The organism is Nocardia sp. NPDC004123 (assembly GCF_053603795.1).
In genome coordinates this window covers 110,402-157,687 of record NZ_JBSGGG010000026.1, presented here as the reverse complement: position 1 = coordinate 157,687, position 47,286 = coordinate 110,402, and the positions used below count along the sequence as shown (strand labels likewise).

At 68.8% G+C, this 47,286-nt stretch carries 53 protein-coding genes and 2 pseudogenes (1 of these 55 running past the window's edge); 20 read left to right on the top strand and 35 right to left on the bottom strand.

Annotated elements, in window-relative coordinates; genetic code table 11:
• The 8 genes and pseudogenes from ACWEQQ_RS33575 to ACWEQQ_RS33540 form a co-directional block, all read left to right on the top strand.
• Positions 1-126 (top strand): annotated as a pseudogene (locus tag ACWEQQ_RS33575) (1,4-dihydroxy-2-naphthoyl-CoA synthase); the annotation flags it as partial.
• Between the two features lie 40 nt (positions 127-166).
• On the top strand, positions 167-556 hold the full coding sequence (locus ACWEQQ_RS33570; protein ID WP_354851412.1) for a VOC family protein: 390 nt from the start codon (positions 167-169) through the stop codon (positions 554-556).
• 96 nt (positions 557-652) lie between these two features.
• Positions 653-1,894, top strand: a complete 1,242-nt coding sequence (locus ACWEQQ_RS33565) for an anion permease (protein ID WP_452351042.1) — start codon at positions 653-655, stop codon at positions 1,892-1,894.
• Positions 1,895-1,903: 9 nt separating this feature from the next.
• Complete coding sequence (locus ACWEQQ_RS33560) at positions 1,904-2,173, top strand: hypothetical protein (RefSeq protein WP_452351041.1); 270 nt, start codon at positions 1,904-1,906, stop codon at positions 2,171-2,173.
• A gap of 25 nt (positions 2,174-2,198) precedes the next feature.
• The gene (locus tag ACWEQQ_RS33555) at positions 2,199-2,561 is read left to right on the top strand and encodes a DUF3349 domain-containing protein (protein ID WP_452341950.1); all 363 of its coding nucleotides are present in this window, start codon (positions 2,199-2,201) and stop codon (positions 2,559-2,561) included.
• Between the two features lie 109 nt (positions 2,562-2,670).
• Positions 2,671-3,807 carry an o-succinylbenzoate--CoA ligase gene (gene menE / locus ACWEQQ_RS33550; RefSeq protein WP_452351048.1) on the top strand — a complete coding sequence of 379 codons (1,137 nt, stop codon included), beginning with the start codon at positions 2,671-2,673 and terminating at the stop codon, positions 3,805-3,807.
• A gap of 144 nt (positions 3,808-3,951) precedes the next feature.
• Positions 3,952-4,971, top strand: a complete 1,020-nt coding sequence (locus ACWEQQ_RS33545) for an ATP-binding cassette domain-containing protein (RefSeq protein WP_452351040.1) — start codon at positions 3,952-3,954, stop codon at positions 4,969-4,971.
• Positions 4,968-5,807, top strand: a complete 840-nt coding sequence (locus tag ACWEQQ_RS33540; RefSeq protein ID WP_452341952.1) for an ABC transporter permease — start codon at positions 4,968-4,970, stop codon at positions 5,805-5,807. The genes ACWEQQ_RS33545 and ACWEQQ_RS33540 overlap by 4 nt, the downstream gene beginning before the upstream one ends.
• A gap of 40 nt (positions 5,808-5,847) precedes the next feature.
• On the opposite strand, the gene ACWEQQ_RS33535 is transcribed toward ACWEQQ_RS33540, so the two are convergent.
• Positions 5,848-9,474 (bottom strand): AfsR/SARP family transcriptional regulator, encoded by a 3,627-nt coding sequence (locus ACWEQQ_RS33535; protein ID WP_452351039.1) that lies wholly within the window; start codon positions 9,472-9,474, stop codon positions 5,848-5,850.
• 161 nt (positions 9,475-9,635) lie between these two features.
• On the opposite strand from ACWEQQ_RS33535, the gene ACWEQQ_RS33530 reads away from it, so the two are divergent.
• Positions 9,636-10,091: an SRPBCC family protein gene (locus ACWEQQ_RS33530; RefSeq protein ID WP_452351038.1), complete on the top strand. Its 456-nt coding sequence runs from the start codon at positions 9,636-9,638 to the stop codon at positions 10,089-10,091.
• A 72-nt stretch (positions 10,092-10,163) separates the two neighbouring features.
• Positions 10,164-11,033 (top strand): 1,4-dihydroxy-2-naphthoate polyprenyltransferase, encoded by an 870-nt coding sequence (locus ACWEQQ_RS33525; RefSeq protein WP_452351037.1) that lies wholly within the window; start codon positions 10,164-10,166, stop codon positions 11,031-11,033.
• A gap of 17 nt (positions 11,034-11,050) precedes the next feature.
• On the opposite strand, the gene ACWEQQ_RS33520 is transcribed toward ACWEQQ_RS33525, so the two are convergent.
• The 3 genes from ACWEQQ_RS33520 to ACWEQQ_RS33510 all read right to left on the bottom strand — a co-directional run bounded on the left by ACWEQQ_RS33520 (position 11,051) and on the right by ACWEQQ_RS33510 (position 12,313).
• A complete protein-coding gene (locus tag ACWEQQ_RS33520; RefSeq protein ID WP_452341956.1) occupies positions 11,051-11,431 on the bottom strand; it encodes a phage holin family protein in 381 nt (126 codons plus the stop codon).
• 70 nt (positions 11,432-11,501) lie between these two features.
• Positions 11,502-12,092 (bottom strand): Clp protease N-terminal domain-containing protein, encoded by a 591-nt coding sequence (locus ACWEQQ_RS33515; protein ID WP_452351036.1) that lies wholly within the window; start codon positions 12,090-12,092, stop codon positions 11,502-11,504.
• Positions 12,092-12,313 carry a hypothetical protein gene (locus ACWEQQ_RS33510; protein ID WP_040813561.1) on the bottom strand — a complete coding sequence of 74 codons (222 nt, stop codon included), beginning with the start codon at positions 12,311-12,313 and terminating at the stop codon, positions 12,092-12,094. The genes ACWEQQ_RS33515 and ACWEQQ_RS33510 overlap by 1 nt, the downstream gene beginning before the upstream one ends.
• Before the next feature lie 272 nt (positions 12,314-12,585).
• Here ACWEQQ_RS33510 and ACWEQQ_RS33505 point away from each other — a divergent pair, with 272 nt between their 5' ends.
• Positions 12,586-13,470, top strand: coding sequence for an MmyB family transcriptional regulator (locus ACWEQQ_RS33505; protein ID WP_452351035.1), 885 nt, complete (start codon positions 12,586-12,588; stop codon positions 13,468-13,470).
• 38 nt (positions 13,471-13,508) lie between these two features.
• On the opposite strand, the gene ACWEQQ_RS33500 is transcribed toward ACWEQQ_RS33505, so the two are convergent.
• Together ACWEQQ_RS33500 and ACWEQQ_RS33495 are read right to left on the bottom strand one after the other, a co-directional pair.
• A complete protein-coding gene (locus ACWEQQ_RS33500; protein WP_452351034.1) occupies positions 13,509-14,594 on the bottom strand; it encodes a PLP-dependent cysteine synthase family protein in 1,086 nt (361 codons plus the stop codon).
• Positions 14,591-14,902: a DUF4229 domain-containing protein gene (locus tag ACWEQQ_RS33495; protein ID WP_354851448.1), complete on the bottom strand. Its 312-nt coding sequence runs from the start codon at positions 14,900-14,902 to the stop codon at positions 14,591-14,593. Before ACWEQQ_RS33495 ends, ACWEQQ_RS33500 begins: the two co-directional genes overlap by 4 nt.
• 251 nt (positions 14,903-15,153) lie before the next feature.
• Between ACWEQQ_RS33495 and ACWEQQ_RS33490 the strand changes: the two genes are divergently transcribed.
• Both ACWEQQ_RS33490 and ACWEQQ_RS33485 read left to right on the top strand, forming a co-directional pair.
• A complete protein-coding gene (locus ACWEQQ_RS33490; protein ID WP_051152909.1) occupies positions 15,154-15,387 on the top strand; it encodes a BldC family transcriptional regulator in 234 nt (77 codons plus the stop codon).
• 69 nt (positions 15,388-15,456) lie between these two features.
• Positions 15,457-15,645, top strand: coding sequence for a hypothetical protein (locus ACWEQQ_RS33485; protein WP_357006707.1), 189 nt, complete (start codon positions 15,457-15,459; stop codon positions 15,643-15,645).
• 92 nt (positions 15,646-15,737) lie between these two features.
• Here ACWEQQ_RS33485 and ACWEQQ_RS33480 read toward each other — a convergent pair whose 3' ends face one another.
• Complete coding sequence (locus ACWEQQ_RS33480) at positions 15,738-16,139, bottom strand: Dabb family protein (protein WP_452341960.1); 402 nt, start codon at positions 16,137-16,139, stop codon at positions 15,738-15,740.
• Between the two features lie 110 nt (positions 16,140-16,249).
• Here ACWEQQ_RS33480 and ACWEQQ_RS33475 point away from each other — a divergent pair, with 110 nt between their 5' ends.
• A complete protein-coding gene (locus ACWEQQ_RS33475; protein ID WP_452351033.1) occupies positions 16,250-16,876 on the top strand; it encodes a TetR/AcrR family transcriptional regulator in 627 nt (208 codons plus the stop codon).
• Here the strand turns inward: ACWEQQ_RS33475 and ACWEQQ_RS33470 are convergent.
• Positions 16,864-17,442 carry a TetR/AcrR family transcriptional regulator gene (locus ACWEQQ_RS33470; protein WP_452351032.1) on the bottom strand — a complete coding sequence of 193 codons (579 nt, stop codon included), beginning with the start codon at positions 17,440-17,442 and terminating at the stop codon, positions 16,864-16,866. The two genes, ACWEQQ_RS33475 and ACWEQQ_RS33470, sit on opposite strands and share 13 nt — an antisense overlap.
• Before the next feature lie 91 nt (positions 17,443-17,533).
• Between ACWEQQ_RS33470 and ACWEQQ_RS33465 the strand changes: the two genes are divergently transcribed.
• Positions 17,534-17,956, top strand: coding sequence for a hypothetical protein (locus ACWEQQ_RS33465; protein WP_452351031.1), 423 nt, complete (start codon positions 17,534-17,536; stop codon positions 17,954-17,956).
• 60 nt (positions 17,957-18,016) lie between these two features.
• On the opposite strand, the gene ACWEQQ_RS33460 is transcribed toward ACWEQQ_RS33465, so the two are convergent.
• The 7 genes from ACWEQQ_RS33460 to hemL form a co-directional block, all read right to left on the bottom strand.
• Positions 18,017-19,207 carry a Rieske 2Fe-2S domain-containing protein gene (locus tag ACWEQQ_RS33460; protein ID WP_452341964.1) on the bottom strand — a complete coding sequence of 397 codons (1,191 nt, stop codon included), beginning with the start codon at positions 19,205-19,207 and terminating at the stop codon, positions 18,017-18,019.
• A 167-nt stretch (positions 19,208-19,374) separates the two neighbouring features.
• Positions 19,375-20,364, bottom strand: coding sequence for a c-type cytochrome biogenesis protein CcsB (gene ccsB, locus ACWEQQ_RS33455; protein WP_379389246.1), 990 nt, complete (start codon positions 20,362-20,364; stop codon positions 19,375-19,377).
• On the bottom strand, positions 20,364-21,983 hold the full coding sequence (gene resB / locus ACWEQQ_RS33450) for a cytochrome c biogenesis protein ResB (protein ID WP_452351030.1): 1,620 nt from the start codon (positions 21,981-21,983) through the stop codon (positions 20,364-20,366). The genes ccsB and resB overlap by 1 nt, the downstream gene beginning before the upstream one ends.
• Position 21,984: 1 nt before the next feature.
• Positions 21,985-22,809 (bottom strand): cytochrome c biogenesis CcdA family protein, encoded by an 825-nt coding sequence (locus ACWEQQ_RS33445; protein ID WP_452342072.1) that lies wholly within the window; start codon positions 22,807-22,809, stop codon positions 21,985-21,987.
• Between the two features lie 5 nt (positions 22,810-22,814).
• On the bottom strand, positions 22,815-23,450 hold the full coding sequence (locus ACWEQQ_RS33440; protein ID WP_452341966.1) for a TlpA family protein disulfide reductase: 636 nt from the start codon (positions 23,448-23,450) through the stop codon (positions 22,815-22,817).
• A gap of 70 nt (positions 23,451-23,520) precedes the next feature.
• Positions 23,521-24,126 carry a histidine phosphatase family protein gene (locus ACWEQQ_RS33435; RefSeq protein ID WP_452351047.1) on the bottom strand — a complete coding sequence of 202 codons (606 nt, stop codon included), beginning with the start codon at positions 24,124-24,126 and terminating at the stop codon, positions 23,521-23,523.
• Positions 24,127-24,560: 434 nt separating this feature from the next.
• Positions 24,561-25,898 (bottom strand): glutamate-1-semialdehyde 2,1-aminomutase, encoded by a 1,338-nt coding sequence (gene hemL / locus ACWEQQ_RS33430; RefSeq protein ID WP_452351029.1) that lies wholly within the window; start codon positions 25,896-25,898, stop codon positions 24,561-24,563.
• Positions 25,899-26,412: 514 nt separating this feature from the next.
• Here hemL and ACWEQQ_RS33425 point away from each other — a divergent pair.
• Positions 26,413-26,796 (top strand): hypothetical protein, encoded by a 384-nt coding sequence (locus ACWEQQ_RS33425; RefSeq protein ID WP_452341968.1) that lies wholly within the window; start codon positions 26,413-26,415, stop codon positions 26,794-26,796.
• Between the two features lie 102 nt (positions 26,797-26,898).
• Here the strand turns inward: ACWEQQ_RS33425 and ACWEQQ_RS33420 are convergent, their stop codons facing one another.
• From ACWEQQ_RS33420 to hemB, 5 genes are all read right to left on the bottom strand, one after another.
• A complete protein-coding gene (locus ACWEQQ_RS33420) occupies positions 26,899-27,123 on the bottom strand; it encodes a hypothetical protein (protein WP_452351028.1) in 225 nt (74 codons plus the stop codon).
• 83 nt (positions 27,124-27,206) lie between these two features.
• Complete coding sequence (locus ACWEQQ_RS33415; RefSeq protein WP_452341970.1) at positions 27,207-27,443, bottom strand: hypothetical protein; 237 nt, start codon at positions 27,441-27,443, stop codon at positions 27,207-27,209.
• Positions 27,443-28,009 carry a hypothetical protein gene (locus ACWEQQ_RS33410; RefSeq protein ID WP_452351027.1) on the bottom strand — a complete coding sequence of 189 codons (567 nt, stop codon included), beginning with the start codon at positions 28,007-28,009 and terminating at the stop codon, positions 27,443-27,445. The genes ACWEQQ_RS33415 and ACWEQQ_RS33410 overlap by 1 nt, the downstream gene beginning before the upstream one ends.
• Before the next feature lie 277 nt (positions 28,010-28,286).
• Positions 28,287-28,790, bottom strand: a complete 504-nt coding sequence (locus ACWEQQ_RS33405; protein ID WP_452351046.1) for a hypothetical protein — start codon at positions 28,788-28,790, stop codon at positions 28,287-28,289.
• A 31-nt stretch (positions 28,791-28,821) separates the two neighbouring features.
• The gene (hemB, locus tag ACWEQQ_RS33400) at positions 28,822-29,799 is read right to left on the bottom strand and encodes a porphobilinogen synthase (protein ID WP_452351026.1); all 978 of its coding nucleotides are present in this window, start codon (positions 29,797-29,799) and stop codon (positions 28,822-28,824) included.
• A gap of 208 nt (positions 29,800-30,007) precedes the next feature.
• On the opposite strand from hemB, the gene ACWEQQ_RS33395 reads away from it, so the two are divergent.
• Positions 30,008-30,328: a hypothetical protein gene (locus ACWEQQ_RS33395; RefSeq protein ID WP_354846878.1), complete on the top strand. Its 321-nt coding sequence runs from the start codon at positions 30,008-30,010 to the stop codon at positions 30,326-30,328.
• Positions 30,329-30,394: 66 nt separating this feature from the next.
• Here the strand turns inward: ACWEQQ_RS33395 and ACWEQQ_RS33390 are convergent, their stop codons facing one another.
• From ACWEQQ_RS33390 to ACWEQQ_RS33365, 6 genes and pseudogenes are all read right to left on the bottom strand, one after another.
• Positions 30,395-30,646, bottom strand: a complete 252-nt coding sequence (locus ACWEQQ_RS33390) for a hypothetical protein (RefSeq protein WP_379438188.1) — start codon at positions 30,644-30,646, stop codon at positions 30,395-30,397.
• Positions 30,647-30,831: 185 nt separating this feature from the next.
• Positions 30,832-32,394, bottom strand: a complete 1,563-nt coding sequence (locus ACWEQQ_RS33385; RefSeq protein WP_452341973.1) for a uroporphyrinogen-III synthase — start codon at positions 32,392-32,394, stop codon at positions 30,832-30,834.
• 131 nt (positions 32,395-32,525) lie between these two features.
• Positions 32,526-33,533: pseudogene (gene hemC / locus ACWEQQ_RS33380) on the bottom strand (hydroxymethylbilane synthase); the annotation flags it as partial.
• On the bottom strand, positions 33,530-34,918 hold the full coding sequence (locus ACWEQQ_RS33375; RefSeq protein WP_452351025.1) for a glutamyl-tRNA reductase: 1,389 nt from the start codon (positions 34,916-34,918) through the stop codon (positions 33,530-33,532). The pseudogene hemC and the gene ACWEQQ_RS33375, both read right to left, overlap by 4 nt.
• Entirely contained in the window at positions 34,915-35,679 is a 765-nt protein-coding gene (locus tag ACWEQQ_RS33370) for a redox-sensing transcriptional repressor Rex (protein WP_452341975.1), read from the bottom strand. Before ACWEQQ_RS33370 ends, ACWEQQ_RS33375 begins: the two co-directional genes overlap by 4 nt.
• 323 nt (positions 35,680-36,002) lie before the next feature.
• A complete protein-coding gene (locus tag ACWEQQ_RS33365; RefSeq protein ID WP_364620173.1) occupies positions 36,003-36,263 on the bottom strand; it encodes a glutaredoxin family protein in 261 nt (86 codons plus the stop codon).
• A 183-nt stretch (positions 36,264-36,446) separates the two neighbouring features.
• Here ACWEQQ_RS33365 and ACWEQQ_RS33360 point away from each other — a divergent pair, with 183 nt between their 5' ends.
• Positions 36,447-37,397 carry an HAD family hydrolase gene (locus ACWEQQ_RS33360; RefSeq protein WP_452351045.1) on the top strand — a complete coding sequence of 317 codons (951 nt, stop codon included), beginning with the start codon at positions 36,447-36,449 and terminating at the stop codon, positions 37,395-37,397.
• Between the two features lie 82 nt (positions 37,398-37,479).
• Here ACWEQQ_RS33360 and ACWEQQ_RS33355 read toward each other — a convergent pair whose 3' ends face one another.
• The 9 genes from ACWEQQ_RS33355 to ACWEQQ_RS33315 form a co-directional block, all read right to left on the bottom strand.
• Complete coding sequence (locus tag ACWEQQ_RS33355; protein ID WP_379389234.1) at positions 37,480-38,499, bottom strand: lysophospholipid acyltransferase family protein; 1,020 nt, start codon at positions 38,497-38,499, stop codon at positions 37,480-37,482.
• A complete protein-coding gene (locus ACWEQQ_RS33350; protein ID WP_379389269.1) occupies positions 38,496-39,527 on the bottom strand; it encodes an NAD-dependent epimerase/dehydratase family protein in 1,032 nt (343 codons plus the stop codon). Before ACWEQQ_RS33350 ends, ACWEQQ_RS33355 begins: the two co-directional genes overlap by 4 nt.
• 227 nt (positions 39,528-39,754) lie before the next feature.
• Complete coding sequence (locus tag ACWEQQ_RS33345) at positions 39,755-39,856, bottom strand: 30S ribosomal protein bS22 (RefSeq protein WP_003402602.1); 102 nt, start codon at positions 39,854-39,856, stop codon at positions 39,755-39,757.
• A 192-nt stretch (positions 39,857-40,048) separates the two neighbouring features.
• The gene (locus tag ACWEQQ_RS33340; RefSeq protein WP_045437601.1) at positions 40,049-40,291 is read right to left on the bottom strand and encodes a helix-turn-helix domain-containing protein; all 243 of its coding nucleotides are present in this window, start codon (positions 40,289-40,291) and stop codon (positions 40,049-40,051) included.
• A gap of 212 nt (positions 40,292-40,503) precedes the next feature.
• On the bottom strand, positions 40,504-41,322 hold the full coding sequence (proC, locus tag ACWEQQ_RS33335; RefSeq protein ID WP_452351024.1) for a pyrroline-5-carboxylate reductase: 819 nt from the start codon (positions 41,320-41,322) through the stop codon (positions 40,504-40,506).
• Between the two features lie 85 nt (positions 41,323-41,407).
• Positions 41,408-42,304, bottom strand: a complete 897-nt coding sequence (locus ACWEQQ_RS33330) for a thioesterase family protein (RefSeq protein ID WP_452351023.1) — start codon at positions 42,302-42,304, stop codon at positions 41,408-41,410.
• 99 nt (positions 42,305-42,403) lie between these two features.
• Positions 42,404-43,324, bottom strand: a complete 921-nt coding sequence (locus ACWEQQ_RS33325; RefSeq protein WP_452351044.1) for a sugar phosphate isomerase/epimerase family protein — start codon at positions 43,322-43,324, stop codon at positions 42,404-42,406.
• A gap of 22 nt (positions 43,325-43,346) precedes the next feature.
• Positions 43,347-45,071, bottom strand: coding sequence for a hypothetical protein (locus ACWEQQ_RS33320; RefSeq protein WP_452351022.1), 1,725 nt, complete (start codon positions 45,069-45,071; stop codon positions 43,347-43,349).
• Positions 45,068-46,060 (bottom strand): Ppx/GppA phosphatase family protein, encoded by a 993-nt coding sequence (locus ACWEQQ_RS33315; protein ID WP_379389230.1) that lies wholly within the window; start codon positions 46,058-46,060, stop codon positions 45,068-45,070. Before ACWEQQ_RS33315 ends, ACWEQQ_RS33320 begins: the two co-directional genes overlap by 4 nt.
• A gap of 65 nt (positions 46,061-46,125) precedes the next feature.
• Between ACWEQQ_RS33315 and ACWEQQ_RS33310 the strand changes: the two genes are divergently transcribed.
• Positions 46,126-47,046 carry a hypothetical protein gene (locus tag ACWEQQ_RS33310; RefSeq protein WP_452351021.1) on the top strand — a complete coding sequence of 307 codons (921 nt, stop codon included), beginning with the start codon at positions 46,126-46,128 and terminating at the stop codon, positions 47,044-47,046.
• 107 nt (positions 47,047-47,153) lie between these two features.
• Positions 47,154-47,286, top strand: partial view of a hypothetical protein gene (locus ACWEQQ_RS33305; RefSeq protein ID WP_452351020.1) — the 5' end (the start) only. It continues 689 nt past the right edge of the window; the window shows 133 of its 822 coding nt (coding positions 1-133); it begins with the start codon at positions 47,154-47,156; the stop codon falls past the right edge of the window.

The following is a 47,286-nucleotide window of genomic DNA, read 5'->3' as shown; positions in this document are numbered from 1 at the left end:
GGCCAGCAACTCTTCGCCGGTGAAGCGACCCGCCTGGCCTACATGACCGACGAAGCGGTCGAGGGCCGCGACGCCTTCCTCGAAAAGCGCGAACCGGACTGGAAGCCCTACCCCTGGTACTTCTGAACCCGGACCGCAGCAAACCGCAAGCTGTCATGCTGCACTCATGGAGATACTGAGCAGTCGGGTAATCCTGCGGCCCCGCGACTACGAGCGGACGGTCGAGTTCTATCGGGACGCGCTGGAGCTGGCCATTGCCCGCGAGTATCCGGGTGGGACGGTGTTTTTCGCGGGGCAGTCGCTGATCGAGGTAGCCGGGCACGGGCGCGCGGACGATGCCCCGAGCGGGTTCGCCGGCGCCATCTGGCTACAGGTGCGCGACTGTGACGACGCCGCCGCGGAACTCGCGCTGCGCGGGGTCATCATCGACCGCGCGCCCGAGCGCGAACCGTGGGGCCTGATCGAGATGTGGATCCGCGATCCCGAGGGGACGCCGCTGGTGCTCGTCGAGGTGCCGGCGAATCACCCGCTCCGGCGCGACACCCGGGGCGACTGAGCGCGGCGGACCGCCCCTTAGCACGGCGGTAACTGTGAAATGCGTCCGGGGGCACCGGTTAACGGAGCGTAAAGAGCATGACGCAAACTGATCGGTGTGTCTGCCGAACTGCTCGTTCTGCTGATCGTTGTTTGCACAGCCTTGGCATTCGACTTCACAAACGGATTTCACGACACCGCGAACGCGATGGCCACCTCCATCGCCACCGGTGCCCTCGCCCCGCGTACCGCCGTACTCCTGTCCGGAGCACTGAATCTGGTCGGTGCGTTCCTCAGCGTCGCCGTCGCCGCCACGGTCGCCGAGGGCATCGTCGACCTCTCGGAGGTGAGCGGCCGCGCCCTGCTGGACATCGTCTTCGCCGGACTGGTCGGCGGCATTCTGTGGAATCTGTTCACCTGGTTGTTGGGTTTGCCGTCGAGTTCCTCGCACGCGCTGTTCGGTGGTCTCATCGGCTCGACCATCGCGGCGCTGGGCCTGCACGGGGTGATCTGGACGGCGGGCAGCAAGGGTGTGCTCGCCAAGATCATCATCCCGGCCCTGCTCTCCCCGATCGTGGCGGCGCTGGTGGCCTCGATCGCCTCCTGGGTGGTGTACCGGATCACCCGGGACAGCAACGAGAGGACCGTGACCCGCGGCTTCCGCTGGGGACAGATCGGCACCGCCTCCCTGGTCTCACTGGCGCACGGCACCAATGACGCGCAGAAGACGATGGGCATCATCTTCCTGGCGCTCATCGCGCACGGCTCGGCCAAGGCCAGCGATCCGCTGCCGCTGTGGGTCATCGTGTCCTGCGCCATCGCCATGGCCGCCGGCACCTGCCTCGGCGGCTGGCGCATCATCCGCACCCTGGGCAAGGGCCTGGTCGACATCGTGCCGCCGCAGGGCTTCGCCGCCGAATCCACCAGTGCGGCGATCATTCTCACCTCGGCCCACTTCGGCCTGCCGCTGTCCACCACCCAGGTGGTGACGGGATCCATCCTCGGTTCCGGCATCGGACGCCCGGGCGCGGAGGTGCGTTGGGGCGTGCTCGGCCGCATGGTGGTGGCCTGGGTGCTGACCCTGCCGCTGGCCGGCGTGGCGGGCGCGATCTGCTGGGCCATCCTGCACGGCATCGGCGGCACGGCCGGCGTGCTGGTGGTGCTGGCGCTGCTGATCGCCATGGCGGCGTTCATCTGGTTCCGGTCCAAGCGCGCGGTGGTCAACTCGCACAACGTCACCGAGGAGTGGGGTGGCGCGGCGGAACCGGCCACCTCGAACGGTCGCAGTGCAAACTCCGCGGCTCCCCGCAGTGCCGGCCCCGCCGCTCCCCGCAATGACGACACCGTCGGAATCGGCTAGGAGACCGCGATGCACACCCTGCTGCACAACCTCTCCGACCTGTGGCGAGTCGTGCTGGCCGCCTTGATCTTCGGGGCCGGGCTGCCGACCGTGTTCGCCGTCGGCATCCGCTTCCGCTCCCAGGCCGACGACGGTGCGACCGGCGCCACCCGGACCGCCGCCCTGGCCGCGTCCCTGCTCTGCTTCGCCGTGGTCATGATCGCGGTGGTCGCCGGTGTGCTCTTCATCGCACGCGGCTTCCTGGCCTCCCGACTCGGAATTCACCTGCTCGGCGCGTGACGCCGCCTCATCGAAAGGCACGCTCGTGAGCACCCCCGGACAAACGAACCAGGCGGCCGCCGACCCGGCCCACACGCCGCCGCCGCGCCAGAACGTGCTGCAGAAGGTGCTGGACTGGCTGAAAGCCGGATACCCGCAGGGCATTCCGCAGTCCGACTATGTGGCGCTGCTCGCGGTGCTGCACCGGCGGCTCACCGACTACGAGGTGCAGCTGGTGGTGGAGCAGCTGATCCGCGAGCGGGTGGCCGCCGCCGATATCGAGCGTGCCGACATCGCGGCGGCGATCGCCCGAGTTGCCAAGGAGCAGCCCGGCGAGGACGATATCGCTCGGGTGGCCTCCAGGCTCGCAGCCGGTGGATGGCCGCTGGCGACACCGACGTCCGACTGACCGCACGAGACCCTGCAGCATCGACATCCGGCCGCCGACCCCAGCGCGCGCCGCCACCCCACGGAATGACACGATCGCGAACGTGAGCAATACACTCCGAATCCTCCCCATGCCCACCGGCTCAGCGGTGGGCGATGTATTGCCGCATCTGCGAGAAGCCTTGGAGGGCAACGGCCCGGCCTGGCTTCCGGTTCCCACCGCCGACCGCCGCGAGACCCAGCGCCTGAGCGGTAGCCTGCGCCCCGGCGAGGAGATCGACGACGACGTGGCCCTGGTGGTCACCACCTCCGGCACCACCGGAAATCCCAAGGGCGCCATGCTCACCGCGGCCAATCTGCGGGCCAGCGGCGACGCCACCCACGAGCGCCTGGGCGGGCCCGGACAGTGGCTGCTGGCCCTGCCGACGCACCACATCGCGGGCATCCAGGTGCTGCTGCGCAGCATCCTGGCCGGGACCGAGCCCACCGTGCTGGACGTCTCCGGCGGATTCCTGCCCGAGGCCCTGGTCGGCGCGATCGCGAGCATGCGCGGACCGCGCCGCTACACCTCGCTGGTCCCCACCCAGCTGATCAAGGCCCTCGACGAGCCGGCCGCCACCGCGGCGCTGGCCGGCCTGGACGGCGTACTGGTCGGCGGCGCGGCCACCCCGAAGCCGGTGCTGGACCGGGCCCGCGCGGCGGGCATCAAGGTGTTCCGCACCTACGGCATGAGCGAGACCTGCGGCGGCTGCGTGTACGAGGGAGTACCACTGACGGGCACCCGGGTACGCATCGAGGACGGGCGGGTGCTGCTGGGCGGCGACACCATCGCCAAGGGCTACCGCAATATCCCCGACCACCCCGCCTTCGCCGAACCCGGCTGGTTCCGGACCGAGGACGCCGGTCACCTCGACAATGGCGTGCTGACCATCACCGGCCGCCTCGACGAGGCCATCATGACCGGTGGCCTGCTGGTCATCCCCCAGGTCGTCGAGGCCGTCCTCATCACCCACCCGGCCGTCTCCGAGTGCGTGGTGCTGGGCCTGCCCGACGACCGCCTCGGCCAGCGCGTGGCCACCGCCATCGTTCCCGCCCCGGGCGCCACCGCGCCGAGCCTCGACGAACTGCGCGACCACGTGGCCGCCGAACTCGACGCCATCGCCGCCCCGCGCGAACTGGCCGTGCTGGACGAACTTCCGCTGCGCGGCCCGGGCAAACCCGACCGCGCCAAACTGCGACAGCTGCTGCTGGCGGACTCGACGCACTGAACGCAGCGGCCCGGTCCGCTCGCACCATGCTGATGGCCACTTGCGCCGAAGTGATGGCCGCTTGCGCACAGGTGCTCACCTCTTGCGCGGAGCACGCAACCGCCGTGCAAGGGGGGTGCAAGGCAAGCCCCGCAGGGTGTAGCCATGACTTCTTACACACCTGCTGAGACTCTCGCCATCGAGGCGGACGGCTTGGTCAAGGTCTTCGGGGAGCAGCGGGCCGTCGACGGCGTGAGTCTCGCGGTGCCGCGGGGTGCCGTCTACGGCGTGCTGGGACCCAACGGGGCCGGCAAGACCACGACCATCCGCATGCTCGCGACCCTGCTCCGCCCGGACGGCGGCAACGCCCGCATCTTCGGCCGCGACGTGGTCGCCGAGCCCACGGCGGTGCGGTCGCTGATCGGCGTCACCGGCCAGTACGCGTCCGTCGACGAAAAGCTCACGGCCACCGAGAATTTGGTGATCTTCTCGCGGCTGCTGGGCCTGTCGAAGACGGAGTCGCGGCGCAAGTCGGCCGAGCTGCTCGAGGAATTCGGCCTGACCGAGGCCGCCGAGAAGGCGCTGGAGAACTTCTCCGGCGGCATGCGGCGCCGCCTGGATCTGGCCGCCAGCCTGATCGCGCGGCCGCCGCTGCTGTTCCTGGACGAGCCGACCACCGGCCTGGACCCGCGCACCCGCGCCCAGATGTGGGACACCATCCGGCGGCTGGTGAGCGAGGGCTCGACCGTGCTGCTCACCACCCAGTACCTGGACGAGGCCGACCAGCTGGCCGACCGGATCGCGGTCATCGACCACGGCAAGGTCATCGCCGACGGCACCTCCGATGAACTCAAGTCCTCGGTCGGGCTGTCCGCGCTGCAGCTGACGCTGACCGACCGTGACCGCATCGAAGCGGCCCGGATCGTGGTCGGCGAGGTCCTCTCCCGCGCGGCGGGCCGGATCGTCGAGGCCACCATCAGCCCGGAGGCCGGCCGCATCACCGCGCCCCTGCCCGACCCCAGCATCACCACCGACATCCTGATCCGGTTGCGCGAGAACGACATCCGGATCGACGAGATCAATGTCGCCAAGCCGAGCCTGGACGAAGTGTTCTTCGCACTCACCGGGCACGCCGCCGAGGACGACACCGACGACACCGACGACACCGAACGGAGCGCGGCATGACCACGACTCTCTCCGCCCCTGCTGGGCGGCACGCGGCCACGGTCGCACCGATTCCCGAAGTGAGCAACCATATTCCGTTCCGGCAGACCGTGGCGAACTCGTTCACCATGGCCTACCGCGGACTGCTGAAGATCAAGCACAATCCCGAACAGCTCTTCGACGTCACCGTCCAGCCCATCCTGTTCACGGCGCTGTTCGCCGGGATCTTCGGCGGGGCCATGGCGGGCAGCGTGAGCGCCTACCTGCCGACGCTGATCCCCGGTCTGCTGGTGCAGACCGTGGTGCTGACCTCGGTGGTCACCGGCACCCAGCTGCGCGAGGACATGGACAAGGGCGTCTTCGACCGCTTCAAATCCCTGCCCATCGCCCGCATTTCGGCGCTGTCGGGGGCACTGCTGGCGGACATGGTCCGCTACGGCCTGGCCACGGTGCTGACGGTGGTCATGGGCATGATCCTCGGCTACCGCCCGCACGGCGGGTTCGTGGCCGTGGTGGTCGCCGGGCTGCTGGTGGTGTTCTGCTCCTTCGCGATCAGCTGGATCTGGGCGCTGATCGGCATCACCGGTAAGAGCGCGCCCGCGGTGCAGGGCATCTCGATGATGATCATGTTCCCGCTGACCTTCATGTCCGGCGCGTTCGCCCAGGTGTCCACCATGCCGGGCTGGCTGCAGGGCCTCAACAAGGCCAACCCGATCTACTACATGGTCAATGCGGCCCGAGAGCTGATGAACAGCAATGTCTACAGCTCGAACGTGGTGTACTCGATCATCGGCTCCATCGTCGTGATCGCGATCTTCGCCCCGCTCGCGGTGAAGGCGTACATGCGCCGCGCCTGACGCGGCCGCTCGCCCCGCGGTTGGGACGCCCGTCCACCGGTCACCGGTGGGCGGGCGTTTCGCGTTGGGTGCCGCCGATCGCCTTCACGTGCACCATGATCCGCTCGGCCGCCGTGCGACGCCCCAGTCCCGCAACCGAATTCAGCGCGGCGGTGATCCGCTCCTCCCCCACCCCGGCGCGGTGCAGGTCCAGGTGCCGCTGCCACTGCATCGACGGATAGTCCTGGCGGCCGAACACCTTCGGCGTCAGCAGGATCAGTTCCAGACCGCGCTCGACGTGCTGCCCGGTGGCGAGCAGATAGGTGCCGATCGCGCAGCTCATCGAGCCGATCTGCGGTAGATCCCAGAACTGGCCGCCGATCACGCGGACCGCGACATCGGCGAGTTCCGCCGCGGTCCGCTGCACCTGCTCGACGCGGCCGGACAGCACGTGGGCGTCGATGACGGCGGATACGAAGATCAGGGTCGCCGGTCCCGGCATTCCGACATTGTGCGGCCAGTCCATCAGCGCGGGCACCTGCCGGAAGCGACGCAGCCCGGTGTCGATATCCCCTTCGGCGAGTTCGATTTCCGCCAGTGCGGCCGCGACGGCGGCGATCCGGTGGTTGGGCTTGGTCACCGGTGCGTCGAGAGGCAGATCGCCGACCACCCCGAGGGCCGGTTCGAGGGCCTGCCGGGCCGTCGCCGGCTGCCCGGTGCCCGCCAGCGAGATGGCCAGCAGGCCGCGAACCTCCACGGCTTCGTCCCAGGCCCGCAGTTCCTCGAGCAGTTCGACGGCCCGCCGGTAATACCCGACCGCCTCGGCGTAGCGCGCCGACTGGCCGTGCATGCTGCCGAGGTGCTGCGTGGTCATGGCGGTGCCCCAGGTGTCCCGGTCGCCGCTGATGCGCATGGCGAGTTCGGCGTCCTTGATCGAGCGGTACGCCATGCCGTTGTTCTCGCACAGGTTCGCCCGCAGCAGCAGGGCCGCGAGCCGGATCTGTTCATCCGGCGACCGCACGCCCGCGCTCAATCTCCGGGCCAACTGCGTGTTGTTGCGGGACCGGGTGACCAGTTCGCCGAGATACCGTGCGACCGGGCTCATCGGCGCGCCCGACGCCAGAATGCGCCGGATCGTGGTCCGCACCCGCCCCACCGCGCGCAGATCGGAGGCGCCGAACATGAGGTGCATGCCGAGCATCAACTGGCCGTGGATGTAGAGGTCGGTCTCCGCCCCGACCGTCGGAAAGGTCGTGGGCGGCAACGCGATGACGCGCGGCGACCAGCTGATCAGTTCGGCGTGCGCGCCGCGCAACACCCAGAGTCCGGCCAGGGTCGGGAACACCGTGTGCACGGTCTCGGGATCGTGCCGCTCCAGCGCGTAGCGCAGCACGGCGATCAGATTGTCCATGTCCGCGCTCAGGGCCAGCACCGCCGACACCTGTTCGGTGGTGTCGTACCGCTGCGCGGCGTCGACCGCGAATTCCCTGGCCCACTTCGACATTCGGTCCATGACCAGGCCGGCTTCGCCGGTGCGGGCCAGCTGCTCCTCGCCGAACTCGCGGACGGTCTCCAGCATCCGATAGCGGGTGCCGCCCTCCTCGTCCTCCAGCACCGTCAGCAGCGACTGGCTCACCAGACCGTCGACGGCCATGGCGGGATCGTCGATCTCCGGCCCGGCCAGCAGACATTCGGCGGCGGCCAGCGTGAATCCGGCGGGAAATCGGCACAGTCGGCGCAGTGCCACCCGCTGTGGCTCGTCGAGCAGGTTCCAGCTCCACTCGATCACCGCGTGCAATGTGCGATGCCGCTGCGGAGAACTGCGATCTCCGCTGCGCAGCAGGGCGAATCGATGGTCGAGGCGGGATTCGATCTCCTCGACGCTCATGGTGCGCACCCGCGCCGCCGCAAGTTCGATGGCCAGCGGCAGTCCGTCGAGGTTGCGGCAGAGCCTGGCCACCACCTCCGGATCCAGCCGCACCGACGGGCGCACCGCGCGGGCCCGCGCCTCGAACAGGTCGGTGGCGGGTGACCCGGCGGCGTCGATGGTCAACGGCGGCAACGGATACACCGCCTCGGCCGTGATCTCCAGCGGTGCACGGCTGGTGGTGAGCACGGTCAGCTGGTCGCTCACCCCGACCAGATCGGCGACCACCTCGGCCACCGGTTCGATGAGGTGTTCGCAGTTGTCGAGGATCAGCAGTACCGGGCGCGCCCCGAGGGCCTCCCGCAGTTTCTGCCGGATATCGCGGCCCCGCACCTGCCGCAGCACGTTCGTCTCCCACACGACATCGGCCACGCCGAGGGTGGTCGCGATGGCGACCTCGATCTCGTCGCGGGTTTCGGCCGCACCATCGGATTCCGAACGCAGCGAGGCCAATTCCACCAGCATCACCGCGGTCTCGTGCGCTATCCGCGCACCCAGTTCGTTGGCGATCCGGGTCTTCCCGGTCCCGCCCGGACCGAGCACGGTCACTACCCGCGAGGATCGCAGGATCTCCTCCAGCGCTGCCAGATCGGCCTCCCGGCCCAGCAGCGGATTCGGTGCGGCACGTAGTCCGATCGCGTTCTCGCCCGCCAGTTCTCGCGCCTCGGCCGCCCGGGCGGATCCCGCGGCACGGCCCCCGGTGCGCACGTGGCCGGACGAACGGCCATCGATCGACGCCACCTGTCCGATCGCCGCGGAACCGTCACCGCCGAAGCCGATCCCACCGGCCACGCCGGGCACCACGGACAGTCTGTGCTCGGCGGCGCCGGGCCCATCCGGCCGGACGCCGCTGTCGGCCGAAGGCGCGAAGGCGCTGGGCCGGACCACCCCGGATTCGGGCGCTGTCGACGAATATCCTTGCGCGCCGGCAGCACTGCCGATCGACGCCGCCGGCTGCCCGGGCAGCGGTTCACCGCGCAGGATCGCGGTATTCAGGGCGATCAGCGCCGGGCCCGGATCAGCGCCGAGCTGGTCGACCAGCCGGGTGCGCAGGGTGGCGAACACGTCGAGGGCCTCGGTGGTGCGGCCCGCCGCGCCGAGCAGGCGCATGAGGGTGCCGTGGGCGGGCTCGTCCAGCGGGTCGGCGACCACGGCCTGCTGGGCCAGCTCGATGGCGGCGGGCAGGTCACCGACGGCTTCGCGGGCGGTCAACTCCAGCGCGTCCAGCCCGCGGCGGCGGGTGGCCGCCAGGGTGGCGAGTTCCTCGGCGACGGGACCGGGCGGCAGGTCGGCGGCGGGTTCGCCGCGCCAGAGCGCGCGAGCCGCGGTCACCAGGTCCAGGCAGGCGAGGCCGTCGCCGGCGATATGGGCTTGGCGGGCTTGCCTTTCCAGCTGCTGGGCCAGCGACAGATCGACCTGCTCGGGTGCCAGGACCAGACGGTATCCGGCGGGACCGATTTCGAGCGCGCCCTCCGGCAGCGCCGAGCGCAGTCGCGAGACCTGGGTGTGCAGCGCGTTCATGGGCGCGCGCGGCGGGTCCTCGCCCCAGACGTCGTCGATGAGCGCCTGCGCGCCGCGACTGCGGCCGGGGTGCACGGCCAGTGCCGCCACCAGCAGCCGGGCCCGCGCACCGGGTACGGCGGTCAGCGCACCATCGCGGCGCAGTGCGATCTCGCCCAGCAGGGCCACCAGGGTCGAGTCGCCCACGTTCGCCACCCGCGCGCTTCCCGTGCTGCTCGAACTGCCGTTGTGCGAATTCATTCCTTGCCAATCGTAGGTGAGCGGGCGGGTGGTCGCCGGATGCGCACGGCCGGTGCCGGGCCGTCGTACGGGACCCGTGCTTACCCGACGCGCCGGGCCCGGCTCAACCGGTTTATCGACGGCGAGGCCCATTCGGGGTCGGCAGCGCTTACCCTCTTGCCATGGCCGAATTCGACATTCGCCGGGAAACGGTCATCAAGGCCGATCCCGCACAGGTCCAGGCGCTCGTCGACGACTTCCACCAGTGGCGCAAGTGGTCGCCGTGGGAGGACACCGATCCCGCGATGGAGCGCGTCTACAGCGGGGCCGATCGCGGCATCGGCGCCCGCTATTTCTGGAGCGGCAACCGCAAGGCCGGCCGCGGTGACATGGAGATCACCTCCGCCACCTCCGACGCCATCGGCATCAAGCTGCACTTCGAGAAGCCGTTCAAGGCGACCAACCAGGTCACCTTCGAATTCCGTCCGCAGGGCGACGCCACCGCGGTGACCTGGCGCATGACCGGCACGCAGAACGGCCCGATGGCCATCATCGGCAAGCTGTTCCCGATGGATCGCCTGGTCGGCAAGGATTTCGAGAAGGGGCTGGCCCAGCTCAAGGCCGCGGCCGAAAGCTGACCGGGGCCGGCGCCGGTATCCCCGGACACTCGGGCGGGCGCGGTCACCGGCTCTCGCACTAGGCTGCCAAGCATGGCTACAGCAGCACAGTGGATCGAGGGCGCTCGGCCGCGCACCCTCCCGAATGCCATCGCCCCGGTTCTGGCGGGCACGGGGGCGGCCGCCTCGATCGACGGGTTCGTGTGGTGGAAAGCCATACTGTGCCTGCTGCTTTCGGTGGCGCTGATCATCGGCGTCAACTACGCCAACGACTACTCCGACGGCATTCGCGGCACCGATGACGAGCGGGTCGGCCCGCTGCGGCTGGTCGGTTCCAAGCTGGCGGCTCCGGCCGCGGTACGCAATGCCGCCATCGCCTGCCTCGCCATCGGGGCGGTCATCGGCCTGGTGCTGGTGATCACCAGCGCCTGGTGGCTGCTGCTGGTGGGCGCGGCCTGCCTGGCGGGGGCGTGGTTCTACACCGGCGGCCGGAACCCGTACGGCTACAGCGGTTTCGGTGAGATCGCGGTGTTCGTGTTCTTCGGCCTGGTGGCGGTGCTGGGCACCGAGTTCGTGCAGGCCGGGCGGGTGGACTGGGCGGGCCTGGTGTGCGCGGTGTCCGTCGGCGCCTTCTCCAGCGCGGTGCTGGTCACCAACAACCTGCGCGACATTCCCACCGATACCGAATCGGGCAAGCTCACCCTGGCGGTGCGGCTGGGCGACGCGCACACCCGCACTCTGCACATGGTGCTGATCCTGATCCCGTTCCTCGCGCTCGCACTGCTGGTCTGGCGCAGCCCGTGGACCCTGGCCGCGCTGGTCGCGCTGCCGCTGGCGGTCCGCGCCAACGAGCCGGTGCGGACCGGCAAGAACGGTCCGGGATTGATTCCCGCCCTTGCCGGTACCGGTCAGGCGATGCTGGTCTGGTCGGCCGTGGTGGCCGTGGCGCTGGCCGTCGTCTGATCGACGGCCGGCCGGTCTCAGTCCTCGTCCGGGACCAGGACGCCGAGCACCCAGTTCACCAGCGAGATGATGATGCCGCCGAGCACGGCCGCCCAGAAGCCGTCCACGCGCAGGCCGTAATCCGTGGTGCCGGTGATCTTCGCGGTCAGCCACAGCATGAGCGCGTTGATCACCAGCAGGAACAGGCCCAGCGAGACCACGATGAAGGGGAACGAGAGCACCTTCACGATCGGTTTCACCAGCGTGTTCACCAGGGCGAACACCACCGTGATGGCCGCGATCACCAGGATCTTGCTCTGGGTGGTGTCTTCGGGGGTCTTGATCTCGATGCCGTTCACCCAGGCGGCGGCCAGCCAGATGGCCACCCCGTTGATCAGCAGACGTATCAGTAGCGTCATGCCCCGATCGTAGGGCGAGATCAACTCGCGGGCCGGGCATCCGGGTAGGGCGGTCGCTACGCGGACCGGATCAGGCCGCGCGGTCGAGATAGCCGGACACCGCATCACGCAGGACGCGCATCGCCTCGTCGTCGCCGAGCAGGCGGCGGGTGACGGCATTGGGCGCGCGCAGCACGGCCAGCATCATGTGCCCGGCCTCGATGCGATTGTCCTTGCGCGACATCGCCTCACGCAGGGACAGCTCGATGACCTTCTTGGAATCCTTGGTGAAGGGAATGTGACCGCGCGGGCCGCCTTCCGCGCCCCAGTACTTGCCCCAGCGCGATTGCTCGGCGGGCACGGCCGCCTGGTCGAGGGCGTTCTCGCCGAAGGTGGCCTCCAGGCTCTCGCGCACGGCGTCGAGGTCGATGCCGATGGAACGCAGGGCGGCCGCGTCCTCCGCACCGAGCGGCTCGCCGGTCCGCTTGCGGGCCACCGCGTCTCGCACGCCTTCGGCGGTGAGACCGTGTGCCGCAAGGATTTCCCGCAGACCATGGTCGGGGCTGCCGAGCAGACCCAGCAGCATGTGCTCGACCTCGATGGTCGACGAGCACAGGTCGCGGGCCTCCTCCTGGGCCATGACGACCGCGTGTCTGGCCGCCTTGTCGAATCGTTCGAACATCAGCGGATACCGCCCTTCCGGTTGTACTTCTGGTGGACCGCCTGCCGGCTGACCTCGAGCGCGTCCGCGATGGCCTGCCAGGACCAGCCCTGCTTACGGGCATTGCCGACCTGAATGGCCTCGAGCCGCTCGAGCAACCGGCGCAGTGCCAGCACCGCGCGGAGCCCGACCTGGGGGTCGGGGCTGCCGGCGGCGGCCGCCAGAGTCGTTGCTTCACTCATGAGTGTCAATTTACGTTGACACTCGCAGCGTGTCAACGAAAATTGACAGAATCGGAAGGATGTTCGCCGGCGGCAGTGCCCAGTCGCGCAACAGGCCGAAAACCGCAGGCTCCCAGGCGTTGACGACCCCGCCCCGCACTTCTGATTTGTTGTTGCTTCAAACTATTGGAGCGGAACGGAAGGCCGCACCGCCCACACCCGGGGACCGTGCGGGACTCCGTCGGCAACCGTGCGTGTACCTGACGGCCATACAAGTAAGGTCTGCCCAAGCAATGGATGGAGTTCCCACGTTCGGCGAATACATTCGCCAGCGCCGCACCACCGCGAATCTCACGCGTCCCCAACTGGCCTGGCCGGCCAACCTCTCGGTCCCCTATCTGACCAAGATCGAAGGCGGGGCCACTCCGTCCCGGCGCGTCATCGAATCCCTCTGCACCGCACTGAAACTGCCGCCGGCCGAATTCGAGTATGCGCTGGCGCTGGCCGAGGGGCCGCTGCCGCGCCTCGAGGCCGACCACCCCACCCCCGCCGACCGGGAGTACCTGGATCTGCTCAACCCCGCCATCGGCGCGTACATCACCGAGCTCTGGGACACCGTCGCGGCCAATGCCGCACACCAGGAGTACTTCCCGGAACTCGTCCCCGGGGTGAACTACCTGGAATGGCTGATCTTCAATCCGATCTCGCGCACCGTCATGGTGAACTGGGATACCGAAGTGCGAATGGCAGCCGGTCGGTTTCGTATACAGCTGGCCCGCAGCGACGATGACGAGCGCGGCCGCCAGATCCTGGGGAAGTGCCTCACCGATCCGGACTTCGCACTGCTGTGGCGCTCCGACACGGTCGCCGTCGAGCGCACCGATCTCACCAAGCTGGTGCGCGAGCCGCGCACGCTGGCCATCACCGAGTTGCGCATCAATACGTGGCGCACCCAATCGAGCCTGCAATCGTGGCTCCTGATGCTCGGCACCGCGGTCGATCGACCGACCGCGGTGACCCGTCCGGTGGTCCGGCAACGCCCCGAAACGTCAAGGCCTATTAACGCCTCTGGAGGCCCCGCTACCCCGTCGAGGCGCGCGAAAAACGCTGCGCCCGCTAACGATCCGAACCCAACCAAGCCACTTCGGCAAATAAGTAGCAATCTTTCCGACGGGTGATCAACCGATATCAGCCGACCCGTCGTGCCGTGCGAAAACTATCCCGACCAAGTACCGGTGGCGATGAATTCGGTTAGCACCGCGGTGGGCTCGGTCAAGCTCAGCCCCTGGTCGGCAACCCATTCGTCATTGAAATAGGTTCCGGCATAACGGTCTCCGCCATCACACAGCAGCGTCACCACACTGCCGGTACGGTTCGCGGCGATCATGTCGGCAATCAGGGCAAAGGCCCCCCACAGATTGGTGCCCGTGGACCCGCCCACGCGCCGGCCCAGCACCGCGCTCGCGTGCCGGGCGGTCGCCACCGAGGCCGGGTCGGGCACCTCGATCATGCAGTCCACCACGCTCGGCACGAACGACGGTTCCACCCGCGGCCGCCCGATGCCCTCGATCCGGGACGGCATTCCGGTCTGATAGTCCAGGTCGTCGACCTCGTAGCCGCCGTAGAAGGCCGAGTTCTCCGGATCCACCACGGCCAGCCGGGTCGCGTGCCGCTTGTAGCGCAGGTAGCGGCCGATGGTCGCGCTGGTCCCGCCGGTCCCCGCGCCCACCACGACCCACTCCGGCACCGGGTGTGCCTCCAGAGTCATCTGCTGGAAGATGGATTCGGCGATGTTGTTGTTACCTCGCCAGTCGGTGGCCCGCTCGGCATTGGTGAACTGGTCCATATAGTGGCCGCCGGTCTCGTCCGCCAGACGCGCCGCCTCCGTATAGATATCGGGTGCGCGTTCGACCAGGTGACAGCGACCGCCCTGGGCCTCGATGAGCGCCAGCTTCTCCGGCGAGGTCCTGGCCGGGACCACGGCCACGAAGTCCAGGCCCAGCATCCTGGCGAAATACGCCTCGCTGATGGCCGTCGACCCCGAGGAGGCCTCCACCACGGTGGTGCCCTCGGTCACCCAGCCGTTGCAGATGGCGTACAGGAACAGCGATCTCGCCAGACGGTGTTTGAGACTGCCGGTCGGATGGGTGGATTCGTCCTTCAGATAGAGCTGGACGCCCCACTCCGGCGGCAGGGGATAGCGCAGCAGATGGGTGTCCGCGCTGCGCTGGGTGTCGGCGTCGATGAGCCGGACCGCATTGTCGACCCAGTCCCTGGGTGCGCTGCGGTCGCAGCGTTTCACTGCTCGTCCTTGCCCTGCAGTCTCGACATCAGTTGGTCACGGTCCCGGCGGCGCTTGGCGTCCACCGCCGCGATGTCCTTGTTGACCTGGGTACGCAGCTTCTTGAACAGCAGCAGCGACAGCGGCATCGCGATGAGCAGCCCGAACAGCAGGGCCACGATGAGGGGGATGGCCACTTTCACCACGGCGGCGACGCCCATGATGATCGCGGTGATGACGGCGACCAGGCCGAGCCGGGCCACCGTGTAGATAGCCAAACTGCGTGCCAGGCGGCGGCCCGCACCTTCGGGCCGGGTTGCATCACTCACGCAGAACAGCGTAGGTGACGGGCATTCGGGCGCCGCCGCGGCCCTCGCCCGGCCGGAAAATCAATCCGACCAGCCCGTATGTCGCTGGTAGTTCGCTGCATTAGCGCCAAAGGTGACCGTAAACACATAACGGATATCCGTTTTGTCTATTACTTCCCCTTTACCAAAGCGAGACCGTTCGAACACCCAGGGGGTCCAGTGCAACGATGTCGCTACTGATGAGGGATCTGTCGAAACGGAAAGGTTTGCGAATGACTGCGTTCACCGCGGCGAGCCGCGCATTGGGTTCCGTCAACGGCCAGGACACTCTGCTCACCCCAGGCCAGGTCGCTGCCCTGTTCCACGTCGATCCGAAGACCGTGACCCGCTGGGCTCACGCAGGTCGGCTCGGCTCCCTGCGGACTCCGGGCGGCCACCGCCGGTTCCGCGAATCAGAAGTTCTGCAACTCCTGCGGTCCCTCACCACCGAGGCCACCCGCGTGTAACACCTATTTCCCGCTTCAGGTGCCGCGGGTACGCACTCGGATTACCCTCGTTGTCAGGAGGTGAGCGACGTGACGTACCTGTTGGCACTCATCGCGGTAGTGGCCATCGCGATGCTGTGCTGGAAGGCTTTCGGACCCCAGCGATCGGCCGGCACCGGCCCAGCACCCGCTCGGCGCAACCGCGTTATCGGTCCCGAAGATGATCCGGATTTCCTCGCCAAGCTCTCCCGGGAGCATCGTGACGGCGAATCCACCTGAATGACCGAAGCTCGCCAACCAGATAGCCATATAGACAGATGTGACCGTCCCCCGTGGATCCGCACCAGCGGAACCACGGGGGACGCGTCGTTTCACGCGAAGGCCACCTCGGGGATGGTGGCCATGAGCTCCTCCCATTCGGGATACATCTCGACCTTGCGCAGATGCAGCGCCTTGATCTTCTCGGACAGCTCCGGGTCCGGATCATCCGAGATATCCGGGCCGATCACCAGTTTCGCGAAATGCGGCGCGATCTCCGGATCCCCGGCCAGATGCACCGGGTCGTGCAGATACCGCTCCAACGCGGCCAGATCCTCGATACCCACGCAGTAGGCATGCGTGAGGCCCTCGGCCGGATCCCCCAGGCTCTGCCCGACCGTCGCGAAACTCACCGACTCCACCGACGCGGTACGACGCATGGCCGCGAGCGCCTCGGCCCGCTGCTGCTCGGTGGACTCGTCGCGGAATCGGAACCGCAGGACGTGAACGATCATGCCAACTCCTTCATTTGAACTAGCTAGTTCAATATTTCGAACCACCTGATTCAGTAGACAGGATTGAACCCACGAGTTCAATAGGACGAACACATCGGTAAGATGGCGAGGTGACCACAGCGAAGGCGAGCCGCGGCCGCATCGACAAGCGACAGGCCATCCTGACCGCGGCCCTGACGGTGTTCGCACGACGCGGCTACGCCCAGTCCTGTGTGCAGGAGATCGCCGACGCGGCATCCGTCGCCAAACCGACGGTCTACAACCACCTCACCGACAAGGAAACGCTGTTCCGCGCGGCGATGTCGGCGGCCGCGGCCGCGGTCGGCGAGCAGGCCCTGGGCGCGCTCGAACCGCTGCGCGAGCCCGGCGACGATCTGGCCGGCGCCTTCGGCGAGACCGCCGCGCTACTGCTGCAGGCCTGCTCGGACGAGCGCGCGCTCGCCCTGCACCGGCTCACCTACGCCGAGGCGGGCGACTTCCCCGATCTGGTCGATACCGTCCTGGACCGCACCACGATTCGGCTCCGCGACGCGCTCGCCGACCGGCTGGCCCGGCTCGCGCTGGCCGGGCGGTTGCGCCACAGCGACCCGGCGGTCGCCGCCGAGCAGTTCCTGGCGCTGCTGAGCGGTCCGCTGGAAGCGCGCTCGCGCCAGGGCAATCGGGCCGTCGCCGCGGCCGAACTCCAGGCCGTCGCCGACGCGGCCGTGGACACGTTCCTGCGCGCCTACCGCCCCTGAGCGCCCGGCGCGAAGCGGTGGCGGACGAGATCCGTTGCGGCGCGGGCCATTCGATCGAAGGGCTCGATCTCGCCCGCGGCGCGGCAGAGCACGTGCGCGCCCTGCAGCAGGGTGAGCAGGGTGGTCGCCAGGTCCGCGGCGGTGGCCGGGTCCGCGCCGGCGGCGGTCAGACGCTCGGCGAGAGTGGTTGTCCAGGAATCGAATGCGGTGGCGGCCACGGTGCGCAGGTCGCCGCTGTCGGGGTCCACGGTGACGGCGGCGACGGCGCAGCCCGCCCCGTCGGCCGAGGCGGCCACCACCGGGCGGACCAGGGCGAGGAAGGACTCGACGAGAGCCACCGGGTCGGAGGCCGGTAGCGCGGCCAGACGCTCGCGCACCTGATCGCCGTTGCGGGCGGCGGCCGTCGCCACCAGTTCGGCCTTGCCGCCGGGGAAGTGGTGGTAGATCGCTCCGCGCGCGGCGCCGCTGGCGTCCAGGACCGCGGTGAAGGACATGCCCGCGACACCCTTCTTCTGCAGCGCGTCGATGGCCGCGTCGATCATCCGATCCCGCGTGGTCGCCGCCATTCTTCCTCCCACCATTGACTAGTACGGCCATCCTAGTACACACTCGACTCGCTAGTACGTACGTACTAGCGTCTCGAGAACGGAGAGCCCAGTGCCCATCACCGTGACCGCACCGCGCGGCGTCCTCACCGCCAGCGGCGAACGCGAGATCCTGCCCGCCCTCACCGCGGCCCTGGCCGAGGTCAGCGGCGGCGCCGGCAATGACTTCTTCACCGGAATCATCGGCGGCAGCGTGCACCTGCTGCCGCCGGAGGACATCTACGCGGGCGGCGAGAACCGGCCGATCGTCATGGTCGAACTCAAGCTGCCCAATATCGGCCTGCCCGACCCGGACGCCCGCGCGGCCTTCATCACCGCGGCAACCGAGATCGTCGCGGGGCTCACCACCGCAGACCATCGGCGCGAGGACATCTGGGTCAATATCCTCAATGCCCTCGACGGCGCCTGGGGCATCGGCGGCCGCGCCTACACCGGCGAGGCGCTGATCGCGGCGGTCACCGCGGCCGCCAACTGACGACGGTCCGGGTGGGCGCGCAGCACGCGCCCACCCGGACCGTCCGGAACCCGATCCCCGTCAGTGACTGACAGCGTCCTCTTCCGCCTTGCGCCTGAGGTTTTCGGCGACCTCCGCCTCCCACGCCTCGTTGGCCTTGGTGGTGTCGACCTCGAACTCGAAGCGCTGCACCGACTTCGGGTCGATGTCGGCGACGTCCACGTAGAACTGCTCGTACCAGCGACGCAGCTGGTAGACCGGCCCGTCCTCCTCGGTCAGCAGCGGATTCTCGATCTTGGACTTGTGCTTCCAGATCTCGACGTCCTGCAGGAAGCCCTCACCGATGCCGACCGTCATCTTCTTCGCGATCCGATCGGCCGAGGCATCGTCGATGCCCTGCGGCTTGCGCACCGACATGCCGTACTGCAGCACGAACGCGTCCTGCGAGATCGGGTAGTGGCAGTTGATCAGCACGGTCTCGAGCTCGAACCCGCTGTAGTTGTTGACCAGCGGATTGACCATGTAGGACGGCCCGAAGTACGAGGCCACCGACTTCAGCGTCGAGTTGCCGCCGTACTGGGTGGCCATGCCCTTGTCCGGGCGCGCCGTGGAGTCCAGGAACTGGGTGGCGACGTGGCCCTCGAAGACGTTCTTGAAGAACGTCGGATACGCGTAGTGGATGTAGAAGAAGTGGGCCATGTCCACGACGTTGTCGATGATCTCGCGGCAGTTGGAGCCCTCGATCACCATGGACTCCCAGGTCCACTCGGTCCAGCCGTCGGCGAGCCCCTCGGTGCCCTTGCCCTCGGCATCGGTGTACGGGCCCTCGATGTAGGGGATCGTCACCTCGTCCGGCGGCGGGTTGCCCTCGTGGTCGTGCCACACGAAGAGCTGGTCGTTGCGCTCCAAGGTGATCCACGACCGCGTCCGCGCCAGCGGCGGCACCCGCCGCGCGTACGGAATCCCGGTGCACTTCCCATTGCCGCCCCAACGCCAGTCGTGGAACGGGCAGGCGATGGAATCACCTTTGATCTCACCCATGCTCAGGTCGCCGCCCAGGTGCCGGCAGTAGGAGTCGAGCACGTGCAACTCGCCCTTGCTGTCGGCGAAGACCACCAGCTTGGTCCCGAATGCGGAGATCTGATGCGGCTTCCCGTCCCGGAACGACTTCGCGAGCCCGACGCAATGCCATCCGCGTGCGTACCGCGTGGGCGCCTCGCCCACGTCGATCTCCCGCACCTTCCGAACCCGACTCTGCGGCGCCACTGCCATGACGAGCCCCTTCACTAAAAACTAGAACGTGTTCTAATCACGGTCGCTTAATACGGTACAGCCCCTGAGCACCGATCGGAAGTTCCCGGGAAAAGAAGAAGGCCCCGGCACTGAAACGTGCCGGGACCTTCCGAAACCCATTGGGCCAGTTCAGGAAGCCTATCGGGTCAGTTCAGACCCGCATACGAGTGCAGACCGCTCACCACGATATTGATGATGAAGAGGTTGAAGAGCATGGCCACGAAACCGGCGATGTTGATCCAGGCGGCCTTGGTGTCGCGCCAGCCGGAGGTGGCACGGGCGTGCAGGTAGGCGGCGTAGAGGACCCAGGCGATGAAGGAGCAGGTCTCCTTGGGGTCCCAGCCCCAGAAGCGGCCCCACGCGGCCTCGGCCCAGATCGCGCCGAGGATGACGCCGGCGCCGAAGATCGGGAAGCCGATGATGGTGGTGCGGTAGGCGAGCCGGTCCAGCAGCTGGGCGTCGGGGAGGCGGCGGGCCAGCTGGCCGAAGATGGTGTCGGACTCCGCGCCCGCGGGCTGCCAGAGGCGGAACAGGAACAGCAGACTCGCGACACCGGAGACCAGGAAGACGCCCGAGCCGATCGACACCACGGTGACGTGCACCGGCAGCCAGTAGGACTTGAGGGCCGGGACCACGGGGGCCGCGTCCACGTGCAGCTTGGTGCCCGCCAGGAACAGCAGGATCAGCACCGGCACCAGCAGGAACGACCACATGCCGCGATAGCGCTGGTCGCGCAGCAGGATCAGGCCGAGCAGCACGGCCGCGCCGGTGGCCATCGAGATGAACTCGAACATATTGCCCAGCGGGAAGCGGTGGGTCGCGAAGCCGCGCAGCACGATCGAGACCAGGTGCACGCCGAAGCCCACGAACAGCACCGCGAAGGCCATATTGCCCAGGCGTTCCGAGAAGGGGCGCTCGACCCCGCGCGGCTGCACCTTGCCGGGCACATTGGCCGGCGGCTCGTCGACGATGCCGGAACCGCCTCCGGCGGTGACCAGCTGGCGGGCGGCGGCCGTCGGCACCGTGCGGGTCAGGGCGAACTGCCAGACCAGCATGATCCAGACCAGCGCGTAGATCACGATGGCCGACTTGAACGCGAGATCGCTGTAGGAGGCGATGTTCTCGTCGATCGGCATTACTTCTCTCCCGTCAGCAGCCGCTCACGCAGGCGGTCGAACTCGCCGCCCCACCCGGCCTGGTCGGTGCGGGCCAATCCGCCCATTTCTACTACGGTACGTCGTACCTCGTCGGTTCCGGTACCCGGGTACACCCGCAACCAGATGCGACGGCGCTTCACCAGCAGCGACACCAGCAGGCCCGCCATCATGGTCAGCGCCGACACCAGTACCCACTGCTGCGCCGGATCGTGCGAAACCTGCAGGTTCACAAACTCTTCCGCGCCGTCGAAGGTGACCTTGGTGCCGTCGGACAGGGTCGCGGACTCACCCGGCTTCAGGTTCACCCGCTGTTCCTTCACCAGGCGACCCTGCTTGATCATCTCCGGGTCCAGCGCGAACAGCGACTGGGCGCGGCCGGTGTCCAGGCCGGTATCACCCTGGTAGACGTCGATCGCCACCGCGGGATCCTTCATGGCCGGATACATGGAGGTCAGCAGCTGCCCGTGCATGAGCGCGGTCGGCGCGAACAGACCCTGGATCGCCACCTGATGCTTGCGGCGCTCCTCCTCGTTCGGATACATGCCGCCCGGCGGATCGATGCGCAGCACCCCCGAGGACAGGAAGGTGGTGGCGTCGTCCGGCTTCCACTGGATGGCCTCGGTGCGGGTCTGGCCGTTCGGGAAGGTCACCGTGAACTTGGGCGCGAAACCGTGGCCCTGCAGGTAGACCCGGTCGCCGGCGACGCGCAGCGGGTGGTTCACCTGGATGGTGGTGTCCCGCCAGGTGTCGGAGTTCAGATCCTTACCGGTCTGGTACTGGATGTTCGAGGTGAACATGGACGCCTGGCCGTTCTGCAGGTAGTCGGCCCGGAAGTCCTTGACCCGCACACACATCGGCGTCAGGCCGGTGCCATCGTTCACATTGCCCGCACGGAACGAGTCGAACACCGCGGGCGAGGTGGTGCAGAAACCCGGGCCGTCATTGGCGAGCACGACCACATTGCCCTCGTAGCCGAACAGCTTGCCGACCGCGATCGCCGCCAGCAGGCCCACCAGCGCCAGGTGGAAAACCAGATTCCCGAGCTCGCGGGTGTACCCCTTCTCCGCCGAGAGGGTCAGTTCCCCCGCGCGATCGCCCGGCTGCACGACCGTGCGCCAGCCGCGCATCTGACCGCGAGCCCGCTCGATCACCTGCTCCGGGGTCGCCGCGTCGGTCCCCGACCAGTGATGCGGCAGCCGAGACAGGTTGCGCGGCGCCTTGACCGGCGGCGTCCGCAGCGCACGGTAGTGGTCCACACAGCGCGGCAGGATGCAGCCCACCAGCGAAATGAACAGCAGCACATACACGGCCGTGAACCAGAAGCTGGAGAACACGTCGAACAGCTGCAGCCGGTCCATCCACGGGCCCAGGGTGGGCCGGTTGCGGATGTAGTCGTCGACCTTGCCCGCGTTCAGGCTGCGCTGCGGCAGCAGCGCGCCCGGGATGGCGGCCAGGGCCAGCAGGAACAGCAGCATCAGCGCGGTGCGCATGCTGGTCAGTCCGCGCCAGGTATTGCGCAGGACGCCGAGTACGCGCCGCGGCGGCGACTGACGCGGCGGACGGACGGGGGCGCTGGGGGTTTCGATGGTGGCAGTCATGTCAGATCGGCAGGGTCACATTCGAGACGAAGGCGTCGCGGACCCAGGAGACGAACTGGTCCCACGCCCCGGTCACCAGGGCGATGCCGACGGCCACCAACAGCAGACCGCCCATCACCTGAATGGTGCGGGAATTACGGCGCAACCAGCCGACGCCGCGCAACGCGGTCGCCGAGCCGAAGGCCAGGATCACGAAGGGCAGGCCCAGGCCCAGGCAGTAGGCCACGATGAGGGCCACGCCGCGGACCGCGGTGGTGCCCTCGGTGCCCGCCGACACCGCCATCACGCCCGACAGCGTCGGACCCAGGCACGGTGTCCAGCCGAGCGCGAAGACCGCGCCCAGCAGCGGAGCCCCGATGAGGCCGCTGAGTCGGCGCGGCTCCATGCGGGTGTCGCGCTGCAGCGCCGGAATGAGACCGATGAACGCCAGGCCCATCACGATGGTCACCACGCCGCCGATGCGCTGCAGCAGATCACGATTGACGTTCAGCACCTGGATCGCGCCGAACACGGTCGCCGAGGCGAGCACGAACACCACGGTGAAGCCCGCCACGAACAGGCCCGCCGCGCCCGCCACCCGCAGGCGCGTGGAATTGCGGCCCGCCACGGCGGTTCTGGTGGTCTTGGCCGATTCCACCGTCACCGGCGGGGCCTCCGCACCCACCACACCGGCCAGGTACGACAGGTAGCCGGGCACCAGCGGCACCACGCACGGCGAGGCGAACGACACCAGACCGGCCAGCATGCACGCGCCCAGCGCCAGCAGCAGCGGTCCGGTGGCGGCGGTCTGCTGGAACGAATCCCCCACGCTCGCCAGGTAGGTCACGTGGTTCACGCCTGCTCCTGCGCGAGCTTGTCCACCACCGGCTGCAGGTCCTCGGCCAGCAGGGCGCGCAGGAACACCGCCGCCACCCGGTGCTGCTTGTCCAGCACGATGGTCGTGGGGATGACGCTGGTGGGGAACTTGCCGCCGAGCGCGAGCAGGCTGCGCATGGACGGGTCGTAGATGGAGGGGTAACCGACCTTGTTGTCGGTCACGAAGTCCTGGGCCTTGTCCTTCTGGTTGTCACGGACATTGATGCCCAGGAACGCGACACCCTTGTCCTTGCTCGCCTCGTAGACCTGTTCCAGCGCGGGCGCTTCCGCGCGGCACGGGCCACACCACTGGCCCCAGATATTGACGACCACGGCCTTGCCGGGGAAGTCGTCCACCGACGTGGTCTTGCCGTCGTGCAGCAGATCCGGGCCGGACAGCTTGCCGATGGTGCCGCGCGAGGACGGCGGATCGTAGAAGATCTCGGTCTTGCCGCCCGGGGAGACGAAGTCGAAGGTGCCGCCCTGGGCCACCGCGTCCTTGCCCGCCGTCGAACACCCGGCGAGCACGGCCACCACACTCACACCGGCCAGCAACGCCGCGACCCGGCGCAGCGGGCGGCGGACGGGCCGGGACGCGATGGCGCGGCTCATGCTGTGCCCTTTCGGCATGAGCGGGGGCCCTGCGCGGTTACGCAAGCTGCCTCCTCCGGGCCTGACCCGCTCATGCCCCGGTCACCTTGGGGTCCGAGGCGCCCGCCGGCTCCGAGTAGACGATGTCGATCAAGGTATCGCCCTGGTAGACAAGCGAAGTCAGCGAGGCGAGCGAGCACTGGCGGTGCCGCGGGTCGTGCCACAGCCGCTGTCCCTGCAGGAAGCGGCGCAGCGTCCAGACCGGCAGCTGATGCGAGACCAGCACGGCCTCCCGGCCGGCGGCCTCCACCCGCGCCTTGTTCACCGCGGCCAGCATGCGGTGCGCGATCTGCAGATACGGCTCACCCCAGGACGGCGTGAACGGGTCGCGCAGCTTCCACCAGTGCCGGGGCTTGCGCAGCGCGCCGTCCCCCGCCGAGACCCGCAGCCCCTCGAAGGTATTGCCGGCCTCGATCAGATTGTCGTCGGTCCGGATCACCAGACCGTGGCCCGCCGCAATGGGATCCGCGGTCTCCTGCGCCCGCTGCAGCGGCGACGCCACCACCAGCGCGATGTCATGATCCGCCAGCGACCGCGCCACGGCCTGCGCCTGCGCCCGCCCCGTCACCGACAGCTGGAATCCGGCCAACCGGCCGTACAGGATGCCCTTGGGATTGTGGACCTCGCCGTGCCGCATGACGTGCACGATCGTCTCGAGATCGCTCGCCACGTCACCCGGCAGGATCAACCCGCCCGTGGTGCCGGAGGCCACGTCGGCACCGGCGGCAGCCGCATCCGAATCGCCTTCGGCCGCGAATCCCGTACCCGGTTCACCCGCATCGGGGTCGATCTCGACCACGATCTCGGACGAGAACGACGCAACCGGAACAGCGGATTCACCCGCATCAGGGTCATCCGGATCCGTTTCGGACCCGGCGGTTGCGCCAGAATTGTCGGATTCCGTTGGGGCGGAAACGGGTTCGGCCGGGGAGACGGCGATGTGTTCGCCGGTTTCGGCCAGTTCCTCTTCGGCCTGACGGATGGAGTCCAGGAGGCGGGTGGCCTCGGCGGCGGAGAGGGGAACCTCGTGCTGGGTGGGTGCGGGTATACCGGAGTCGGGGTGGGCGGAGCTCACGCGGCGGATCCTTCGGGGGTGGCGGCCGCCGCGGCGCGCGCGGCGGCGGGGAGGGCGGCGGCGATGCGGTCGAACGCGTCCTCGTCGAGGGCGGCCGAGACGAACCAGGCTTCGAAGGCGCTCGGCGGCGCGTACACACCGGCATCCAGCAGCGCGTGGAAGAAGGCTGGGAAACGCCAGGTTTCGCTCGCCTTGGCGGCGGCGTAGTCGGTGACCGGGTCCTCGGCGAAGAACACGCTCACCATATTGCCCGCGAATTGCACCCGGTGCGGGACGCTCTCGGCGGTCAGCGCCTCGGTCATCAGCGCGCCCAGCCGCTCGGCGTTCTTGTTCAGCGTCGCGTACACCTGCTCGTCCGCGGCGCGCAGCGTGGCCAGACCCGCGGCCACCGCGACCGGGTTACCCGAGAGGGTGCCCGCCTGATAGACCGGCCCCAGCGGCGCCAGGTGGTTCATGATGTCGGCGCGCCCGCCGAACGCCGCGGCCGGCAGGCCACCGCTCATCACCTTGCCGAAGGTGTACAGGTCACCGGCCACGCCGTCGATGCCGAACCAGCCCGAGTGGCTCACCCGGAACCCGGTCATGACCTCGTCCATGATGAGCAGCGCGCCGTGATCGGTGGTGAGCCGGCGCAGCCCCTCGTTGAATCCGGCCACCGGCGCGACCGCGCCCATATTGCCCGCCGCGGCCTCCGTGATGACGCACGCGATCTCACCCGGGTAGGCGGCGAACGCGGCGGCCACCGCGTCGAGATCGTTGTAGGGCAGCACGAGGGTGTCGGCCGCCTGCGCACCGGTGACGCCCGGCGAGGTCGGCAGGCCCAGCGTGGCCACGCCCGATCCGGCGTCGGCCAGCAGCGCGTCGACGTGCCCGTGGTAGCAGCCGCTGAACTTGATGATCTTGCCGCGCCCGGTGAAACCGCGCGCCAGCCGGACCGCGCTCATGGTGGCCTCGGTGCCGGAGTTCACCAGCCGCACCCGATCCACCGGAGCGACCCGGCCCGCGATGGCCTCGGCGAGCTCGATTTCCGCCTCGGTCGGCGCGCCGAAGGACAGCCCGCCGGTGGCCGCCCGCTGCACCGCCTCGACCACCGCCGGGTGCGCGTGCCCGAGAATCATCGGGCCCCACGAACACACCAGGTCGACGTAGTCGTTGCCGTCGGCGTCGGTCAGCGTGCAACCGCGCGCGGAGGCGATGAACCGCGGCGTGCCGCCCACGGAGTTGAACGCACGCACGGGCGAATTCACGCCACCCGGGATGACCGCCGCGGCGCGTTCGAAAAGTTGGGCTGAGACCGGGACCGACACCTGGCTCACACGCGGAGAAGAACTCACGGCACCCAGTCTCTCAGCCGCCCCTGCCCCCGTCGACGACAGGGTGTAGTCGAGTGGCCCTTCCCACAGCCAACCCGCCATCCTCGCACCCCGATATGAACACCGCATCCCGAAGGCGGCCCGGCCGCGCACCCCGGCGTCCGAGCCCTCGCTGCCGATACCGCCTCCCCCGAACTCGCGGCAGCATCGGCCGAACCATCGGGCGGCCCGACCGCGACGATGGCGAACGGCCTGGTGCCGGGTCCGCGAGGCGCCGCGCGACCGTCAACCGCTACCGGGCACGCGAACACCTATGGCGGTTCAACCGCGAGCTGCCGGGCATTACATACCCGCGGGTCCCCTACCAGCCCGTAGCCGCAGGACTCCGAATTGCAGTGCGCGGACTCCGATGTGGGCTCACTGGGACGGTGGGGCAACACGCCGGAGTCCAGTTTCGTACGACGTTATTCGCTACACGTTTGCTGATGCGTAATGTTTCGACACAGGAGACGGCTTGGGAGAGAGGGCGGGACGTATGCGGGTCGTTCGAATCGGGGTTGGGATCGTCGCGGTGACGGCCGGGCTCGCCGCCGGGGCCGGAGTCGCGGCAGCGGCGGAACCGGTGGTGCAGATCGATCAGGGACGGGCGGGGGTGATGCTGTCCCACAGTGAGACCGCCACGCTGGCCGATGGTCCCGTGCCCGCGGTGATCAGCATGGTCGTGCCGCTGAACCGGATGGGGGCGGGCCTACGGCCCGACACCACCATCTACAAGGACGACAAGGGTGGCGTGCACGCCTCGCTCCGGCAGGTGATCGCGGAGGCCGCCGATCATCCCGACGGCAACGTCGCGATCTTCCTCGATCTGCCGGGCAGCCGGAACGGACGGGTGCTGGATATTTACCAGAACTGGGGCTGAGGCCTTCGCGTCAGCGGCAGCCGGCCCTCGCGTAAGCGGGGCTGACACCTTTTTCCCCAGCGGAGACGGCGGCGCGGTCTGCGGTCGCGCCGCCGCGACCCGTTACGGGAGTGGAACCCCCAGGCAGAATGCCGCCCATCCGGTGGACATCAGGCAATTCAGCTGGGGCGGTAGTAGGTCTGGCCAGGACAGCGCGACCGGGTGCGACCGGTAATCCGGGACGGCATCGACCGGAGCGGCGGCGGCCGGAGCCACCGCCGCGACGCCGACGACCCCCGTGGCCAGCACCGCGGTGGCGATGCGTTTCACGAGATCTGTGCGCTTCATGCCCATGATTCTCCGCGACCACCCGGACGCCTCCAAGGCGAATCCGGACTTCGCACCCCACCGCGCGGCGTGTCGCGAAAAGCTCAGCGCGCGAGCCGAACTGCCCGCGCCACCACGTCGATCAACGCCAGCCCCGACATGATGGCCAGCACCGCGCACCCCGCCAGCCAGGGCCCGAGGTATCGCGTCGCAGTGAACGCGGGCACCTCACCCTGCGGCTTGAAGACAGTAGTGCGAATCCCGTTGTGCCAGCACCACACCGCCGCCACCACCAGCACCGGCACCAGCACGAATTCGGCGAATACGGTCAGCCATCGCATCACAGCGCTTCCTTCCGCTCGTCGTCCGACCCGTGCTCGTCATCGGTTCCAGGCTCGTCATCGGTACCAGGGTCGCCATCGGTACCGCGCGCCCGCTCCAGCGCGGCGGTCAGCGCGGCGCGCAGCGTGACGTGATCCCGCGCCCATGCCTGCACCAGCCGCCCGTCGGTCAGCTTCAGCCCGATTCCCTTGCGCCGCCGCGGTACTCCGGTCAGCTCACCCAGCGCCCGCGCCGACTGCCAGTCCTCATAGTCCCAGGACTCCTCGTCCTCCTCCGGCAACACCTCGGCGATGTCGCGCAGCGGCACCACCTCCGTGCCCTCGCGCAGTTGCGCCGGCGTCAGCTCGACACTGATGTGCCGCTTGCCCGCCACCACCTGCAACCACACGAATCCGGCCAGCAGCACCGCGCAGAAGACCAGCCCGAACCAGTGGACGGCGCCGCCCCGGATCACCTCGATGACCAGGATGATCGCGCACAGCGCGGGTCCGTAGGCGATGGTCCGCCAGCGCGCACCGGGCTCGGAGAACAGCACGGCCCCGGGGGTGTTGATGGCCTCACTCATAGGTCGAGCGTAAAGATCGTGGATTCGCTCAGCGGGCCAGGCCCGGAATCAACAGCACGGCAAGGGTGAGCAGCCCGAACAGAAACAGCAGACTCAGCACCAGCACATCGCGCCGCAGGCTGTGCGGCTGCTGGATCACCACTCGCATCGTTGCCTCCGCCTTCCCGGAGCCGAACGCGCCATAACACAACGTATGACGACCGGCACCCGGTTCCCGAATTCTCTGTGACTGCCCTCACCATACCCGCTAGTACGCTTGTCACAAACTCAGCCGTACCTACTGCGGTCCGGGACGGAAGAAGGCCTCGGATTCGCTTCGATAGCACAGGAATACGGCCCCGCCCGCCAGCACCGCCGCCACGATTCCGGCCCCGCCGGCGACCAGCGCGGCCGCACCCTCCTTGACCCCGATGCCGAACAGCGTGCCCGCCGCGCCGAGCACCAGGAAGACGCCGAACCCGGTGAGAAGCGCTCGCGCCCAGGCCTTTCCGCGTCCCAGCTGGTACACCACGGCCACCCCGGCGCCGGTGAGCACCAGCCAGAACACGCCGACCAGGATGAACACGATCGCCATCCAGGCCTGCACCTGTGCCAGCGTCACGGTCGGCTGCTGCTCCTTGACCTGGTCGAACATCTGCTGCGCCAGATCCTGCCGCTGCCCGAACTGCGTCACCAGCGAGGCGATCAACTGCACCAGCCCGACAGCGAATGTGCCGTACCAGAGTTGGCAGGCGGTGCGCACGTCTTGCGGAGCCGGGCCCGAAATACCCGGCGGGACCATCGGATTCACGATCGGAACTACTCGGTCACGCTCACGACAGCCAGTGCGCGGCCTCGGTGGCCCAGTAGGTCAGCACCATGTCCGCGCCCGCGCGCCGGATGCTGAGCAGCGACTCCAGCACCGCGCCTTTGCGATCGATCCAGCCGCGCTGGGCGGCCGCGGTGATCATGGCGTACTCACCGGAGATCTGATAGGCCGCGACCGGCACCGTGGAGCGGTCCGCGACCTCGCGCAGAATGTCCAGATACGACATGGCGGGCTTCACCATGACGATGTCCGCGCCCTCGAGCAGATCCAGCTCCAGCTCACGAATTGCCTCGCGGCGGTTCGCCGCATCCTGCTGATAGGTGCGCCGATCCCCCTGCAGCGAGGAGCCGACGGCCTCCCGGAAGGGACCGTAGAAGGCCGAGGCGTACTTGGCCGCGTAGGCGAGGATGCCGGTGTCGGAGTACCCGGCGTCGTCCAGGCCCGCACGGATCGCGGCCACCTGGCCATCCATCATGCCGCTGGTGCCGAGCAGGTCCGCGCCGGTTTCGGCCTGCGCCAACGCCATTTCGACGTAGCGGATCAGGGTGGCGTCGTTGTCGACCGCGCCGCTGTCGTCGAGCACGCCGCAGTGGCCGTGGTCGGTGAACTCGTCGAGGCAGGTGTCGGCCATGACCACGGTCGATCCGCCGACCTCGTGCACCAGCGCGCGCAGGCCGCGGTTCAGGATCCCCTCCGGATCGCTGGCGGCACTCCCCTGAGCGTCCTTGTCCTCCGGCTTGGGCACGCCGAACAGCATGAGCCCGCCCACGCCGGCGGCCACCGCCTCCACGGCCGCCTTGCGCAGCGAGTCCATCGAGTGCTGGAAAACGCCTGGCATGGAGGAGATCTCGTGCGGTTCGCCGATCCCGTCGGCGACGAACATGGGCAGAATCAGATGCCGCGGCTCCAGGCTGGTCTCGGCGACGAGCCGACGCATGGCGGGAGTGCGGCGCAACCGCCGAGGGCGGTCCATTCCGGTCATGTTCGCATGATAGGCCCGCCCCTGGACCCGGATGCGCGCGCCTCCGCGGCCGGGCCGTGCCGCACCGTCACGGTCATCGGGTGGCATCGCCAAAGTCATTGTGAGCAGCCGATTTTGTCGGTGGGGACGGGTAGAATCGAAGATGTGTTCGAAGGAGTCGCGCTGCCGATGCGGGGTGCGAATCCGGATCGCGACGGGAGGAATGGTCGTGCTCGCAGCTGTTACCAGCATGTCCGACAAGGTGAACAGGGCCGGCGAAGTGCCGAAGAAGGGGGATGTGATCGATCACGCGTGGCGGCCGCTGTCCAAACAGCCGCTGCCCGCGGGGCGGCCGCGGTCGTGGTACATCTCGCACAATCGCAGGTTGAAGGCCATGCGGCTGGCCATCGCGCTACTGGACTCCGGATCCTTCAGCCCGGATCAGGCGACCAATGAAAACATCCGCCACACAGCGGAAGTCATCGGCGTGCACCGGCCCTCGGACGCCACCTGCCGCATGGTCCGCCGCCTGATGGCAGCGCAACGCTGACCACGGTGGAGGCTCTCCGAGGCCGCGCAAGAGACTTCGGAGAACCTCCGCCGCGCACGGCGGCCGCTAGGAGACCAGGCAGCCGGTGCCGGTGGTGCCCGGGGTACCCGAGCCGGTGGTCAGGCACTTCAGCAGGAATTGCAGCGTGTTCACGGCCGCGCTACCGGAGCTGGTGGCATCGATCGGTGCGACAGCGGTGGTCTGGACCGCGGCCGGGGCCTGCTCCAGCGGTACGGGCGCCGCCGACGCCGCGGCCGGGGACAGCACCGCGAGGGCGATCCCGGACATCGCGATCAGGCCGACTGCCGTGCGCTTCATAGACGTTCACCTTTCGAAGATCGAATGCTGAACGCAGCGTATGTATTTCGGGTCGAAATGAAACGCCAGCATTTTCATGGGCATCCGCCCAGCGAACGCGAAATACCACGGGCCCCGCATCCTAGGATGCGGGGCCCGGTTCCGGCTGACGAACACGGCGATACCACCGGGCCCGGCCGCGAGCGCTAGCGGCTGCGGCGGCTCTTCTTGCGGGGCGGGGGCAGCAGGCCCTCGGCGCGCAGGTGGGCGGCGTGCTCGGCGAGCGCCTCGACGAGCGGGCCGACCTGGGCGATCTCGGGCTGCACGTCCACGCGCAGGCCGAATTCGATTGCGGTCTCGGCCGTCTTGGGGCCGATGCAGGCCACGATGGTGCGGGCGTGCGGCTTGCCGGCGATGCCGACCAGGTTCCGGACGGTGGAGGACGAGGTGAACAGCACCGCGTCGAAACCGCCGGTCTTGATCATCTCGCGGGTCTCCGCGGGCGGCGGCGACGCCCGCACGGTGCGGTAGGCGGTGACGTCGTCGATCTCCCAGCCGCGGTCGCGCAGGCCCTCGGCGAGGGTCTCGGTGGCGATGTCCGCGCGCGGCAGCAGCACCCGGTTGACCGGGTCGAAAACGTCGTCGTAGGGCGGGAAGTCGGCCAGCAGGCCCTCGGAGGACTGCTCGCCGCTGGGCACCAGCTCCGGGTTGATGCCGAAGGAGCGCACCTTCTCCGCGGTGGCCTCACCGACACAGGCGATCTTCACGCCGCTGAAAGCGCGGGCGTCCAGGCCGAATTCGCCGAACTTCTCCCACACCGCGCGCACCGCGTTGGTGGAGGTGAACACCACCCACTGGTAGCGGCCGTCGACCAGACCCTTGACCGCGCGCTCCATCTGCGCCGGACTGCGCGGCGGCTCGACCGCGATGGTCGGCACCTCCATCGGGATGGCCCCGTGCATGACGAGCTTCTCGCTCATCTCACCGGCCTGCTCCTTGGTGCGCGGCACCAGCACGGTCCAGCCGTACAGGGCCCGCGACTCCCACCAGGAGGTCTTGGCGCGCTTCTCCACCGCCTTGCCGACCGTGACCACCAGCGGGCCGACCAGTTCGGAAGCGGCATTGTTCAGCGTCGCCAGTGTGGCGTCGATGGTGCGCTGCTGCCGGGTGGTGCCGCGCACGGTCACCGCGACCGGGGTCTGCGGCGCCATGCCGTGCTCGACCAGCGCCGACGCGGTCTCGGCCAGGTGCCCGGAGGTGGCGTGCAGCACCAGCGGGCCCGGCGCGGCCGCCACGGCCGCCCAGTCCACCTCGCCGCGCACATCCACCTCGGTGTGGCTGGAACCGATTTCGATGCCCGCGTAGGCGGGGACGGTGGTGCCGGCCGAAAGACCCGGCAGCACCTCGAAGTTCAGGTGCGAGCGGGTGACGGCGTTGATCTCGTGGATGACCGAATCGGTGGTCATCGGGTCGCCGGAGACCAGGCGCACCACGTCGGAACCGTTGCGCGCCTCGGCGATCAGCGTCTTGGCCACCTCGGCGGCGTCACCGAGCGCGGGACGCACGTCGACGGGACGGGTCCCGTCGGGGTTCTCCTCGACCGCGGTGCCGATCAGGGCGAGCACGCCCTTGTCGACATCGGGATCGGTGAACGCCAGCGTCGCCCGGCCGAGCACCTCGCGGGCCCGCACGGTGAGCAGCGCCGGGTCACCAGGCCCGGACCCCACGAAAAGGATCCGACCGGGATTCTTCTTCGTCACTCGGCTCACGGCTGCACCTCGCTAGCGCTCGGCGCAACCGTGCCCGAAGGCGCTGTGCTGATGATTCGCTCGCTGCGCTCGCTCATGGGTTGGTTCTCCATTGGGCTGGGATTGCTGTCGTCGGTGAGCTCAGCGGATTCCTCTGTGACGCTGAGCAGGTCGCGCGCCCCCAGCTCCAAGAGCTCGCGCGCCAGTGCGCGACCCAGGTCCGCGGCATCCGCGACCGAGCCGACCACTGAAGCCCGGATCACATCCGAGCCGTCGATCGCCGCCGCGCAGGCGCGCAGCGACAACTCCTCCACCACCCGGCCGTCGTCGTCGAGCGATTCGACGACCTCGGCCAGCGCACCGATCGGTGCGGTACAGCCGGCCTCCAGTTCGGCCAGCAATGCCCGCTCCGCGGTGATCGCGGCACGGGTGCCGAGATCGTCGAGAGCGGACAGGATGGTCACGAGTTCGGTATCGGCGCTGCGGCATTCGACCGCCAGCGCGCCCTGCGCCGGGGCGGGCAGCATCTGCACCGGTTCGAGCGATTCGGTGACGGCGTCGAGGCGGTCGATGCGGGCCAGCCCGGCCCGCGCCACCACGACGGCATCCAGTTCACCGGAAGTAACTTTGGAGATGCGGGTGTCGAGATTGCCGCGCAACGGCACGATCTCGATACCGAGGCCCAGCGCCTTCAACTGCGCGGACCGGCGCGGCGCGGAGGTGCCGACCTTCGCGCCCGCGGGCAGCTCACCGAGCACCAGACCGTCGCGCGCCACCAGCGCATCGCGCGGATCCTGGCGGGCCGGGATGGCCGCGATGTCGAAGCGCGGATCCTGCGCGGTCGGCAGGTCCTTGTAGGAGTGCACCGCGATGTCGACCGTGCCCGCGGCCAATTCCTCGCGCAGCGCGGCGGTGAAGACACCCACCCCGATCTTCTGCACCGGATCGGTGGAGTTCTGGTCACCGGCGGTCTTCACGATGACCAGCTCGGCCTGCTGGCCATTGGCGATGAGGGCGTCGCGCACATGCCCGGCCTGGGTCAGGGCCAGCAGACTGCCGCGGGTACCGATGCGCCAGGGCGCCTCGACGGTTCCGCGGCCAACGATCCGCTCCGTGGAGGGGACGGTTGTCTCGTTCTCGTGCACCATTGCTCCGGTCATGCGGTGTGCCCCTGTTCGTCGCCCGGGTGAGCGGCGGTGAAATCGTCGGCCAGTTCGCCCTGCAGGGCGGAGATCTCCATCGGCGCGGCAACCGCTTGTGCCGCACCGGGTTTCAGTTCGAAAAGCTCGCGCAGCGCCTCGGCGTAGGTGTCGCCGCCGGGCGTGGACGCCAGCTGTTTGACCCGCACCGTCGGCGCGTGCAGCAGCTTGTCGACCACCCGTCGCACGGTACGGGCCACCTCGTCGCGTTCGGTGGATTCGAGTCCCGGTAGTCGGGAATCCAGCCGGAGCAGCTCGGCCTCGACCACGTCGGCGGCCATCTGGCGCAGCGCGGCCACGGTCGGGGTGACCTCGGCCATGCGCTGTCCGGCAAGGTATTTCGCGAGTTCGTCGGCGACGATGGTGCGCGCGGCGGCGGTGTCGTCGGCGGCCGCGCCGGCCGACGGATCGCGCTGCAGCGTCTCCATGTCGATGACGGTCACACCCGGCAGCCCGGCCACCGCGTGGTCCACATCGCGGGGCAGGCCCAGATCGCAGATGACCAGCTCCTCCGAGCCGGTCTTGGCGGCCAGCGCGCGATGCACGTCCGCCAGCGTCACCACGGTGCCGACCGCACCGGTACAGGTGACCACCACATCGGCGGCGGCCATCGCCTCGGCCAGCCGGTCCATCTCGATGGCCTCGGCCGGCACGCCGTGCATGGTGGTGGCCGTATTGGCCAGGCGCTGCGCCTTTTCCAGCGTCCGGTTCACCACCAGGATCTTCGCCGCCCCGCCGCGCGCCAGCTGCGCCACCGCGAGCCCGCCCATGGCGCCCGCACCCAGCACCAGCGCGGTGTGGCCCGCCAGCGGACCCAGCACCATGCGCGCGCGATCCAGCGCCACCGACACCACCGACGCGCCCGCGCGGTCGATCCCGGTCTCGGAGTGCACCCGCTTGCCCACCCGCAGCGCGTGCTGGGCCAGCTCGTGCAGGGTGCGCCCGGCGGCCTGCTGCGCGTCGGAGGCGGCGTAGGCGGCGCGGATCTGGCTCAGCACCTGCTGCTCGCCGACCACCATGGAGTCCAGGCCCGAGGCCACCGCGAACAGGTGCTCCGCCGCGGCCTCCGCGTAGCGCACGTACGCGTGCTTGGTGAGCTCCGGCAGCGGCAGACCCGAATGCTTGGTGAGCAATTCGCCGATCTCGCCCAGCGCCGGGTGGAAGGCGTCGACGACCGCGTAGACCTCGATGCGGTTGCAGGTGGAGACGATCATCGCCTCGGAGACGTGGCTGGAGGCCAGCATCTTGTCGGTCAGCTTGGGCCGGTCGGTCTCCGTGATGGCGATCTTCTCGAGCACCGACACCGGTGCGCTGCGATGCGAGATCCCGACGAGAAGCACACTCATGGCTGGACCACCGCTCCCTTGCTGGTTGTCATCGGTACCCGGGGCATCAGGCTCCCGGCGGCCGCGCTCATCGCTTCCTCTGCGGCCGATTCCGCGCTGCGGGCCCGCTCGAACGACAGCAATTGCATCTCCACCGCGAGATCGACGCGCCGCACCTCGACGGTGGCGGGGGCCTCGAGCGCCAGGGCGGAGAAGCTCAGAATGCACTGCATGCCGGCCTCGACCAGCAGATCGCAGACGCCCTGCGCGGCCGCGTCCGGCACCGCGATGACGGCGATGGTGGGCTCCAGAGTGTCCATGGCATCGGTCAATTCGGCGACATCGCGAACGACCAGTCCGCACACCGTCGTGCCGATCACCGCCGGATCGTTGTCGAACAGCCCGACCATGGCGAACCCGCGGCGGCGGAAACCGCCGTAGCCGACCAGCGCCCGGCCCAGATGGCCGGCTCCGACCAGCACCACCCGGTGCCCCTCGGACAGGCCGAGCACATCCTCGATGCGGTCGCGCAGCTTGATCACGTCATAGCCCACGCCGCGAACACCATTGGGTCCCAGGAAGGAAAGATCCTTGCGCAACTTCGCCGAACCGACACCCGCCGCGACAGCCAGTTCCTCACTCGATACGATGGCTACACCGTCGTCGGCGAGTACGGCGAGCACGCGGAGATAGGTGGCCAGCCGGGCCACCGTGGCCTGCGGGATGTCCTTCTGCAGAGCCTTGGAGACGCCAGTCGGCGGCGTCTCGTGCTGCTCTGTCACGTCGCTTGCGCTCCTCGTCCGGCCGGGGGTGAGTGTCCGGGTTCTTTTGTCGACCCGACGCCGGGAGACCGTCGCGGTCCTTGCAGGCGAGGTCGAGTCAGGTTCAGGGGGTCGCTTCCGCTGCCCGAGAAGGCGGGTTGCGTGCCACCACCGTAACCGCTTGTGAAGCCCTGCACAAAGTCGGTGAATTCAGTCACTTTGCGGCGGGCTCCGGCCCCGGCTTCATTCAACCCTCATCAGCGCGAACCCGCTACGCAACACACCGGTGGGAAGAGGCCGAGGAGGCCCGCCGTCGCGAACCCCCGAAAAGCCCCTATTACGCCTTATTTCGCGAGGTCGGCACGTAGTCGCGGCTCGTCCACGTCGAAATAGCTGTGCTCGCGCCCATCCAGTAGCACGACCGGCAGCCGGTCGCCGTATTCGGCGCGCAGGCCCGGATCGGTGGCGGCGGCCTCGTCCACGTCCACGGTCGCGACCTCGATGCCGAACTCGGAGCAGATCGGCCGCAATTGTTCCAGTGCCGTGTGGCACAGGCCGCAGCCGCTGCGGGTCAACAGAGTCACAGCATGTGTCGAATCGCTCATAGCCACCATCTAACAACTCTCCGATATGTCGTTCACCGTCTACGTTGCGGCCACCCCCGGGCGTTACTGTGGACTTGTTCGCGCTAACAGGCGGAGGTACTGGTGCCGGAACGTTCGAAAGAGCAGGGGACGGGCTTCATCGCGGGCCGCTTCGGGGAATTCCCGGCGCGCTGGGGTCAGGGCCTGCAGGATCTGCAGGATCAGTTCACTCGCATCACCCGCAGTCCGTTCGGTCCCAGCGAGGAAGAGGTCCGCGCCAACCTGGCCGGCGAGGCCAGCGCCGACGCCGCCATCGCCCTGCACGACGCCGAACTCGCGCTGCGGGACGAAGGCACGCCGCCTCTCGCGGTCCCCCGCGACCTCACCGCCGCCGCCTTCTTCGACGTCGACAACACCATGGTGCAGGGCGCGTCCATCGTGCACTTCGCCCGCGGGCTGGCCGCGCGCAAGTACTTCAAGACCTCCGACCTGGTCGATATGGCCTGGAAGCAGGTCAAATTCCGGGTCACCGGCAAGGAGAGCCACTCGGATATGGCCTCCGGCAAGGAGAAGGCGCTCTCCTTCATCGCCGGCCGCCCGACCGCCGAACTCGCCGCGCTCGGCGAGGAGATCTACGACGAGATCATCGCCGACAAGATCTGGCCGGGTACCCGGGCGCTGGCCCAGATGCATCTCGACGCGGGCCAGCAGGTGTGGCTGGTCACCGCCACGCCGGTGGAGCTGGCGCAGGTCATCGCCAAGCGGCTGGGCCTGACCGGCGCGCTGGGCACGGTCGCCGAGAGCGAGGACGGCGTGTTCACCGGCCGCCTGGTCGGCGACATCCTGCACGGGCTGGGCAAGGCGCACGCGGTGCGCACCCTGGCCATTCGCGAGGGCCTGAACCTCAAGCGCTGCACCGCCTACAGCGACAGCCACAACGACGTGCCCATGCTCTCGCTGGTCGGCACCGCCGTGGCCATCAACCCGGACGCGGACCTGCGCGAGGTCGCCAAGAACCGGGGCTGGGAGATCCGCGATTTCCGCACCGGCCGCAAGGCCGCGAAAGTCGGTGTGCCCACCGCCCTCGCACTCGGCGCGGCAGGCGGCGCGGCGGCCGCGGTGCTCTCGCGTAAGCGGGAAGCCAAAGCGAGCTAGCTCTCGAGCAGTTTCGCCAGTACATAACACGACCGGCCCGCTCCATTTCGGAGCGGGCCGGTCGCAAATATGTGCGAAAAACCTAGCCGGTGAAGGGATTCCGGCGTTTGATCAGATTCTTGTACAGCGTCCCCTGAATGGTTTCGCGGACCTGATCGGTGACTTCGAACATCGTCATCGGATCATCCGCGTCCGCGGGTTCGTATCCGGCGGTCGAAATCGGTTCGCCGAATTCGATGTACCACTTCGACGGGAAGGGAATGGCACCGAGCGGACCCAGATGCGGAAACAGCGGCGTCACCGGGAAATACGGGATACCGAGCAGGCGGGCCAGCGGCTTCAGATCGGCCAGTTTCGGATAGATCTCCTCCGAACCCACAATGGAGCACGGAATGATCGGCACGCCGGTGCGCACCGCCGCCGACACGAAACCGCCACGGCCGAAACGCTGCAGCTTGTACCGGTCCGAATACGGCTTGCCGATGCCCTTGTAGCCCTCGGGGAACACGCCCGCGACTTCGCCCGCGCGCAACAGCCTTTCGGCGTCCGCCGGGCAGGCCAGGGTGTGCCCGGCCTTGCGGGCCAGCCCGCCGACGATCGGCGTCTCGAAGATCAGATCGGCGGCCAGGATGCGCAGCGCCCGCTGCTTGGGGTGCCGGTCGTGCACGGCCAGCTGCAGCATCAGCCCGTCCAGCGGCACCGTGCCCGCGTGATTGGCCACGATGAGCGCGCCGCCCACCTCCGGAATGTTCTCGATGCCCGACACCTCGACCCGGAACCACAGGTCCGACAGCGGGCGCAGCATCGGGAGGATCACCGATTCGAGAAGGTGCTCGTCCAAACCGAATTCGTCGACCTGATAATCGCCGGTCAGGCGGCGGCGCGCGAAGTCGGCGGTGTAGCGGACCCCGTCCGCAACGGTCCCCCGGATCAGGTCGCCCAGCGACTTGGGCTGGCGCGCTTCGGCTTCGGCGAGCCGATCGGTCAGCGAGGTCACCGGGGTGAGCGCCGGTTCCCCCACCGGCCACGCCCGGGACGGCCGGCTGTGCCGCGTCTCGAAATCCACGTCGTGAAGTCGAATCACCTTCGCTACATCACTCATTGGTGTGCTCCCGTCCCGGCCCCGAGCAGGCCGAGAAGTTTGTTTTCTGCGGCGTCGATCCACGTGGGATCGATCACGGGCCGCAACGCTGCGCCCCCTATGAAGTCATCGAACGCCTGCACCGTGGTCCAGCGCGGCTGGAAGCCCAGTTCGGTGCGCATCCGGGTGGTGTCCAGACCACACCCGAAATGGAAGTAGTCGATCTGCTCCGCGGTGAACTCCCGCATGACCGGGCCCATCACGGTCCGCCCGACGGTGCGGAAAACCGCGTACGGAACCGGCAATTCGACCCGCCCGGCCCGGCGGATCGCCTGCGACAGCGCCATCGCGCCGTCACCGGCCACATTGAAGGTCCCGCCCGGAGCCGTCATGGCCCCGTGGACGAGGGCGGCGATGCCGTCCTCCTCGTGCAGCAGCTGCATGCGCGGATCACGCCCGAGGATGGTCGGGGTGATCGGCGAACGGAAATACTGCACACCGCGTTTGGCCAGCTGCGGCCCCACGATCGGCGGAAAGCGCAGAATGGCCGCCGAGATATCCGGCCGCCGCCGGGCCAGCCCGCGGACGAAGCCCTCCACCTCGATCATGTCCCGGGCGAACCAGCCGCGCGGCGGCGTGCGCGCGCTCATTTCCTCGGTGAATTTCACCGGGTCCTTGGCGCTGCACCCGTAGACGGCGGAGGAGGACCGCACCACCACCCGCCGCACGCTGGAAGCCTTGCGGCACACCGCGAACAACTGCATGGCGCCGAGGACGTTCATGTCCTTCATGGCGGCCCGGCCGCCGCCCGACGGCGGGCGCGACAGCGCCGCGGGATGCACCACCGTATCCACCTGATTTCCGTCGATAACCTTGCGGATCAACGGATTACGAATATCGGCGCGCACGAATTCGGCGCGGCCCATACGGCGCAGCAACTCCCGGCTGGGCTGTTTGGCGTCCACGGCGATGATGCGTTCGACCGCCGGGTCGGCCGCCAGCCGGGCCACCACATTGCCGCCGAAGAACCGGCTCGCACCGGTCACCATCACCACCCTGGGCGCCTGCCCGTCCCGAGTCCCTGCCACTCCGGATCCCACTCGCAGCCCCCATGTCTTGAATATCGCCGCTGTGTTATTCCCGCGCTCCCAGGGTAACCGGCGAGTAGGGACCATCCGAAGGGTATTAACCAGGATCTAACGATGACTTCAATCACCTGTGAAAAAACGAAAGCCCGTCACCTGAGGTGACGGGCTTCCAGCTACGACACAGCGGCTTACTTGCCGAGTTTGCGCCGCTGAACACGCGTGCGGCGAAGCAGCTTCCGGTGCTTCTTCTTCGACATGCGCTTGCGGCGCTTCTTGATCACAGAACCCATAGGGTTGTTCCTCGCGTTCTCTCGGGTCATCCCCGCTTCCGCGGGGTGCACACTGTCTGACCCTGCACAGTCCCTACCCGATACGGGCCGAATGGACCCGGCGGCACCACCGGCACGTACAGGATGCCGGTCCATGCTACCGGGCCACTCTCCGGCGAACGAAACGGGTGGCCGATCGGTTATCCGGGTGTACTACCCCGCGTCGAAGTAGGACGTCTCCAGATAGTCGTGCACCGCCTTGGCGTGCACCCGGAAGGAACGCCCCACCCGCACCGCGGGCAGCTCTCCCGAATGCACCAACCGGTACACCGTCATTTTGGATACCCGCATCAGATTCGCGACCTCGGCGACGGTGAGGAACTGAGTTCCGCCGCCGATGACGGATCCTGCATTGATTGGGCTGTTTCCGGACCTCGCTTGGCTGTTTCCAGACATCATTGCGCCACTGACCTCCGGCACGTCCGCGCCGCCGGCTTCCCCACCGGCGGAACAGACACGCACGTGCTCCTTGAAGCTTAGCGGGACCAGTGGGATTGCTGCGACGGGTGTGAGAAATCAGCCTTTGCTGTGGCGAGTCGGCCTTCGGCAGCAAACTAGCAACCGAGCAGTATTGGAATGCGGGGAGCGCACTCGCCGCACCTTCAACGTTAGTCCGCGATCACGCCGAGTTCGGCGGAACGGCGTTTTGCGGCGTCCAATGCATCGTGGAAAGCCGAGCGCACCGCACCCCGCTCCAGCGCCCGCAGACCCGCCGCGGTGGTGCCCGCGGGCGAGGTGACGGCCGCGCGCAATTCCGGAGCAGACTGCCCCGACTCCTCGAGCAGGGCCGCCGAACCGAGCATCGTCTGCGTCACCAGCTGGGCGGCCACATCGCGGCTCAGACCCAGGCCCACCGAGGCGTCGATCATGGCCTCGACGATCAGGAAGAAGTACGCCGGGCCCGAACCCGACACCGCGGTGACGGCATCCATCTGCGACTCGGCGACCGTCACCACCTTGCCCACCGACTCCAGCATCTCGGCGACCAGGGCCAGCTGCTCCTTGCGGGCGTAGCGGCCGGGCGCGATGGCGCTCATGCCCTGGCCCACCAGCATCGGGGTGTTCGACATGACCCGCACGACCGGGAAGCCGGCGGGCAGCCGGGACTCCATACGCGCGGTCGGCACGCCGGCGGCCAGCGACACCAGCACCTGATCGTGGTCGTCGCCCAGTTCGGCCTTGCCCAGCTCGGCGACCACGGCGTCCACATCGTTCGGCTTCACCGCGATCACGATGAGGTCCGCGGACTTGGCGGCATCGGCGATGTCGTCGGTGGCGCGAATCCCGAACCGGTCGGCCAGCATTTCGGCCCGGGCCGGCACCGGCTCCACCACGACCAGATCCTTGTTCGCCCGCCCGGACTCGAGCAGACCGGCGATCAACGCCTCCCCGATCCGACCCCCACCGATAACCGCAATCCTCGTCATGGAAGTCAAGGCTAGCTGTCCCGCCTCTCCGGGCCTTCAGCGCACAGCCGAGGAGCGATGGCGTTGGGAACGCGTGCCGGCGGGGTCAGCGGGGTTGGGGGATGAGGGCTAGTTGGCGACTCTGGGCGACGATGGCGCCGGTCGAGTCGACGACGAGCTGGTCCTCGTCGAACATGCGGTTGCCGACCTCGCGGCTGTGGGCGATGACGCGGAGCCAGCCGGGGGCCGGGCGGCGGCGCAGGTAGGTGGTGAGCTGAACCGTGGGGGCCCAGCCGAAGTGGCCGAGGTTCATGGGGACCGGGGGGCTCATGTCGGCGGCCATCAGCGCGAAGAAGGCGGCGACGTCGGGGTCCTGTTCGTCGCCCTCGAAGGGGCGGATCCAGAGGCGCAGGCGCGGTTCGGATTTCTCGCCGGCGAGGAAGCGGGCCCAGGCCGGGTCGATGGCGACCGAGGAGCCCTGGGCGACATGGACGATCTTGCCCATGGGGTTGCGCTCGTCGTAGGCGAGGGCGTCGGCGGGCGGTTCCGCGGGCATGTCGCCGGCGTGGTCGGCGGCGTACTGCGGGACGGCGTCGTCGAGGTGGCCGAAGGTGAAGGCGGTGTGCACCAGGGTGCGGCCGTCCTGGATCAGGCCGGCGTCGATGAGGGCGATCTGGCGGCCCAGCTTGCGGGTGCGGACCTCGTACTCGACCTCGCCGGGGACGGGTGCACCGAGGAAGTCGGTGCTGGCCGAGATGGGGAACATGGCGGCCTGTGCGGGCGCGGTGCGGCGCAGCCATTCGGTGGCGGCGGCCGCGCTGCCGGCGACCATGGTGCCGCCGTGCAGTTTGTCGCCGATGGTCCAGGTGGGTTCGATCAGGCCCGCGTAGCGGCCCAGCCCGGGAGCCTCCGCCTCGACCTCGGTCAGCGCGCAGACGCGACTGAACGGCGCGTTCGCCAGTTCGCTCGCCGATTCGAGATCGACGGTCAACTCCGTTGTCATCCGCTGTCCTTCCACTGTCGCGGTTTGTACAGCGTAAATGGACGGACGGATCATTCCGCCCCAGCGGTGGGATGAATCACGCAACCCTCGCCGAGGCTCTCAGCCGCGGTGGGCGACGGTCGGCTCGGGGGTGGGGGCGGGGGTGAAGGGGTTGAGGTGGGTGCGAGCGAAGGTGAGCGCCCGGTTGAGCATGGCGGCCCGGTCCATGGTGGTGCGGGCCATCTGGGTGTTCACCTCGATGACGGCCTGGCCGTCGAAACCGTTGTGCACCAGCATGTCGCAGAGTTCGGCCACCGGCTGGGTGCCCTCGCCCGGGATCAGGTGCTCGTCGGTGGCGGCGCCGCGGCCGTCGGCCAGGTGCAGGTGGGTGAGGCCGGATCCCATGCGGCCCGCCAGCACGCGCGGATCCATGCCCGCGGTGGCGGTGTGCGAGGTGTCGAGGGTGTAGTGCCGGAAGCCGACGTCGGTGGGGTCGAAGGAGGGGCTGAAGGTGGTGATCGAGGGGCCGGGGCCGCCGCGGCGCTGCAGCCGCTCGATCGAGCTGCCGCGGAACAGGGTGTCGGCGCGCATCGGGAACATGTTCTCCACGGCCACCGCCACCGGGCTCGAATTCTCCAGTTCGGCAACCTGTTTCGCGAAGCCGTCGGCGTAGCGGCGCTGCCAGCGGAAGGGCGGGTGCACCACCACGGTGGCCGCGCCCAGTGCCTCGGCGGTGTGCACGCTGCGGGTGAGTTTCGCGATCGGGTCCGACCCCCAGACCCGTTGCGAGATCAGCAGGCACGGCGCGTGCACCGCCAGCACCGGCATGTCGTATTTGTGCGCGAAATGCTGCACGGTCGAAATGGACTGGCTGGCGGGCTCGGCCCACACCATGAGTTCCACGCCGTCGTATCCGAGTTCGGCCGCATAGCGGAAGGCGGCCTCGGTGTTCTCCGGATACACCGATGCGGTCGAGAGCCCGACCCGGACTTCCTTTCGACCCGCCCGGTCCTCGGTGCTCGCCCCCTGCGCTTGCACGATGTTCCCCACTGCTGCTCCCTGCTCAGTTCGTACTGAGTAGAAAGGCTAGCGGTCCGAGCGTCACGAAGACGCCTACGACGACGGCAATCACAGTGCTGAAGATGTCATCGGTGCGGCGCAGTACGCGTACCAGGGCGACCAGGCCGAGAATCACGATCATGGCCAGGGCCAGGGCCACCCACGGGAGCATTTCCCACATGCGCTCGAAGCCCTTGAACAGCAACATGCCCGCGACCGCGGCGCCCACACTCTGGCTCGCGATCATCAGCCATTGCCGGCGATGCTCATCGTCGTCGGAGCGGGCCGCGGCACGGGAGCGGGCCGGGGCCCCGCGGGTGCTCCTGCTCTTGCTCTTGCGGGCGAAGGAGCCGGCCTTCTGCGTGAGCGCGGAAAGCCGTCCGCCCAGCGAGGTCTCGGGCTCGTCGTCGTCATAGTCGTCGTAGTCGTCGAACGGCTCGTAGAAATCGGTGAGGTGGTCGTCGGGCTCCGGCTCGGGCGCCACCGCACGGCCGCGCCCGCCGCCGGGGCGTTTGCCGGCATTTCGCGAATTCCGTTCCGCGCGTTGATCATTGCGCTGCTGGGCGTCGCGGAGCAGATCACCCGCCACCGATTCCCCGGAGAGCAGCTGCTGATCGGAGTCGGCCAGCGACGACCACGCGGCGGTCGGCACCGCGGCCTGATCCTGGCGGTCGCGGACGGGATCGGCGTCGGGTCGTCGGTGCGCGGACCATTCCGGAAGCCCGTTGGCCGCGCCGTGGTCGACGCCGCCGCGGCGGTCGACGGCCGGGCCGTGGGGGGCATTCTGGACCTGCGATTCCGCGTGCCGGCGCGCCGAGCGCGACATGGGCGGCGCGGCGGGCGCGGCCTGCGGCGGCTCGAAGGGCGGCCGATCCTGCCCGGGGGTGCGCGGGAGCGGTTCGGGTCCCGGCACCGGCGACCACGCCGGAGCAGCCGGCTGGAACTGGGTGCGGGCCGGGTCGCCGAAGGGCGGCTGGTCCTCGTACGGCGGCCGGTCGTCGAAGGGCTGGCGGACCGCGGGGTTGAACTGGGTGCGTGCGCCCCCGTCGCCGGGCTGGCCGGTGTCGCCGCGGAACGGACGCACCTCGTCGGTGTTCTCGTCGTCCGGGTCGTAGCGGCGCCGGCGACCGCCCTCGCGCGGCGCGGCGGGCGGGGCGGGAGGTTCGATGCCCGGCAACCGGCCCAGCGCGACATCGGAGTCCAGCGGGTCCGGCTTGCGGCGGCGGCCGCCGCTCGGGCGGGCCTCCGGTAGCGGGTTCTCGGTCGGCGGCCAGTCCAGACCGGCGGACCAGTCCTGGGACGGCTCCGGTAGGGACGGCGGCTGCGGGGCGGGGGCCAGCGGGTCGTAGTACGAGATCGGCCCGGAGAGCGGCGAATACGCGGGGTCCGGATCGGGTACCGCGTCGTACTGCGAATAGTCCGGCTTGCCCGATGCGGCGGCTACCAGGTCCGAATAATCCGGAAAGCTCGAATAATCAGGATGATTCGAGAAGCTCGAAGATTTTGAATAATCCGATTCGCTCGGGGCGGGCTCGGCCACGTCCTCGTCCGGCGCGGCATGTGAGGACGATCCCGCGCTCACCACCGGAATATCACCGGTCAGTTCCGCGACGGAAATGCCACGGCCACTTCGACGTCTGCGCCCGCCGCCGCCGGCGGGGGCCCCACTCTGCTGGCCATTGCGCGCCAGCAGCTCGGCGACGGACAGCTGGCTTGAATCCTCGGTCATCGAGACACCGTTTCGATCGGGCCCGACAGGCCGCTGTCGGGGCCGCCGGTAATCGGTTCGCTATCCAGGTCGGTATCCAGTTTGCGCAAGATCAATCCCTCTCGCAGTGCCCAGGGACAGATTTCGAGCGTGTCCAGGGACAGAGCCCGCATACTCGCCTCCGCGACCAGCGCACCGGCCACCAGTTGCTGTGACCGATCAGAACTTACGCCTTCCAATTCTGCCCGGTCGGCGGCCGTCATTCTCGATATGAACGCAATCAGCTGCCGCAGGCCGGAACTGGTGAGAGTACGCCGCACCCGGGGTCCCGCAACAGAGGGGGCGGCGCCGGTCAGCCGGGCCAGCGAGCGGAAGGTCTTGGAGGTGCCCACCGCCAGATCCGGGCGGCCCACCTCGAGGAGCTGCTTGCTGGGCAGCACGAGCTCGGCGTCGAGCCAGTCGCGCAGCACCGCGACCCGGCGCTTGCCCGGCGGATCGTGGCGCAGCCAGTCGCGGGTCAGCCGGCCGGCGCCCAGTTGCAGCGAGAGTGCCACATCCGGCACCTCGTCCGCGCCGTTGCTCATCTCGAGCGAGCCGCCGCCGATATCCAGATTCAGCATCCGCCCGGCGCTCCAGCCGTACCAGCGCCGCACCGCGAGGAAGGTGTGCCGAGCCTCATCGACACCGGTGAGCACCTTCAGATTGACTCCGGTCTCGCGCCGCACCCGGGCCAGCACCTCGTCGGAGTTGGTGGCCTCGCGGACCGCGGAGGTGGCGAACGCCATCAGCTCCACGCAGCCGGAAGTCTTTGCGATACTTGCGAATTCGGCTACCGTCGCGGTCAGCCGCGCCGCGCCCGCGGAGGTGATCCGGCCCTGGTCGTCCATGTTCTCGGACAGCCGCAGGGCCGACTTCGTCGAACTCATAGGCATCGGGTGTCCACCACGATGCGCGTCCACCACGAGCAGGTGGACGGTATTGCTTCCCACATCGAGTACACCGAGCCGCACAAGAACACGGTACTGGGTGAGTCAGGACTTCTGGCCAGGCGACTGAGCTGTTAGCGTTCCGCATTGTGACGGCAGGTGCATCGGCGAGCGGACCGACCGGGCTGCGACCAGCGGCGAAGATCGACCCGGCGCCCGAAGTTGAACTCGACTTCCCGCGGGAGTGGATCGAATTCGTCGATCCAGCAAATGATGAGCATTTGATCGCGGCCGATCTGACCTGGCTGCTCTCGCGCTGGACCTGCGTTTTCGGCACTCCGGCGTGTCAGGGCATCATCGACGGCCGGGAGAACGACGGCTGCTGCTCACACGGCGCGTTCCTCTCCGACGAGGAGGACGGCAAGAAGCTGCACCAGGCTGTGAAAATGCTCACGCCCGAGGACTGGCAGCTGATGGACAAGGCCGTCGACGAGAAGGGCCGGGTCCGCAAGAAGCTGTATCTGGAAGAGGACGATCTCGACGACGAGCCCGCCCTGCGCACCCGGCGGGTGGACGGCGCCTGCATCTTCCTCAACCGGCCCGGCTTTGCCGAGGGCATCGGCTGCGCGCTGCACACCATGGCGCTGCGCAAGGGCCTGGAGCCGCTCACTGTGAAGCCGGAAGTGTGCTGGCAGCTGCCCATCCGCCGCACCCAGGAATGGGTGGACCGGCCGGACGGGGTGGAGATCCTGCGCACCGTGATCACCGAGTACGACCGGCGCGGCTGGGGGCCCGGCGGCCTGGACCTGAACTGGTACTGCACCGGTTCGCCGGATGCGCACGTCGGCACCCGCCCGGTGTGGGAGGCTTACGCGCCCGAGCTGATCGAGCTGATCGGCCAGCCCGCCTACGACGAGCTGGCGCAGCACTGCAAACGCCGTCAGGGCCTGGGCATCGTGGCGGTGCATCCGGCCACGGCCATCGCGGAGGAGAAGGCCGCCGAGGCCGCGAAGCGGGAGGCCGCGTCCGCGAAGAAGGCGGCCCGGAAGGCGAAGCCCGCGCAACAATAGCGGAGAACTAGCCAGTAATTTTCTGAAATCACCCAATTTCACATTCTCGCTCCCTTACTGTGCGACGGACCCCTACCCACAGGGGTCGCAGCACAGGAGTACGCAAAGTGAGCAAAATCCCCTTGGGCGGCCGCCATCTCGGCATCGGTCTGGCCGGGCTGGCCATCGCGACGGGCGCAGTCACCGTTCTGGCCACACACGAAGCCCCCGCCGCCCACGCCTCGGTCGACTCGGTCTCCA

Bases quoted from the DNA above. Each gene is read 5' to 3' on its own strand.
- ACWEQQ_RS33570 (WP_354851412.1), top strand. From the start codon at position 167: ATGGAGATACTGAGCAGTCGGGTAATCCTGCGGCCCCGCGACTACGAG.
- ACWEQQ_RS33560 (WP_452351041.1), top strand. From the start codon at position 1,904: ATGCACACCCTGCTGCACAACCTCTCCGACCTGTGGCGAGTCGTGCTG.
- menE (WP_452351048.1), top strand. From the start codon at position 2,671: ATGCCCACCGGCTCAGCGGTGGGCGATGTATTGCCGCATCTGCGAGAA.
- ACWEQQ_RS33545 (WP_452351040.1), top strand. From the start codon at position 3,952: ATGACTTCTTACACACCTGCTGAGACTCTCGCCATCGAGGCGGACGGC.
- ACWEQQ_RS33540 (WP_452341952.1), top strand. From the start codon at position 4,968: ATGACCACGACTCTCTCCGCCCCTGCTGGGCGGCACGCGGCCACGGTC.
- ACWEQQ_RS33535 (WP_452351039.1), bottom strand. From the start codon at position 9,474: ATGAATTCGCACAACGGCAGTTCGAGCAGCACGGGAAGCGCGCGGGTG.
- ACWEQQ_RS33530 (WP_452351038.1), top strand. From the start codon at position 9,636: ATGGCCGAATTCGACATTCGCCGGGAAACGGTCATCAAGGCCGATCCC.
- ACWEQQ_RS33525 (WP_452351037.1), top strand. From the start codon at position 10,164: ATGGCTACAGCAGCACAGTGGATCGAGGGCGCTCGGCCGCGCACCCTC.
- ACWEQQ_RS33520 (WP_452341956.1), bottom strand. From the start codon at position 11,431: ATGACGCTACTGATACGTCTGCTGATCAACGGGGTGGCCATCTGGCTG.
- ACWEQQ_RS33515 (WP_452351036.1), bottom strand. From the start codon at position 12,092: ATGTTCGAACGATTCGACAAGGCGGCCAGACACGCGGTCGTCATGGCC.
- ACWEQQ_RS33510 (WP_040813561.1), bottom strand. From the start codon at position 12,313: ATGAGTGAAGCAACGACTCTGGCGGCCGCCGCCGGCAGCCCCGACCCC.
- ACWEQQ_RS33505 (WP_452351035.1), top strand. From the start codon at position 12,586: ATGGATGGAGTTCCCACGTTCGGCGAATACATTCGCCAGCGCCGCACC.
- ACWEQQ_RS33490 (WP_051152909.1), top strand. From the start codon at position 15,154: ATGACTGCGTTCACCGCGGCGAGCCGCGCATTGGGTTCCGTCAACGGC.
- ACWEQQ_RS33480 (WP_452341960.1), bottom strand. From the start codon at position 16,139: ATGATCGTTCACGTCCTGCGGTTCCGATTCCGCGACGAGTCCACCGAG.
- ACWEQQ_RS33470 (WP_452351032.1), bottom strand. From the start codon at position 17,442: ATGGCGGCGACCACGCGGGATCGGATGATCGACGCGGCCATCGACGCG.
- ACWEQQ_RS33460 (WP_452341964.1), bottom strand. From the start codon at position 19,207: ATGGCAGTGGCGCCGCAGAGTCGGGTTCGGAAGGTGCGGGAGATCGAC.
- ccsB (WP_379389246.1), bottom strand. From the start codon at position 20,364: ATGCCGATCGACGAGAACATCGCCTCCTACAGCGATCTCGCGTTCAAG.
- resB (WP_452351030.1), bottom strand. From the start codon at position 21,983: ATGACTGCCACCATCGAAACCCCCAGCGCCCCCGTCCGTCCGCCGCGT.
- ACWEQQ_RS33440 (WP_452341966.1), bottom strand. From the start codon at position 23,450: ATGAGCCGCGCCATCGCGTCCCGGCCCGTCCGCCGCCCGCTGCGCCGG.
- ACWEQQ_RS33435 (WP_452351047.1), bottom strand. From the start codon at position 24,126: ATGCGGCACGGCGAGGTCCACAATCCCAAGGGCATCCTGTACGGCCGG.
- ACWEQQ_RS33425 (WP_452341968.1), top strand. From the start codon at position 26,413: ATGCGGGTCGTTCGAATCGGGGTTGGGATCGTCGCGGTGACGGCCGGG.
- ACWEQQ_RS33420 (WP_452351028.1), bottom strand. From the start codon at position 27,123: ATGAAGCGCACAGATCTCGTGAAACGCATCGCCACCGCGGTGCTGGCC.
- ACWEQQ_RS33415 (WP_452341970.1), bottom strand. From the start codon at position 27,443: ATGCGATGGCTGACCGTATTCGCCGAATTCGTGCTGGTGCCGGTGCTG.
- ACWEQQ_RS33410 (WP_452351027.1), bottom strand. From the start codon at position 28,009: ATGAGTGAGGCCATCAACACCCCCGGGGCCGTGCTGTTCTCCGAGCCC.
- ACWEQQ_RS33405 (WP_452351046.1), bottom strand. From the start codon at position 28,790: ATGGTCCCGCCGGGTATTTCGGGCCCGGCTCCGCAAGACGTGCGCACC.
- hemB (WP_452351026.1), bottom strand. From the start codon at position 29,799: ATGACCGGAATGGACCGCCCTCGGCGGTTGCGCCGCACTCCCGCCATG.
- ACWEQQ_RS33390 (WP_379438188.1), bottom strand. From the start codon at position 30,646: ATGAAGCGCACGGCAGTCGGCCTGATCGCGATGTCCGGGATCGCCCTC.
- ACWEQQ_RS33375 (WP_452351025.1), bottom strand. From the start codon at position 34,918: ATGAGTGTGCTTCTCGTCGGGATCTCGCATCGCAGCGCACCGGTGTCG.
- ACWEQQ_RS33365 (WP_364620173.1), bottom strand. From the start codon at position 36,263: ATGAGCGATTCGACACATGCTGTGACTCTGTTGACCCGCAGCGGCTGC.
- ACWEQQ_RS33355 (WP_379389234.1), bottom strand. From the start codon at position 38,499: ATGAGTGATGTAGCGAAGGTGATTCGACTTCACGACGTGGATTTCGAG.
- ACWEQQ_RS33350 (WP_379389269.1), bottom strand. From the start codon at position 39,527: ATGGTGACCGGTGCGAGCCGGTTCTTCGGCGGCAATGTGGTGGCCCGG.
- ACWEQQ_RS33345 (WP_003402602.1), bottom strand. From the start codon at position 39,856: ATGGGTTCTGTGATCAAGAAGCGCCGCAAGCGCATGTCGAAGAAGAAG.
- ACWEQQ_RS33340 (WP_045437601.1), bottom strand. From the start codon at position 40,291: ATGTCTGGAAACAGCCAAGCGAGGTCCGGAAACAGCCCAATCAATGCA.
- proC (WP_452351024.1), bottom strand. From the start codon at position 41,322: ATGACGAGGATTGCGGTTATCGGTGGGGGTCGGATCGGGGAGGCGTTG.
- ACWEQQ_RS33330 (WP_452351023.1), bottom strand. From the start codon at position 42,304: ATGACAACGGAGTTGACCGTCGATCTCGAATCGGCGAGCGAACTGGCG.
- ACWEQQ_RS33320 (WP_452351022.1), bottom strand. From the start codon at position 45,071: ATGACCGAGGATTCAAGCCAGCTGTCCGTCGCCGAGCTGCTGGCGCGC.